Below are 57,671 nucleotides of genomic sequence, written 5' to 3'. Positions count from 1 at the left end.
GGACGAGAACTCGCGCGCATCGTCGCATCGTCCGGACACCGCCCTCACGCTGCTCGACCGGGCGATGGCTGATGCCATCGTCACCCACAGCAACGCGATCGCCATGGCGAAGGCCCAGGGTCAGACCCAGGCTGCTCAGGCTCTTCAGCAGGTTCCGGTACTTCCGCTCAGTGAGAAGAAGATCCGATCTGTCGCCGTCCGCCTCATGACGGGCATGGCGACGAAAGAGGCCTTCAACGAGGTCGAGATGCTGGAGGGGCTCAAGCGCCTCAAGGGTCAAGACGCAATCGTCGAAGACATCATCGACGCGCTGCGCCGGGATGACCTCGGAGCATTCCCGAGGAAGCGTCCTATGGCCTGGATGTTCGCCGGGCCGTCCGGCGTCGGGAAGACGGAGTCGGTGAAGCTCATCGCTTCGCAGCTGACCAACCAGCCGCCGATCATGCTCAACATGGGCGAGTATGCCCACGAGCATGACGTTTCGCGACTGATCGGATCCGGACCCGGCTACGTCGGGAGCACTTCGGACAAGGAGCTGCCTTTCGACACCCTCGAATCGAACCCCTATCGCGTGATCCTCCTCGACGAGTTCGAGAAGGCGCACAACGTCGTTCGACGCCTGTTCCTCACTGCCCTCGATGAGGGATGGATGCGGATGGCCGGAGGCAAGATCGTGGACTTCTCGAAGACCATCATCATCGCCACCACGAACGCCGGCCGAGACGCCATCGGTCGCAAGGGCATCGGGTTCACCTCACCGACAGCTCAGGGGCCGCTGAGCCGCCAAGAGCTGACGCGAGCGCTTCAGGATGCGGGCTTCGAGCCGGAACTCCTCGGCCGATTCTCCAAGCTCGTGCCTTTCCAGCCGTTGAGCCGGGACACGTACCAGGAGATCCTCGTCGCAAGCTACGCGCGAGAGCGTGCTCGCATCGAGGAGTCCGATCCCGTCACCGCCAGCTACATCCCTGAGCCGATCGATCCCGATCTGCTGGCGAAGACCGTCGAGGCCACGTTCCTGCCCGACCAGGGCGCACGACCTGCAGAACAGGCCGCGCGGCAGCTGATCGAAGACGCCGTCATCGCCGTGCGCTTCGCTCCGGCGGCAACACCCGGTGGCACCGGGTCGGGGGCTATTTCCGACGAGGAATAGTCGCTCGATGTGGGGCGGAAGGGGCGACCCCTCTTCCGCCCCGCTCTCTTCGCGATCGCCTCGCGACAACGCACGTTCCCCACGAAAAACCACCCCGCCTTCGGGCGTAAATCACCAGAGAGAAGTCAGACGATGCCTATCCTGCTCGATGATCTCACCACCACGACCGTCCGCAAGGTCAAGGCCCTCGATCCGAAGTACTTCAGCGCCGAGCTGACGGGTTCCGGAAAGGCCGTCGGCCTGCTCAACTCCTCCGTCCACCCGGGACGGTACCCCGCCGGCCACAGCGCGTCGACGATGTCGGCGAAGGCCGTGCTCACCAAGGGCAAGAGCTACGGCTCCAAGAACACCACGTTCACCATCCCGCTCGGCATCCTGGCCCCGTACTCCGTCGAGCACAACGCCAACCGCGGTCTCACCTACCCGGTGCCGTTCGACACCGACCGGTTCGAGGTCACGGAGAACGCAACGAAGTACGACTTCGACGTCTTCTTCGACATCACCCCTCAGGGCATCGTCCTCCACAAGGACGAGAGCGGCGACAAGGTCATTCGTGACCTGCGGATCCTGTACCGCATGGAGCTGTACACGCTGGCCAAGGGCTCCACGAGCGAGCGCGTGAAGCTCGTGTCTCGTGCGACCCGTCCGACTGCGGGACCCTTCGGCGCCGCGGACGAGTTCGCGATGATGCAGTACAGCTACGCGCCGCTCGACGATGTCGAGGAGTTCATCAAGAACGCCACGCACCTCATCTCCGCCAACCCCGGGAACGGTGTGTACGTCGACATGGCAGAGCTCGGCACCTGGATGGCGACCTACGACGTCCACGAGCGCATCTGCCGGCTCGCCGAGACGTGGTCGGGAGACGGTGTCGCCGACATCCTGTCGACGCACATCACCGAGCTCTACGCCAAGGGTCGGCCCGACCAGGCGGCGCTTCACCACCTCAGCCTGCAGCTGCGCTACCTCGAGTCGTACAACGTCTCGCTGAGCGCATACCGTGCGATCCACGCCACCATCAACGGCGTGTGCCCGCCGAACGATGCTCGCGATCTCAGCAAGCAGAACCTCAACCTGCTGATGTCGCACACGCTCGAAGAACTGCGATCGCTGAAGGGCCAGCTGGCTACCCCGTCAGGGACGCCGGCAACGCCGTTCGTGCTCCCCGCGCATTTCTCCGTCCAGCAGCGGGCAGCGATCTCCACCCCGGAGCCGCTGACCCTGGTGCAGGCCGGTGCGGGCACCGGGAAGTCCACGGTCATCCTCGGTCGCATCGAGCACCTGGTCGCTCACGGCGTGGACCCCTCGAAGATCACCGTGCTGTCGTTCACGAATGCGGCAGCCGATAACATCGTCGAGCGCAACCCCGGTGTGCACGCGATGACCATCGCGAAGATGATCCACGAGATCTACGCGCTGAACCACCCGGAGCACGAGCTGTCGTCGATCGACACGATCCTCAACAGCCTCGACATCTTCTTCCCGAACGACGACGTGGCGCGGGGCTTCCGCGGCATCATGCTGGACGTGAAGAAGCTGAAGCCGGGGTCGACGACCATCCTGAATGCGTTCATCGAAGCCCACCAGGCTGCGGTGATCGCCATGCTCGACCGCATGCGCCAGACCTGCCTGGAGCTGGAGATCGTGCTGGCCTACCAGCAGATCGACACCATGCTCGAGCCGCAGGGTGTGCAGTCGGAGTACCTCATCATCGATGAGGTGCAGGACAACTCGATCTTCGAGTTCATCTACCTGCTCAAGTACGTCGCGAAGCACCGCGAGAACCTCTTCATCGTCGGCGACGCGTCGCAGACCCTGTACGAGTTCCGTGCCTCGAACCCGAAGGCGCTCAACGCGCTCGAGGAGTCGGGGGTCTTCTCGACGTTCCAGCTGACGACGAACTACCGGAGCAACCAGGAGATCCTGGACTTCGCGAACGTCCACCTGGCGGACATCGAGGCCAACGCGGCAGCCGGACTGCAGCTGCAGGCCAACTCGCTGGTCGTGCCGACGGCCGACTCCTTCCGGGAGAAGGTCACGCTCGACTACCAGCAGCTGAAGTACATCTCGAAGTTCCGAGAGGAGTTCCTTCCGGGCTTCATCGCCCGCAACACTCGCTCCTACATCGAGCAGTGCCTCGCGCGCGGCGAGCAGGTCGCATTCCTCGGCTACAAGCGCGGGGACATCCTGGTCATCGAGAAGGAGCTGCAGAGCATGTTCCCGAACGAGCACGTCGCGAACCTCATGAGTGACAAGACCTACAGCACCACGGTGTTCTCCCAGTACATCAAGATGTTCTGGAACGACGTGATGCAGGTCGACCCGGCCGATGCCGCGTTCGTCATCTACAAGGGGATCAACGATAACCTCGCGACGCTGTCCAAGCAGCACGAGGCGGCCGCCCCGCACGTGAAGCGGATGACCTCGGATTGGTGGTCGAAGAACGGCACCACCATCAACGGGTGGCTCGGGCTGTTCCAGATGGGGCAGATGACGTCGGACCAGTTCTACGATCACCTCCAGGACAACGTCCTGAAGTTCGAGATCGCCCAGAACGGCATGAAGCAGACCCTCACCAACAGCAAGAACCGTGAGCGCAAGGAAGCCAACATCCAGGCGAATGCGAAGCTGGTGGTGAGCACCGTTCACGGTGCGAAGGGTCTCGAGTTCGACAACGTCGTGGTCATCCACCAGTTCGACTCCGCGATGGACGAGGACGAGAAGCGTCTGTACTACGTCGCCTTCACCCGCGCGATGAAGACGATGTACGTGCTCTCGTACGGCAACGTGCCCAAGCCCCGCATCGAGTCGGACTACGACATGCTCGTAGCCGCCCTGGAGAAGCGTGACCAGCTCATGGTTCTCCAGGCTCAGGGCATCAACACCGACTCGCTGTCGGACGATGATGTCGCTCTCGCCCTCGCCACCCTCGCCGCCTCGGCGGTGGATCAGGATGGCTCGGGAGACCCGATCGACGTCGCGCTCGACGTCGCCACCGCCCAGGCGGAATTCACCGAAGAGCTCGCACGTCTGGACTCCTCGGAGGCCGACGCCGTGCTCGCCGGTGCGATCGGGGGCACCGACAGTGCCGATGAGCCGGCACTCACCGCGGCCGCGGCCTAGCCGCAGCCCAACACAAGAGAGAGGGGTGATCCGCAAGGGTCGTCCCTCTCTCTTGTTCCCGCGACCGCTGGGTCGCCCCTTTCACTTCACAGGAGCGCCTGGCTCCGCGCGACCACAGTCGTCGCGCACCGGTGCATCTGCCTCGATACACACCGACAAAGGAGCCGCCGTGCCCAAGTACCAGATCGTGTCCCAGTCGATCCTCTCCCCCGCCGGCGACCATCGGTGGGTCCGATCGGTGGACGACAACGGCGCGAAAGCGACGATCGTCGATGCCCCGTCCCTCCTCGAGGCGGCGAAAGCATTCGAGCGGGAGCACGCCAACACAGCCGTCCCGCCCAGGCTCGTGAGCATCGAAGAACTCGTGTCGACCAACGTCGAGACCCTCAGCGACGAAGCGCTGACCTTCGCTCTCCGGAACAACGACACCCCCTTCGACTTCGACGACTACGAGGGTCAGAAGATCTTCAGCGGCGGCGACTTCGACAGCATCGTCGAGGACATCGCCGATGCGCTGCACAACTGCGGACTGGTCCCGGGGCTGACCGTCTCCATCCAACGCGATGACAACCTCGCATTCGAGTGGTGCATGCTCGAAATCCACGACCGCGCGACCGGGACTTACCGTGCCGCAGGATGCGGCCCTGAGTCTCTCATCGACGACGAATCTCTCACCGGCCTCGCCGGGCTTCTCTCCGTCGCACGCGCCCTCATCGAGATCGTGCAGACCGAGAACCTCCTCTGACCTCACCGCTGCGCTCGCGCAGATTCATACGAAGGACGCACCATGAGCTCCCCCACTTCGAACCCTGGCGCACGCGCCCAGAAGACCGTCCACTCGGCCGTTGTCATCGACGAAACCGTCGTCGTTCTCGACGAGACCTTCGAAACCCCCGCCGCACGGCGCAGCGCGATCGTCGATCTCCTGCTCGCGAACCACGATGAGGTCACGCCGGAGGACGTCGTCGAGATCCTTGCGCCGTATGGCGGCGCGGATGCAGACAGTGCACTCGTCGAGGTGGTGAACGAATACGTCCAGGTGGGCGTCGACATCACGGTGCACCTCGGTACGCGGCAGCTGGACGCCGGACCCGCATCCCTCTTCACGGTCCTCACGGACTACGGCGACGGCACCACGACCATCACGCACCACCCGAGCCACGACGGCCTCCTTCAGGAGCTCCGGACGCGTGCCGCTGAGATCACCGGACCCGACTCTGAAGACCAGTTCGCTGCTGCTGACGAGAAGACCTGCATCGCAGCCATCGGCCGGAACCTCGTCCAGACCGGTGGGCGTCTCTACGTCATGAGCGCGAATCGTCAGGACGAGGGCGAGACCTACACCGGTCACGACGTCACGAGCTGACAACCCGCACCACCCCACAACGCACCCAGGAGGTGATCCCGCATGGCTACGGAGAACCCGACTCCCTCGCCGGCGAACATGCCCCGCCGCTCCCCCGTCGCGACGCCGGAGAGCCGATTCCGTCGCGGTGAGATCTGGATGGTCGTTGCCGACCCCCAGACTCCAACCGTCGGCAACGAGCTCTGGAGCAACCGTCCGGCGATCGTCGTATCGAACAACGTCCTCAACTCCAATTCCGGAGTAGCTCAGATCGTCTACGTGACCACCGCTTCACGGAAGCGCTCTGGCCCCACACACGTCGAGATCCCAGCGCCCGATGGCAACGGCGGAACCGCCTTCGCTCTCTGCGAGCAGATCCACACGGTCGACGCCTCCCGCCTCCAGCGGAAGATGACCATCCTCGAGCCCGAGTACTTCCGCGAGCTCGACGCCGCGATCGCGCTGTCGCTGAGTCTTCGTCGCAATCCCGACACCTACAGCCTCTTCAACAAGTGGGAAGAGCAGGTGAAGGTCCACGGCATCGACATCGCCGCAGAGATCAGCGCCCTGGCTGGCCACACCGCCGATCAGCGGGTCGAGGCACTCAGCAGGGCGCTCACCCTCGTCGCCGCTGAGCGCGACGCGTTCCAGGCCCTCTATGAGGCGGGACGCCATCGCGGCGCCGCTCTCGACGAGGTCTCAGCTGCACTCGAGGCTCACACGAGCCACTGACCGCCTCCGCCACCGCGGTCGCGACATCACGCGACTCGAAAGGACGGCAGATGGACGGTCACCGCAGAACCCTGTCGTTCCTCGTCGATGCGACCGGCACCTCCCGCAGGCTGCGCGCCCTCGTCGCGATCGGATACGGCCAACCCGGACTCGCTCAGCGACTCGGGATCTCGGTTCAGTCGCTCTCCCTGATTCTCCTCGGACATCAGAAGTCCGTCGACGCACGACTGCGATCAGCCGTCGCCGATCTGTTCGTGGACACCTGGTCGCATCCGATCGACGGTCCATCAGGTGAGCGATCGCGCACCATCGCACGAGCGCACGGATGGTTCGGCCCACTCGCGTGGGACGACATCGACGACCCCGCCTCGATGCCAAACGTCGACGGAGGGCATCAGGAGATCGATGCCGAGGACGAGGAAGACCCAGACGCCGAGAAGCGCGAGCCAGAGCTCCACCTCGATGAGATCGCCGTGGAGCGAGCTCTGCGGGGTGAACGCGTCAGGCTCACGCAGCACGAGCGCATGGCTGTCGTCACGGAGCTCCACTCGCGCCACTGGAACGACCACCGCATCGCCAGGGCGCTGCACATCGACCCCCGATCGGTACTCCGCATCCGGAAGCACCAGCTCAAGCTGCCGGCTTGGCCGATGAAAGACCAAGAACAGGACGAATACGCATGAACACCGACTCGATGAAGACGATGAAGAAGCTGCTCGAGGCGAACACCGCCTCTGGTCAGCGCCGCCTCGTCGACGTGTTCCGCGATTTCTGCGAACTGTCAGCGCTCTCCCTCCGCAACGGCGCCGACCTTCACGGTCGACACACCGGAGGCGGCTGGGACACGCGAGAAGCACGATACCTCGAGATCGCCGGCGGATACTCGCAGGAGGAAAACGAGAGATTCGCCGAGCTTCTCGCACACGTCGTGGTGACCCTCGAGGAGGGACTCGACGACGTCCTCGGCAACCTCTACATGAGCCTCGAGCTTGGCAACGGAGGCCTCGGCCAATTCTTTACGCCGTTCAGTATTAGTACCGTCATGGCCAAGATGACCGTCGCGGACATCGCCAAGGCGCAGAATCGCCCCGAGATCATCACCATCCAGGAGCCGGCCTGCGGGAGCGGAGGGATGGTGCTCGCCGTTGCCAACGAGCTGCGCGAGATCGGCGTGAACTACCAGCAGGAGATCCACGTCACGGCGACCGATGTCGACATCGTCGCGGTCCACATGACCTACATCCACTGCGCGCTGGCGTTCATCCCCGCCCACATCGTGCACGGCAACACCCTCACGACCGAGGTCTTCAGCGTCTGGCCGACTCCTGCTCACATCATCGGCGGCTTCGACTGGAAGCTGCGCCGGCTCGACCGCGAGTGTGCCGCCTCGGATGTCGGGGGCGACGGCGAGAATACCGCCACACCCGCTGTGCACCCCGAAGGGGCCACCACGACCGTCTAGACGATGGTCGACACCACTATCGACCATCGTCTTTTCGTGTTCGCCTTACGGCTAGGCGAGATCCGACGATAGACCATATGGAGATCGGAGAATCGTGACAAGCACTTACATCGAGACCGGCGGACAGGTCCGCGTCTACGACAACGCCGTCAGGGCGCATGAGAGTTTCCCTCTCGGCACGTACCGCGTGCAGTTCAGCTCGAAGGAAGGGTTCAGCCTGATCCAGGTTGAGGACCTCTCCGTGGGCGACGAGCGCGTCTACGGAGGCCGGGACAAGAAGGTCGACAAGATCTTCCGTTCCTACGGGCTTTCGGACCGCAGCCTGGGCGTGATGCTCTCCGGTGACAAGGGGATCGGCAAGTCTCTGTTCCTGCGCATGGTCGCTCAGAAGGCGCGCGACAACAACCTGCCCGTCGTGATCGTGACGGAGGACAACGACGGCATCGTCGACTTCCTCGACAGCCTCGATGAGTGCCTGATCGTCTTCGACGAGTTCGAGAAGACCTTCCCTGCGGGTCGACGTGGGCTGAGCGATGGAATCAACCGTCAGAACCAGTTCCTGTCGCTCTTCGACGGCCTCTCGTCCGTGAAGCGCATCTACTGCCTGACGGTCAACGACGTCGCCGATGTCAGCACGTACATCGTCAACCGTCCGGGTCGCTTCCATTACCACATGCGTTTCGACTACCCCGGTCCCGATGAGGTCCGTCAGTACCTCGCCGACCAGGCGCCGGACGCTCACCCGGACGAGGTCGAGAACGTCGCCCTGTTCTCGCGCCGCGCGCGCCTGAACTACGACCACCTTCGCGCCATCGCGTTCGAGCTGCAGCAGCCCGATGCGCTGTTCGCCGAGATCGTCGAGGACCTCAACATCAAGTCCGTCGACCCGAGCACCTACAAGGTCGAAGCGCGCTTCCCTGATGGCAAGATCTGGGCGGACGAGATCGAGATCAACCTCTTCGAGCGCGGCGACGTGGGTCACACGTACGAGCTGAAGAACTCCAACCGGTCGATCTTCGTCTCCTTCCGTGCCACGGACCTCGTGTTCGAGAAGGACGGTGGCATCCACGCCCCGATCGAGAAGATCCACCTGCTCGACGACTACGACGACGAGCCGGAGGTCTACCCGATGAGCCTCAGCCTGACCCTCGTCGGCCAGGCCACCTACGGGTTCGGACTCTGAGCCCAGGCGCACGCCAACCCCTCGGCCCCGCCCCCGTCTGCGATCGATCATCGATCCGGGCGGGGGCGGCGTCGTTCACCCTGCACTTCCCGCAAGAAAGCGAAAATCCTATGACCACGGAGACCTCTGCGCGTCCCGAGAACCCCTACGCGAGGGCCTACGCGAACTTCCTCGAGCAGACCGCCGGGCACCAGCTCACCGTCATCGTCGACGACGGACTGAATCGCCGGCTCCGAGTCGGCGCTCCCGACAGCAACATGTGGAGCTGGTCCGTCCACACCTGGGACATGCACTGGGCGATGGTGGGTGACGTCGCCAACGGCTACACGTTCCGCCGAGACACCGACATGATGGCGTTCTTCGATAACGGCTCCCGTTCGCGACGCTACAAGGCTGATGGCGCCCCGAGCGTTGACTTCAGATATTGGGCCGAAAAGCTCGCAGGGCGCACCGACGTCAGGGTGTACTCGGCCGAGAAGTTCCTCCGTCTCGTCACTGAGCACCTCGAGGAGGATGAAGACCTCGGTCTCGAGGCCCAGCGCATCCACGCCGCGATCGAGTCGGTCACCAAGCGCGTCTGCGCGCGCAATGGAGTCGACTACGACGCGTACGTCGCGAAGCTCCGTGCCGGCGAGAAGGGTGAAGCCCTCTTCGACGGCATCGAACTCGACGAGGATGACGACGACGAGATGGAGTACTTCGGCCAGGAGTTGCCCGAGCAGTCACCGGAGCTGCGCCGCACCATGCTGATCGAAGACGCGCGGTTCTACTCCGAGACAGAAGCGTCGGCCCACGAGTGGGTCCAGGAGCACGAAGACACCTTCGGTTCTGACGCCCACTGGGAGTGGAGCTTCCGTGACTTCGACGTCCACTTCCTGTTCGCATGCTGGGCTATCGAGCTGACCGTTCGGCTCTGGCGTGAGTACGAGAAGACGCCCGAAGCGATCGCCCACCGGGCGGCCGTCGCGGACACGATCAAGATCAGCGACGACGCCCTCAAGGCCGTCCTCGAGATCGCCAGCCGCGGTCTCCTGAAGGAGATCGGAGCGATCGACGCCCGACACCACTACTTCCCGCACGAGCTGGAAGAGATGAATGCACGCTTCGAGAACGCTCAGCTCGGTATCGACGCTCTCCGCGCGGTGCAGCACGCACGCGCCACCTCGAAGGCTGCAGAGACCGCGCACGCCGCGTGAGTCATCGAGGGGTGGCCGACCGGTCACCCCTCAGACACCGCCTCACACCGCCCAAGGAGGGCCAATGCCTGCCATCGCAGTAGACCCCGACACCGGCGCCCTGAGAGGCACACCGCCGGACCGTAGAGCGTTCACCTACCCGCTCGTGCCGTTGGCAACGCTGAGTGAGGACGCCCGCATCCTCTACCGCCGTGCCGGTCAGAGGCTCGACCGGGACCTCTTCGCGAAGGACTGGCGGTACAAGTACGTCAGCCACGAGGAGAAGAAGTCGTTCCAGCCCACGCCTCGCATGCTCGATGCAATCGCCGAGTTGGAACGTGCCGGCTACGCCACCTACGACACCACGTACGGGAACCTGTTCCTCACTCGCACGGCGCCCGAGTACTCCTACGCTCTCGGGCGCGGTGGGAACCTCATCACCGTGGAGGCTTTCGACAGCCACCCGATGATCGACAACCGTCTCCTCGCTGTGCTCATCGGCGGCGACCTCGAAACACTCGATTCATCCAGCGGAGCGATGACCAACGTTCGGCTGCGCACCCGCCATGACAGCGCGGTGGACTTCGAACACGACTCGAGCGACACCGCGTACCTCACCGTCGCGAACCCCTCGCTTCCGGTGTTCCGCGGACTCGGTCACTTCAGCTTCGTCGGGGTGCTCACGGAATCGAGGATGTACCCCCTCGGCACGAACCCCGATGAGCAATCGGATGGCGACACAGAGAACAGGGCGCCGGCTCTGTGCGCGAGGTGCAATCAGGTTCACCCGTTCCTCCCCGGCTCGCCGCCGGCCGACGAAACACCCGCGCAACCGCGACTGGTAACCGTCCAGGTGCGGCCCTTCAGGGCCGAACTCGTGCACGACCCCTCGCGGCCAGCCCCCACCCATCGGGATGCCCCGGCTGAGGGCGAAGGGGCACCCTAGGCGGCCCGACTCGCACATGCACCGCCACGGGCGGCGATCACCCATTCGGGCCGGTCGCCGCCCGTTCCCGTCCCCACGCCTTCAGAGAGGTTGACCCATGTCCACATCCGCGAACACGTCCATCTCGCTGGAGGACGCCGCACAGATCACCGCGATCGACGGCAGCCCCCGATACGGGAGCATCTTCACGTTGCGCCGGATGGCGCAGCTCGGAAAGCTCCCGACGCAGCACGACGCGACCTCCGACACGACACTCGCGACGGTCACCGATCTCGAGCAGTTCCGCGAGAAGGAACTCCGACGGGGTGATGATGCGATCAGCGCGGTCGCCGAGATCGAACGTCAGGCGCACGCGCCCTCCGACGCCGTTCTGGCGTGGATGGCATCTCACGGCGATGCCCGTCACGGAGATGCGATCGCGAAGCGCCGCCTGAAGAAGCGCGAGAAGCTGCCCACGTCCGCGAAACTCCGCAAGCTCACCCCGAGCCAGTTCGCGAAGGCGTGGCGAGAAGGCGGCCACGGCCCCGCACCGACATTCGACTGACCACGAGAGGGTCCTCATGGCCGACACCGACCGCACACGGATCTTCACGCGCAACGAGTACGTCCGTGAGGGTGCGATCACCCACCACGACTACTTCGCCCAGTTCGTCACCGAGGACACCATCCGACACGTCCTCCTCTGGTTCACCCCGGAGATTCTCGCCGACGCTCTCGCCGCCGATGAGCATCTGAACTCCATCCCGCTCGCGCGCTGGGACGCCATGACGATCAACGAGCTCGACAGCCGCCATCCCGGCTCGGTCCACCGTCGTGGCCGATTCTCTGCGCGTATCCCGTTCGATCGTGTCGCCGTCGCCTCCGCCAGGGACTACATCACGCGCGCGGGACTCACCTGCATCGCGAAATGCGCCGCCAGGATCATCATCGACCGGCACGCGACGCTCGTGCCGCAGGCCGCCTGAAAGGGGTATCCGTCATGCTCACCCGCCTCCCCAACCACCCCGCCACGACCGGCGCCGGCCGCATCGGCGGCTACATCCCTCAGGGGTGCGCACCGTTCGCCATCCCCGACCACGAATGCAACCGCGATGGCGTCTGCGTACTCCACAACGGGGATCCCGTTCGCGTCGAGTCCGCATGGCTGCGCCCCTCGGACGGCTTCGTCTTCCTCTACGTCACGTCCGTCGTCACGAACATCGCGACCCACATCCCTGCATACGACTACCTCGCTATCGACCGGATCATCGTCGGAGCGCCTGGTGAGCCTGCTGCGTGGGACCCGATCAGGCGCAATCGGAACGCGGACGTCGATTCGGAGGTGGCGGCATGACGGCCCCGTTCGAGATCGATCTCGACTGGCTTGAGATGGCGGCCCAGGAGGCCACACCCGGACCGTGGGAGCTTGACCACAACCTGCCGTTCTCGACAGAGATCCAAGGGCTGTTCCAGCCCGAGCTCAAGCGGTACGTCGTCGGCCACACGTTCGACGGGCTCACCCTCACTCCGCAGGACGGCGTGTACCTGCAGCTGCTGGACCCGACGACAGTGCTCCAGATCATCGCTCACATTCGCGACCTGGAAACCCAGGTCGCCGCCCTCACCGCGGCCGCGGCCGCAGGACCGAAAGTAGACGCCGATGCCTGAACACACAGACCTGGTGAACTCACTCATCGCGGACGATCTGTCGAGTGCGGCAGACGACGTGCGCTCTGCGCTCACGCGGTATCTGGAGATCGCCGAGATGGCCGCAGAGCTCGACCCCACGCCGATCTCCTACCAGCAGTCGACGGTGCTATACGACACGGTGCAGTACACGCTTGAGAACGTCAATGCCCTGTCGCGCTTCCGAGGTGATCACGTGCTCGTAGAAGCGCGCAACGCGGAGCATCCGTACCTCGAGATGATGATGCTCGCAGCGTCGCCACACTGGGAAGACCGCATCCGAGCCAAGGCGCTCCACCTCGATCTGGATCGAGAGATCACTCTGCCTGACGACTTTCCGTGCATCTACGAACCGGCAGACTCCCCCAGGCGTAGAAGCGCTCACCACGCCAAGCCGTTCGTCTGGGTCGCGTCCGCGGACGAGGCGCTCCTGCACCAGGTGCTTCCTCACTACCGGGAGCTGTGGGATTCCCATCAGGCCCAGTGGCCTCACTCGCCCAACCGCGAGTTCGTGGTCGGCCGGCTCAGCGGGATCGAGCCGTACGCCGTCTTCCGCCCCGGTGCCACGATCGCCGATGTCATCGGAAAGACGTTGCTGACCCATCCCGACATGTACGAACGAGCGCCGAAGCATCTCCAGGAGATGAGCTTCCGCCACCGCGCCAAGAACACGAAGAACTGAGAGGCTACCCATGGCCAAGAGCACCCCACACCAGCCTGAACTGGTGAAAACGACCGTCCGCGCGCTGGTCGTCATGGAAGTTGCGGCGAGCAAAGACCAGACCGCCGAGGAGGCCGCCGAGAAGTGGCTGCAGACGTTCGCCGACATCCTCACCGATGACGACGCATCGTTCCGCGAGGACTACGGCACCGACGAGAAGACGCTCCTTGCCTGGCTCGCCGATGAAGACGGGGACGCCCTCGAGCCGACCACCGGCGGCTACGAAGGGCCGTTCGTGCTCTCGACCAAGGTGCGCCCCGCATCCTCTCCCGTCGGAGATGGGGTCGACTGGCACATCATGATGGGCGACAACTTCGCGCGGAGCGCGAGTACGAGCGACGACCCCGTCGTCAAGGCTGAGCGATCAGCTCAGGCCGCGCGGTACTACGCGATCGCCGCAGAGCTCGCGCCCCTGAGGTGACACCGCCCATCACGCAAAGAAGCCTCGCGGCATAGACCGCGGGGCTTCTTCTTTTCCTCCGACCTAAACGTGAGCCGGGTTCAGGAACGCTCGGGCGAAGCGCTGCCCCTTCTCCGCGATTCTCCCGAAGTACGCATCGAGGACCGTGGGTGACGAGTGAGATGTCGGGGCCGACGCGGCCCGAGGGTCATCGGCGTAGTGTCTGTCGATCGCGTCACGCAGCATACGCATCGCCTCCGAGCGATGTTGAGACACTGCGGCATGTGAGACGCCGATCTCGGCGGCGATGTCCTTGACCGTCCGATCATCGAAGTAGATGGCATGAATGATGAAACGCTTGCGATCGGGGAGCGCGTCGATGGCGTGATGCAGCAGCTCGTCACGCTCGGCGTACATCGCGGACTCTTCGGGCATATCGCCAGCCCAGATCACGTCGACTGCAGCAGGGACGTCGAGACTCGTCACAGTGCGCCCTGCATCCTCGAGCCCCTGCTTGACCGCCGACGTCGCAACACCCATCGCTTCGGCGATCTCCGCGATGGTCGGACGGCGACCGAGGGTGGTGGAAAGCGTCTCCTGCACGCGAGTCGTCGCCTTGGCTCGCGCTCGCGCCTCCGCCGGCGCCCAGTCCATCGAGCGCAGCTCATCCAGCATCGCCCAGTTGATCCGCTCCCTCGCGTAGGCCCCGAAGGGCACCCCGAGCGACTCGTTGAACTTCTCCGCAGCGCGAACGAGAGCGAAGGCCCCTGCGGCCGCGAGGTCATCCCTCGGCGCCTGCGTCAGCTTCGCCGCAATATGTGCGGTGGCCGCACCCACGATGTGCAGGTGGTCGACCACGAGCTGATTGCGTGCTCGCAACGGCATCGGACTTGCTCTCTTTCACTGTCAATGCAAGCCCCCCAGCTGCCTACAGCGCGAACCACTCCCATAGTGGTTGAATTTTCATTCATCCACATACTAAGCACACTCGGCGGACGAAAAAGCCCCGAGCACGAATACTCGGGGCTTCCTCGTTTACGATCGGATTACGATTCCGGATCAGGTGGGCTACGCCTTGACCTCTTCATCCGTCTGGATGTGCCGGTTGACCTCTCGCGTGGCGGAGAACTTGAGGACGGTGTAGTCCTTGACCTCGCCGCCGGCGTCGTCCTTGGCGAACTGGACGCGGTGTCCCTTGTGGGTCTGCGGGTAGAACTTCCCGAAGTTCGTGAGGGTCACCGTGTTGCCCTGCGCGACGAGATCGAGAAGCTCGTCGATGAGCGCCTGGTACGCCTTCTGAGCGATGTTCGGGGATACTCCGCCGCGGCGTGCGAAGCGCTGGATGAACTCGCGCTTGCTGACGCGCTTCTCGGCGTCGCGCCCGGTCGTGCTCTTGCCGGTGCTGTCGGCCGTTGAGGTTGTGCTCATGTGCCTACCGTCCAATGGGATACTGCTCGTCGCCGAGCGTCTTGTGCCCAGGCCAGCCGTGTCCACGGCTACCCGAGGCCCTAATTTCCTGTGACTGCCGGAGTCGGTCACAACTCCGGACTGTACTCATCAGAGGATACTGGCTCTTCGCTGATAAACGTGGTGGATGTACGTTTTGTCTGCTTTCCCGTAGTATTACGCGCTTCCTCCGTACGGGCTGCGTGCAGAGACGCGTTGATCGATCGCTCGGCGATGCCCATCGCCGGCTGCGCCATCGTGGAAGCTAGGCCGCGCGCGCTGAGACCAGCGCGTGCAGATTCGACGCGAGCGTCGGAGGCTGCCTTCTCCTTCTCCCACCGGGTGCGGTCCTCTTCATTGACGAACCCCATCATCGAAGTGATCTCGTGTTCGCTGGGGAATCCCATGATGCCCATGTCGTGCCTTCCTAGTCGTTTTCCGCTCGTATATGAGTAAGTCTAGCGTGAATGAGCATTAGCCCAGTTCGAAATCCACGTCCTGCAGAAGCGTGGCGTCGTCGTGCCCGATACCCGTGATTCGGCCCGTGTCGACAGCGTTGTACCCCTGGTTCACGCGCGCCCGAAGGTGACGTGCGACGGCGTTGCGACGGCGCTTGGCGTTCTTGCCGCCAGGATCGCGCTCAGGCGCAATGCTCTTTGCCGCAGCCTCGATCGCGTCTCGATGCTTCGCCGGTTCAACACGCTCGACGTCGTATGCCACGCCGTCGATGATCTCGGCGTCAACCTCATCGTCCTCGTCATCGATCTCACCCTCATACACGGGCTGATCGAGCCGCCTGGGCGATCGTGTGCGGGGTGACCTCGGTGCGCCGCCCCCACCATTCGGTCGAGGCGCCCTGGGATCCGAGGTCGGACGAGTGCCGGCTGACGGCCTGTCGTCCTCATCCTCGACGATCTCCGCATCCACGATGTCCTCAGCCGTGGTCGAGCGATTGGACCGCTCAGAAGACGACGCGGCGTAGTGCTCGGCCTGAGGTGCCTCGGGCTCTGCACCCTCACGCGCCGCGCCGGCACCCATGGTCTGGTAGCGGGCGAGGTCCTCGGCCACCTTCTGCTGCCAGTTGTCGCCGTACTGTGCAACCCAAGCGGAGGCGAGCTCAGGCTTGAGAAGTTGCACCTTCTCGACCGCGTCGACGTACGCCGCGGTGTAGGCGAAGTGAGACTCCCCGGACGTGAGCCCGTCGGCCTTCATCGACGCGAACATCGTCCGAGCTTTTCCGAATCGAGCGCGGGCCCTGGGGTCGTCGAGGTCGTCTGCCACACTCGGGAACTGCTCCACAGATGCTGCCACCACGTACTGCGAAAGGACATCGTTCATCTCCTCCACGGTCGTCGCGGTGACCATCTCAGCGGTGAGCGTCTGACTCGACATCACACGATGCTCATCGATACTCATCGGCGGGCGCAGCGAGAACGAGCCCGCGTCGACGAGGCGGCCCTCGTACGAGTCGACGAAGTCGCCGGTCCACACCATGCGCTTCTCGCCGGTCCCCGGAAGGTAAACCTCACGCGGCTCGCTCTTGCTGAGTCGCCCATGCCCCAGCTCGGCGAAGACGCTCGCCATCTCGGGCTCGCGCTCGAGGCGCTGGCCCACGATCACGCGCATCGCCCTGGAGACCTCCTCCTTGCCGAGGTGGTCCTCGGCGACGAAGCCGTACAGAAGGTCCCGAGCAGACTGGTACCGCGCGGTGATGGCATCCCGATCCGCACCCGGTCGCCGCATGTCCGCGTACGCCGCTTCTGCGAGGGCCACCTCTGTCATCGCTGCACTCTCTGCCGTGAACGGCAGCCGGTGGCCGTTCTCGGCGTTCTCGATGCGGTCGAGCCGCCGACGACGCCGAGCACTGAGCTGGTCACCCTTGCCCTTGCTGACCAGCTTGTCGAACTGAGCGCGCGCCTTGTCGTTCTTCCTGTCCTCGCGACCCTCGATCTTCTCGCGAATCGAGTCAGAGATCTTGCCTCGGAATTGGCCGAGCTGAGTGCGGAAATCGGGCGAGAGGGCCCACATCGATGCCGCCATGCCCAGCGTGGAGACGAGGTTCACGGCGGTGAGCCCCTGCTTGAGCGGAGCCACGCACTGGAGAACCATCATCGAGGCGTAGACCTGGTGGAGGCCGGTGAGCTGCTGACGCTGCCGATCCTTCGTCGCGTCGGCGCCGAGAATGCCTGACGAGCGCAGGCTCTCCATGTACGACTCCCCCGCGCGGATCGTGTCCAGCTTCAGCTGGGAAAGAGGATCCCGCAGCGCTTCCCCTTCGAGCCTCGACCTCTCGGCCGACATGCGCCTTCCATCCGCAGCCTGCGCAGCCCTCATGCGCGCCTCCTGGCGTCGCCGGTTGCGGCCGGCTTCACGAGCGGCCAGGTGGGGGTCGTTCGATCCTGCGGCTGCGCGACGGCGATCCGCCGGCTGTGTGACGAATCCGTCCCAGGCGCCGTTGACCTTCATGTTGCGCACGGCCTCCGACACGAAGTCAGCCCCACCACGCGCCCTCTCGCGCAGACGCTCCGAGAACGACGGCCCATCGGAGATGACCTCGACATCGATGACGTCGTCATCCTGATAACTGCTCCCAGCGGGTTCATCCTGAAGGTCGTACATCGGGATGTTCAGCGTGCGTTTCGGATCAGCCATCACTACGTCCTCTGGTCGTGTTGAGGCCTGACGGCCTACGGGCGAAGAATCTCGCAGGCTGCGAATATCCTCATTTATGGCCTGATTCTACCGTTTCCCCTCATAAATAAGCGAATATGAATCGCCGGGTCAGTCTGGTCCCACGCAAAGAACCCCGCCCCGGGATGACCGGGGCGGGGTTCTTTTCTTCTACGTCCTACGGCTGGAATCCATCCGATTCGACGACAGGACTCGCGTCCGCGGTGACGAGCTCGGGGCGGAGACGCGGCCGCGGCGCACGCACCGCCGTGGCTACCGGGGACGTCCGACCTGCGCCTCGCGAGCGCGCCCGCGGATCGTGAGCGGCGAGCACATCGCGGTTGGTGAGAACGGCGACGTCCGGGGCTGCGATCTGCAACCCCTCCTCCGCTGCCTTCTCCCACTCGGCGATCGCCCGCTGGTTGCGTCGCACCGCGTACGGGGCGAAGTGCGAGTTCTCGGTGCCGGCGAAGATGTTCTCGCGGCGCTCTGCCGCAGCGAACACATCGGTGAACGTGCCCCCGTATGCGAGGCGGTCCATCGTGGATCCGGTGTTCTGCAGGGAAGGAGCGTCCGTGTCCTCGATGTCGATGATCCGTCCATCCGGGCCGGTGAGAGCGGCCGCGACCTTCTCCACGTTCTCGGTGTTCACCGAGACGTTCAGGCCGTCCTTCGCCGTGTAGAGCTCGACGAACTGGTTCTTCCAGGTCTCGGCGTCGGCCTGCACCTCACGACCCTTATCGTCGCGGACGACAGCCCATTCGCGCTGACCGTTGTCGCCCGCAACCGCTTCGAGCTTGCGTCCCTTCCACAGCGCCCGGGCGGGCCCCATGAGCATGTTGTACTTCTGACGAGCCTCCTCCGGGTCGTGCTTTGCCTGGAGGACGGACTGCGTGACCGGGTAGGTCAGCTCGAGCACGGCCTTCAGCTCCACGTTGCGCAGCGCCTTCACGCCGCGCTGTGAGAAGGCCCCAGCGATGCCCGTTCCGTGCGACTTCACCGCGGTCGCCATCATGACACCCTCGTCCTCATCGCGGGTGTGCTGGGTGTCGCCGAGATCCGCCATGGTGACGGGGTCGACACCGAGGTGACGGCAGTAGTCGCCGATCTTCGACATCGAGCCCTTGGCGCCGGTGTCGATGCACGCCTCGATCACGCTCTTCACGTGGTCGCCGGCGTCTCCGAATCGCAGGATGGCGTCTCCGTACTGCCCCTTCATCGCATCGCGGTAGTAGTCGCTGACCTCTCCGACGATGGCGTGGCGCTGCTCCCATGCATCGAAGTCGTCGATGTCGCCGGCGTCGAGGTCGCTCTGGATCTCGTTCGCGCGCATCCGGATCGCGGCGAAGCGCTCCGTCAGCTCGGGGTCGACGTGCTGTGCGACCTTGACGTCCAGCGAGTCCTGCATCGCCAGGGGGTGCAGTCCGTCGTCGCCAACCTGACCGAGGTCCAGCAGGTTGGCCTCGATGGTGAGCTTCTCCAGGGCCTGCTGACGAGCAGCGTCGCTGGTCAGGCGAACAACGGCCACCGAGTCGCCGTCGAAGTCGCCGTCGAAGGACTTGTCCATGACCGGGTTGATGGCCACGCCGGTGAGGCGCTCGTCGACCTTCACCCGCATGTATCGCACTCCAGCATCCCGGAGCACCGGGTCGCGCCAGATCAGCGCGTAGTCGTCGTTCTCCAGACCGAGCGCCTCAGCCATAGCCGGGCCGACGGCCACCTGGTCTGCGTCCAGACGGGGGTCGCTCGTCCACACCGCGGTCGCCGAGTTGGGAAGACGGGAGGACATCAGCCCTTCCTTGAAGATGTTCCGCCGGCCGGAGAAACGCTTCTGCTTCAGGTCCTCGGTGATCGTGTCGAACGCGGCCTGCGCGCGACGGGGCATCTCGGCGATAGTGTCCTCGAGGTCGCTGATCTTCTTGTGCTCGAGAATGGGCCGGTTGGTCGCGAGGAAGTCCTTCGCAAAGCGGTATCGCGACGCCATCTCGTGCACGGCCAGGTACTGGTTCGTGTAGTCGTGCGCCGTGCTCTGTCCGTCGCTGAGGTCCTGGCCGCTGCGCAGGTGGGAGCTCATCACAGGCAGCTTCCACGTGCTGTCGGTCGCCTTCGGAATCAGCTGGCCGGTCGGGAACTTCAGCGGGAAGGGGAGTTCGAGATCTCCACCGCGATCGCCGATGAGCTGACCGAAGTCGGCCTTCATCTTGTTCGCGTTCAGAGTGCCCCGGGCGGTGACGGCGAGCTCGGGCATCTGGAAGAGCTGACGCTCCGCCCCCTCGGCCATGTCGTCGTACCCGACGCGCATCGTGCCGTCGGGCTCAAGGTCCAGACCCATCGTGACGAGCATCTCGCGGAAGTTGGCCACGGCCGAGTTGTTCGGTCCGTAGAACTCGGCCATCACCTGATCCGCACCCTGGGAGCCCAGCGCCCAAGCCAGCTGGCTGGACGCCTTGCGACCGCGGCCCTCGCGGAGTGCGGCCTCGTCGTACACCCGCGTGCCTCGCTCGACGTCCTTGTGGGTGACCACCAGGCGCATCTTGCCCATCGCATCTGCGTGAATTCCCCGACCGGGGACGTGCAGATCGGCCGGATCCTGCATGAGCTCGCGAGCCGTACCGCCGTTGAAGCGAGACACCGCGGAGAACGGGCTCATGACCACGTCCAGTTCGGGGTTCTCCTTGAACGCCTCGAGGGCCCACATCATGCTCTCGTCCTCGGCGTACTCGAGCAGGCTCTGCGAGCGGTCGACGATGAGGGAAATGACGCCCTTGTTGCCGTGCATGTCGCTGAGCTTGTCGCCCGGGACGAGAGCGCGGGGGTTGCCGTCGGCGCCGCGGATCGCGTGCTTCTCGGCGAACTCCTTGCTGACGACCATCGGGTCATCGGCCGTCCAGCCGCCGAAGGTCATCATCGCCACGCCCACCGGCTCGGTGACCGCTGCGGCGTTGAGCAGGTTGGACGCCGACATCTGCTGACGGTCGTACGGGTCGTACTTCATGAACTCCGTCTCGGACAGCTTCATCAGCGGCGCACGGTCCTCGACGTCGTCGCTCTGGATGATCCGCCCCGAGGCTGCGTCCACGCGAGCGCCCTCGACCATGTAGCGAGTGATTCCCTGGTAGACAGCGCCGTTGGTCATCACCGGGTCGAAGAAGCCGTCGGCCTCTTCCGTCATGATGGCCATGTTGCGGCCGCCGGTGAGGATCCATGCGTCGTGGCGGTTGTCGTTGGCCGGGTCGGATGCCTGGCTGGAGTTCTCCGCACGCCATGCGGCGTGCACGGTCGATCCCGATGCGATCTCGCTCGGGTAGCGGACGCGACGCGCCTCGGTGGCGAGGATGGCGTCGACGATGTGCTGCTCGAGCCCCTCCTCTGCGGCGCGCTCGATGTAGTCGACCTCGTGACGGGAGTCGTAGAGGCGGCGGTAGACGCCGTTCAGGGAGGTCGGCTCACCCACCTCCGTGCGCATCACCAGCATGTCGTTGGCGATCTGGTACTCGATCTGGTCGCCCATGATCTGCTCGTACCCACGCAGGATGGTCCGCTCCTCGACGCTCAGGTCTTCGCCGGCGCGCTGGGAGGTGATGCGGGCTTCGTAGCCGGGGACGAAGAGGTAGTTCTCGCCTCCCGCGAAACGCGTGACGACCTCGCCATGCTCGCCTCGGCCGAACAGCTGACCGATCTGACCCTTCACCGTCTCCGCGACGCCCGTGCGGCTGAGGCGCTCGGCCTCCCAGGAAGCGATGCCGTGCTCGTCGATCGCCAGGCTGATGACCCGACCGCCATTGCGCTCGATGGACTCACCGATCATCGTGCCCATCTGGCTGACGAAGGCGTCCTCGTGCATGTTCGGTTCGACGGCAGTGCTCTCGTCGAACTGCACGAGCTTGTCCTTGACCGCGCTGGCGTAGAAGCTCGAACCCATCATCTCGTCACCGTCGATGCCGGTGACCCGCAGCGCGGCGATGATGTCAGCGTTGTTGCGCCATGCGCCGAACTCGCTCGTCATGTGCTTGGCCACGCGCACCGGGTCGAATCGGCGGACGACGACCTCGCCGTCGGCGAGCGTGAGGTCATGCTGGTCGTAGCTGCCGATCAGCTCGTCAATGACGTCATCGGCATGGTCGCGGACCTTCTGCTCGGCAGATCCGACGTATGCGAGATCGCGCACCAGCATGTCGTGCGTGGTGCGGGCGGTGTCGGTGTCGACCTGCAGCTCGCCGATGACGCCGACCTTCTCCTGGTACTGCTCTTCGGTGGCACCCGAACGCAGGAGGGTCGTCTGCGCGCCGCGGAGGACATCCCAGTACGAACGCTGAATCGACGCGATCTCCGCGTCGCCGGCGAACTCGGGGAACCACTCCCCCGTCGAGGCCAGCTCGGCGTGCTCGTTGAAGTCGTTCACCAGGCGGTCGACCTCGAGGGCGGCTGCGAGGTTCTCGCGCGCGCTGTCCACCGACTCGCGGAGGTACGCCTCTCCGCGTTCGGCGTCGAGGAAGAACTGCGCCGTGGCGGTTCGCGCCTGCGCCGAGCGGCGGATGAGCACCTTGGCGCCCTCCTCCGGGATCTTGCCGTCGATCAGGAGGTCTCCGTACACCGCCATGGAGGAGCGGTCGTTCTTGGTGAAGTAGGAGTCCTGCACCTCCACGGGGACGCGGCGGCGATCGGCCTTGCTCCACTCCGTGACCGTGTGAGTGCCGCGCTCACCGACGAGACCCTTGCCGTCGGCCCGCTGGACGGGCTTTCCCAGTGCGATGCGCAACAGGTCCACTGCCTCGGCCGCCGTGGGCGTGTACGCCGCCTGGGCCTGAGAGCCGTCCACCTTGACGTTGGTGGTGAACCAGGTCGAGACGCCGTCGTCGTAGACGCGTCCAACGAAGTGCTCCTGAGTGCGCGGTTCAGTCAGTCGGACCGCGATCTTTGTCCCGGTGATCTCCGCCTTGATCTGACCCTGGTTGCGGTCGCGTCGAACGGTGTACCCGATGCCCTGGCTGCGCAGATCGTCGAGGATCGCCGTCGAGCGCTGCAGCGCCTCCGCGCTCATGTATCGGCCCGGGCGGATCTGCCCGTCCTGACCTCGAGCGCCGTCGATCACCCAGTCGCGAACGTGGCGGTACTCCTGCTCGCTCATGTACCCCATGAGCTCGGTCATACCGCTGAGGTCGTCGTAGCTGAAGGCTTCCCCCGCCTCGACGGCCTGTCCGTCCTCGTCAATCGAGTAGACGTGGAGATCCTGTGTGCGCAGCTCGGAGATCCGATCGGCGTGGCCGCCCGCGAGCTGGGCTACGTCCTCGTCGAGGATGTAGCGCACCCGGGACCCGGCCTGCTTGATCGAGCTGCGTACTGCCCAACGCGGGTCGTACGGGGAGATGGGGAGGCGGGCGCCCGCCTTGCCCGGGGACGGCTGAATGACAGAGCCGTCCTGCGCACGCCGAGAGAATCCCGCCATGTCGAAGAAGGACGTCTGCATCTGGACGTACGCGGGGGATGCGGAGGTGGCATCGGTGAAGATGCCGGGGTATCCGGCAACGTTCTCCTGCATCGTCTGCTCGATGGCGGACAGCACAGGGGGAATGCCGAGATCGGCGCTCCCCATCGACAGCTGCTGCGCATTCAGCTTCTGCTCGACCTTCGCGCGCAGATCACGCGCGGCGGAGACCATGATGATCTTCCCGGTCGCGTCCTGCGTGCGCTCGATCGTCTGCTGGAAAAGGTGCTCGTACAGGTAGCGACGCATACCCGGGCTTCGAGGATCCACGGATTCTCTCTTTCGTCAGGCCGGTCCAGCCGGCCTCGGTGATTGGTTGCTCTCATCCTATCGAGCAGAATCGACATTTTCACTCATAAATCAGGGATTTTGACGTTTTCGAGGGGTGCGGCTCAAGATGGGGACGAACGCACGAAAATGGCCCCTCCGCACTGTGTGCGAAGGGGCCAGATACGCCTCACGGGCTTCGAGCTAGTTGCCAGCCTGATCGCGCATCGCCAGCATCATTGCGCGCTCGAACTCGCCACCAGCGATATCCCTCCAGCTCTCCAGCGAGGCGAGGTACTCGTAGAACTCCCCCGTGACCTCGTAGCCGCCAAGCTCCGACAGATCGCCCTCGGAGTACACCCGGGTCGTGTCGTCCTGGGCGGCCGCCGTCAGTTGCTTGAGCGAGTCGGACTCGTCACGCTTCTGCAGGTAGAGCGTGCCACGATCGACCGAACGGAGGGACCCGCCGGCGCCGACGCTGAAGTGCACAGAGTCGCGCTCCATGTAGGCACGGGCTGCGCGGTATGCCTCGATGATCTCGCGATCGAGAGGGTTCAGCAGTGCCTTTCCATCTGCGCGCACGAGCATCTCGCGGCTGATCTGACCACCTGCGTACCGGAGCTGCTGGCGATCCGCTGCGTTCACCTGAGCGCTCTGTACGGCGCTCTGCATCTCGTAGTCCTCCTCCCAGTTGTCGTTCTCGTAGAACCCCTCCGGGGCGTCCTCGAGGTCGACGTCATCGGCGTCCAGTCCCAACTCGTCCGCGATGACCTCGCGCATCGCCGCATCGACGATCTCCATGACCTCGTCGCTGTACACGTCGGGATCGAGGCGAGCGATGTCCACGTCCTCGTACTCGTACGCGGCCTTGTACACCGCGGTGCTGTCCACGGCGGCCTCCGCCTGGAGCATGCGCTTGGCGAGCATCTTCTCGAAGTCAGGCTGGTTCAGTCGCACATCGAAGTCGAGAGCGGAGCTGAGCGTCGGGATGGTCTGCAGCGTGTACTCGTGACCGGGGTGGATGATGGTGTCCTTGAACAGTCGCCACGACATCGGCAGGATCGTCTCGTTGCGGTTCCACACCGGTGAATCACCCGCGCGGAGCACGATGCTGTTGCGCTCAGAGAGGTACGCGAGGTCGTTGTAGGAGATCACCGGCTCCTCCTTGACGGACATCGTGTACGAGACCTTGCCCTCGACATTGATGTTCTTGATGATCCGCTCGGTGTCCTTGGTCACGGTCTTCGAGTCGCGGTAGACGTTGTGGCGGGTGCCCGACATCTTCGACAGGGTCTCGATCATCGCGTCATCCGTCGACTTCAGGAACACGATGTTGGAGGTGTTGCCCTGAACGATCTTGTCCACGGACTCCCCGTAGACGTCCCGGAGCTGCTGCAGCGTCTGCAGGATGATCGTGAACTGCTGGTCCTGTCCGAGGCCGATGGACAGCATCGTCTCGAAGCCGGCGATACCGTGCCCTTCGGACTGGAGGTTTCCCAGCTCGTCGAGCATGAACCGCGTCTTGTAGAGCGGCTTCTGATCGCTCTTGGTCATGTACGACTTGTCGAAGTTCAGGTCCACGAGCTGCTTGACGAGGATCAGGATCAGCTTGGCGTACTTCATCAGGTGCGGCGGCGTGACCAGGAACACGGCCTTCGGCTTCTCGCTGTAGCGAACCATCGTCGACACGATGGCCTGCGCCTGACCCATCTCCTTGTCCGGCATCGCGAACGAGACGTTGACCAGTCGCTCCTGCTCGTACGTGGTGTGACCCTGCTCGTAGACGCCTGTCGCGGAGTTGCGACGCAGCTCGACGAGGATGCCGTTCTTGACGATCTTCTCCCCGGAGATCGGGTCCTTGATGAAGTACCGGCCGTTGAGCGAGGTCTGGTAGTCCTTCGTGAAGCGGAAGAAGAACTCCCGCACGAGCATGCCCGTGCTCGGGTTCAGCACCTGCAGGCGGAGGAACGCGACGTCGGTGGCGAACTTGCCCTTGAAGTAGTAGCGGGCCCACCCCTCTCGAGACACGATGTCCTCGTGTTCGAACTCCTCACCGAGAGGAGTCGTGAACTGGGAATCGCCGTACGCGTTCCAGCGAACCTGCATGCCGATCAGGTGATCGCGCTTGAGGTAGTTCATGCCGAATCGCACACCCATGCGCCGGGGGAAGGAGAGCCCTCCGAGGTCGGTGTTCTGCGAGGGTGCGCCGGAGGTCAGAGTCGAGATCGTGGGGTCGGTGAAGAAGCTCATCGCGGTGATGGCGATGCCGTACACGGACGCGAGCATCTTCTCGGCCCCGCCCATTGCGCGCAGAGCGTTGTCGGCGTTGCTCACGAGAGTGCGCATTGCGTTTCTCGGGAGGGCCTGTGTCGCGTTGAAGTAGAGCGTGAGCATGTCCAGCTCGTCCTTGTCGTCCCAGAGGAAGGCCTTCCTCATCACGATCTCACGCTCGGCCTCGTAGGCCTCGTCGTCGAACTCGCTGGGCTCCTGCGGGTTGCCGAACTCACCCTGCTTCACTCGGCCCTCGAGCACCTTGAGCGGGTTCTTCATCTTCTTCGCCGTCAGTTGCACGAACAGCTGATAGCAGTTGTAGAGCGTGACCTTGCCCCACATCTCGTCGAGTCTGCGCTCGAGCACCTTCGGGTCCATGTTCGTGCGGGCGGCGTAGGCGCGCAGCTCGCGCTCCTCTTCAAGGTAGTAGTCGATGAGACCGTAGGAGGCACGCTTGAACGCGTTGTTGGCGGCGTTCGGCCACACCGGGTCCTCTCCACCATCGAGCGGGAAGAACACGTCGGCGATGTTCTCGACGTAGAGAGCGCACTTCGGGGCATCGCCCTCGCGGGCGGCATCCGCTGCCATACCCAGCGGGTTGTAGATGTCGGTCTTCATCGCATTGATCAGGTTGAACTGCGTCACCTGGTATCCGCGCATCGTTGCTCGGACGTAGTTCTTCACGAGCAGCTCGCCCTTGGGGTCGTTGATGACCATGTTGCTGGGGCGGCGTTCGCGCAGCCACATATCGATGACGGGCTCGATGTACCCCTGACCCTTTCCACCACGCGTGATCGCCAGCACCATCGTGTTCACAGGGGCGGTGTCGACCAGATAGGCGCCGCCCGGGCGCTGCACTTCGTACTCCGGAAGCGTCCAGTCGCTGTTGATCAGGTCCGCGACGGTGGCGTACTGCCCCAGCTTCTCGCGGTTCTTGCCGTCAGGGTTGTACGGGACGGAGGTCGCGTCGAATCGCTTGCGGAACTTCTTGCCGGCCGGCACACCGGAGGCCTCGAAGAGCGCGTCGCCGAACTCCTCGTCGATGAGAGGAACTGTCCTCGTGATGGCGTTGTCGTCGTCGTCTCGCAGGATCTCGCCCTTGATGTACTCCACGTCGCCGTCTTCGTCGAGCATGTCCTTGTCGGCGAAGACGGAGGCCTCGATCTTCTTCAGCCCCTTGTTAGTGAGCATTACGTGGCTGATCATCGAGCTGAACTGGACGTCGGAGTGTGCGCCGGCGTCAGGGAACCAGTCGAACTTCCGCATGACCTCCTGCGGCAGGGCGATCTGCTGGTCTCCGGTGTGCTGGTTGATGTCCGAGGTGTCGTTCATCAGGTTCTGGGCGTCGAGGTTGCGCATCAGCAGCGAGTGGACGATGCCGAAGACGGCGAAACCAGTGAGCAGCGAGAGGCCTGCCTTGAGCAGGTCGAAGCTCAGGAGCTGCCCGAAGTAGTCATTGGGTGATGCGGTCACCTCTGATCCGCTGCCGTCCGTCGACTCTCCGGCGTCGTTGCGCTCCACCCACCATGTCGGCGGGTTCTGGACCGCCTCGAGCTCGGTCTTGTAGCACGGAGTGCCCTCTAGCGCCGAGCCGTCAGCATCGAGGATCTGGTAGCAGTGGAAGACCGATGAGCCGTTGACCTGCTGGATCTCGTAGAACTTCGACTGCCCGGACAGGTTGGAGTCGCCGCCCGCAGCAGGGCCGAGCAACGCCATGATGAGGCCGAATGCCGACAGGACGAACCACGCCAGGATCGCGGTGATCGTTCCGATGATGGCAGACGCCCAAGTGCGGCCGGTCTTCGTCAGGAGAGGGTCGATCTTCGAGCGATCCAGTTGCTGGCTCTCGTAGACATCCCTGTTCTTCAGCGTCTGGTCCGCCTTGCGAGCGGAGATCTTGTCCCAGTTGCTGGCTTTCGGGTGGCTCGGGTTCTTCGTCACGGAGACTCCCTGTTGGTGTAGCGAGAATGCGGGGCACGGCACCTGTGATGGCGACGTGCCCCGCTGAGGAAATAGGCGGTGCGACCGGGGAGATCAGGAGACCGATCGCACCACCGGTCAGGTGACGATCGAAGTGAACGCCGCGAAGGCGGCGGGTTCGATCGAGGCGATCTGCTGCTGTGCGAACGACCAGCCGACGATTGCTCCGACAGCGACGCCGGCGAGGAGCAGAACCACCGCGAGAACCGCGATGACGCGCATCGAGTGCTTGTGCATGCGGTTCTGCTGCTTGAGCTGCGTCTCGGCCGATCCCTTGGCCGATTCGAGCTCAGAGATGCGCGAGTCGTACGTGCGCTGGAACTCGCCTGCCAGCTCTGCATTCTGCTGGCGCAGCTGCTCGGCGAGAACGCTTCCCGCCTGGGTGCGCTCCTTCTCCAGCGTGAGGGTGGTCTCGAACTCGCGACGACGGGTCTCAAGCTCTCGGGCAGCCTCTTCGCCCTGACGGCGCAGCTCCGACGTGAGGCGCGCCTCACGTGCCTCGTTGTCCTCGCGCATCTGGCGCTTCTCGATCTCGTGCTGCTCTCGAGCGTGGGCGAGATCGTTGCTCCGAGCGAGCTGCTCCGCGAGCACCATGGCGCGGGCGATGTCGTTCGCGCGGTTCTCGTCGATGACCTTGATCAGGCGGTGGTTCCACTCGCTGAGCAGAGCACGCTGCTCCTCGCGCTGGGTGCCGTGCACCTCCCGCAGATCTTCGAAGATGCGGTTGGTGCCGATCTCCATGCGCGTGTTCGCCTCGCGACGGCGCATCTCCAGCACCGTCGCCTTGTTGTGGCTGTACTTCTCCTCGACACGTCGGTCGAGTTCACGTCCCAGCTCGGCGATGTCGCGCTCGAGCTTCGGACGGTGCTTGTCCTCGTACGTGGCGCGGGCGTGTGCAGCCGCCTGTTCTGCGCGGCTCTGGGCCTGCGCGTCGAAGCGTGCCATGAGTTCGCGGCGCTGCTCGGCGAGCTCCGCCGGGGTCTTCTCGCGATCGGCTTCGAAGTCCTTCTTCGCGCCTTCCATCAGAGCGTGGAATCGCGAACCCGGGCTGTCGGTGGACAGCAGGCTGATCGTCTGCTCGACGTGGTGAGCGCTGATCTCAACGAACCGCTCGCGCAGCTCGTCCTGGTGATCGCGATGGAGCTGAGCCAGTTCGGCGTTCGCCTGGCGGCTGAGCTGTCCCACCTGCTGACCGAGCCAGTCCGACTGCTCGTCGGGGATCTCGAGGAGAATCGCCTCAGCCTCGCTGTCGAAGACCCGGTCGAACTCTTCGGTGTCCACGACGAGAGCGAGATCGTCGCTGAGGAATCGGCGGACGATGGTGTCGCGTACTTCCTCCTCGTCGACCACGCGATTGGCGTTCTCGACCACGTACTGGACGTAGGCGTCTGCGTCCGACTCATCCTCGGGCTCCGCGGGGAAGTCGTCGCTCTGCCAGGACAGGTCCACCTCGGAGGGGGTCTCATCGGGCGCGATCGCGGTGTCCTGGTTGCTGAACTGCGACTCGAACGCATCGAAGTTGATCGACAGATCCGGCTCGTCATCCACGACGCCCGTGGCCGCGTCGAAAGAGATCTCGCTGTCGGCGCTGTTGAAGTCGAACGTGGACTGGGTCGAATCGCTCGTGCCAAAGGCCTCGGCCAGCGGGTCCGCCTCCACGGTGAGGGTCGACGTGCCGCCCTGGGCACCGACCGCAGCCGTTGCCGCGGGGGCTCCGCTGACGATGAGATCGAACTCCGACTGTGCGGGGGTGGCAGCAGAACGCTGACCCGAGGCCCAATTCCAGGCCTGCGGAACGACCTCGGAGAGCTTGAGCTCACCGGTGGAGATGGATGTCGCCTGTGCGACCGTCGCACGGCTCTGCGCCTCGTCGCTCAGGGTGTCAGCGAGCAGAACGTCCTCGCCGGTCTCGGGGTCCTTGCCCTCAAGCAGGATCGCCCAGTGGTACGGAGCGTCCATGAGGAGCTGGAAGCCGCTGAGCCGGGCCAGCGTCCCCGGGGTCGGGATGATCGCCAGGTAGTTCTCCTCGAGCATCGCCTTCGTGGCGACGACCTCGATCTTGTCTGCGGTGATGAGTTCGATGATCGAACCCTTGACCGCATCGTTCTTGTTCTTGGTGCTCAGCCCACCGATGCTGTCGGCGTTGAGCAGGAGCCCTATCCACGCGGTGCCGTTGGGCAGTGCGAAGTTCTGGTTGCGCTTGAGGACGTCGACGGCGGCACCGAGAGTGCTCTCCTGTACGACGTCGGAGAGCGACGCTTCCTTCCGCTTCTTCTTCTTCGGAGCTGCGCTCTGATCTTTCTTGCGACCGAAAGACAATGCCATGGTCAACGTCCTTTCCTGATCTTCTCAGGAATGAGTCTAACAGACAGATTCGCGCATAAACCAGGAAAAACGACAGATTAGACCGTAGTGCCAGCGCGCAGTATCGGCAGCTTCACCACGACCTCAGCGCTGCTCTCGCGAAGGCTCTTGTTCTCGGATCGCAGTTCACCCTCGACCTCGACATGGATGGCGCGCACCTTCGGGTGCGCATTGATGAACGTCGCGATCTGCGTCGTCACATCAGATGTCAGCAGGCGAACCGCAGCTCGCGCACCACCGGCTTCTGCGTCGGTGTCGGCCTTGTCCTCGACGAGGTACTCCAGGACGCGCTCATCCATCGTCGTCATCACTCCGTGCTTGGTGAGCACCTCCTGGACGACGCCGGCGAGCTTGTTGTGGATGATCTGCCGCTGCGTCTCGCGCGCGAGGGGCTGGAAGGGAACGATCGCGTCAATACGCCCGAGGAGCTCCGGAGGGAACCGGTTCTGAGCCTGGGTCTGAGTGATGGAGCGGGTGATCTCCTTCATCTTGTCCTTCATGAACTGGCCCGACCCGGTCGCGTCCGGGCTGTACTGAGCGATGGTCTTGAAGATCTCCGCGCCGGCGTTCGTCGTCATCACGATGTACGTGTTCAGGAAGGACACCTGGCGACCGTTCGCGTCTGAGAGGCGACCGTCGTCGAGCACCTGCAGGAGCAGTCGGTTGACCATCGCGGATGCCTTCTCGACCTCGTCCAAGAGAACGACGGCGTGACTCGTGTGCCATACCCGACTGGTGAGCTCCGTGCGGAACAGATCGAGGGATTCGTCTCGGGCGTACTCGGTCATGTCGAACCGGATCAGGTGCTTGCGGGCATCGCCGAACATGAGCTGCGCCAACTGCTTGGTCAGCTCCGACTTGCCGACACCCGTCGACCCGGCGAACAGGAACGAGGAGGCGGGCTTGGTCTTGTCGTGGAGGTCGGCGACGCACAGCTGAAGGCGCTGGGCGACGATGTGAGTAGCCCAATGCTGGCTGAAGACCTTGCTGTCGAGGTCCGACTTGATCTTCGCGGCGTCGACTGCGAGGGCGACGTTGACACCCACGGATTCCTGCAGGACGTCCGCCAGCAGCTTCCGGTCGAGATTGCGCCCGGTGGACAGGTGCCAGCCCACCATCGAGTCAAGGACGAGGATCGACTTCCGTGGCTGGGTCGCCGCGGGGACGTAGCGCTCGGTGTACTCGTAGATCAGGGGCAGGAGACCCTCATCGTAGATCTGATCGGCGACCTCGTATCGCGCTGCCATGCCCTTGAGGATCGCGATCGTGGTCGCCATTCCAGGAGGACTCACGATGATGCGCTGCAGACGCTCCACGAGCGGCTGGTTCGGCTTGACGTACTGATCGAATTCTTCGTCCGTCGTTGCGGCGATGACCCGAATGCCTCTGGCGCCCGACGCGGCGAGCACCGGCTTGAGAGCCTCGACGGCGGCGGCACTGAGCTGGACGATCTGGTGGAACTCATCGATGAAGAGAACCAGCTGCCGCGCTTCCTGGCGGCTATATTCCTCAGCCTCGTCGAAGAGCGTCTTGAGCTGCGCAGCCATCTCATCCGAGTGGGACAGGCCGGCGATCATCCTCGCGAGATCCACCTCGAGGTAGTCCCTCGCGGTGTCGATGATGGATGCGGCCTGAACGAGCGCCGTCTTTCCGGATCCAGGAGGAGCCAGCAGCAGCGCGTTGCAGAGTTCGGGGCGGCTCATCGCCGCCATGAGCTGGGAGATCTCCCGGTCGCGGCCGACGATCTGTCGCTCAGGGGCCGCCAGCGGCCCGCTGTACTTCGACAACGTCGGGTACCGGGTGTTGAGCTCCGTCGAAGGCAGCGGCATGATGCACTCGTTTCTGCTGGTTTATGAGCCTAAATGGTAGCACGAGGAGGTATGTTCTGGGCATGAGAAAGGGCCGCCCATCGGGGGTTGATCCCGGCATGAGCGGCCCCTCGTCGGTCACCAGGTGTCGTACTCGCGTTCAGTTGTCGTAGACGTCGCCGAGGCGTCCGATGATGCTGAGCGGTCGAGAGTTACCCCTTGCAGCTCGGGGAATCGACTGAGGTGGCTCGGACGGGCGACCTTCGGGGTCGTAGTCGCTGATGGCGCCGACGGTTCCGGCGGCGATACCTTCTTCCGAGCGGTGACAAGATCACCGAACGTCGGTCGAGCATGATCGGAACGCATTTGCGCTGCGAGAGGCGACACTCTCGCCATCGCTTCAATCTGGCTGTCGTACCAGGACTCGTCTGCCTCGCGGCTGGGGAGGTCTCTCCTCGAGGAGAGGAGCCCGTGTTCGACGTACTCACGCTCCACGTCGTTCGTCCCAAGTTCTGCGAGCTTCAGGTCAACCTCACGTCGCAGGATCTCCGCTTCGGCGGCCTTCGTCTCTGGAGTGGACGACCCCATGCGCTCACGTGTCGTGGTGATGCTGAGGCGTTCGCGGAGTTCTCGCTCCCTCAGCATGGATACGACATTCAGCGCACTCATGCTTCGGTGAGTATGTATAGCCTGCTCATCTCGAACTGCCTCCTGATAGTCGGGAGAGAACTTCTTCACAATCTCCCCCACGACCCCGTTCCAGGGGCGCCGAGGTGCTCGTGTCAACGTGGGGATCGACGGGGTCTGATTGACGCGGGGCGATGCCGTGTCCACGAACAGCTCACGCCTCTTGGCGTCGCTCATCGCGCCAGCTCCTCCTCATCGGTCTCCTTGCTGGAGGCAGGTCGAGGAGCCTCGGCGAGCTCAGGGAAACGCGAAGCGGCACCTGAAGCGACTTCCACGCCTCGCAACTCAGGGAACCGCTCCATGCGCTCGTCCACGGACGGAGTGGCGAGGCCCGCCTCGAGAGATTCGCCGACCTCGATGGCTGCGCCGAAGGCGGTTGCGGGACCCAGCCCCGACTTCGCGTCGTCGAATGCCCCGGTTGCCATGGCGATGTGGTGAGCCGTCTGCGCCGTGCGCGCAAGAGTCCTGATGCTCTGAGCGCGCTGCTCCTTGCGCGGCTCGGGCTTCTGCTCATCCTTCTCGAAGTCGATCGCCATGTCCTGCCCTTTGCTTGCTGTGGTCGGTCTCTGTGTCATCGTCATCCTCCTCAGACGACGAAGGCCCCGCACCGAGGGAGTGATCCTCCGGTACGGGGCCTTCGTGTTTTGGTTAGCCGAGCTCCGGCTGGTCGGACGAAGCCACCGGGGCGTCCGGTGCGCCGGCACCGACGAGGACCGGCTCGCGCGCGGCGTCGGGTGCATCGACCTCAGCCTCGGCTGCAGCCGACTTCTCGGCAGCGGCCGCTTCCTTGGCGGCTGCTCGCGCCGCCTTGGCCTCGGCCATCGAGTCGAAGATCCGTGTGCGGATGTCCTTGCCGTTCTCGTCGGCGATCGACAGGCCGGGGCCGTCGAGCGTCTTCGTGTTGATGACGACCTCGCCCTTGTTGATGAGCAGGTCGGCCTTCACGCCGTAGATCTTGCCGCTGACGGTGCCGTCGCGGTCGACGAGGTCCGTGACGTTGTCGCCGGCGGCCTGCTTGATCGCCTCGAACTGGTTCGCCGAGTAGCGTGCGGAGTTCGACTTGCCGCCCGGCGCCTTGGGGTCGTCCTTGGTCACGAGAGCGAGGTTCGTGTCGCCGGGGGCGCGGCGGTCGCCGGGGTGGACGCGGGCGTCGAGGTAGCGCGTGGTGACGACGCCGTCCTTCTTGGCGACGCGGTTGTCGTAGGCCAGAACGACGAGGTTGACTTCCTTCGTTGCGCCCTTGCCGTGGACTTCAGACTTGAGGTTGACCATGATGTATCTCCGTTGTGCGTCGGGTCGATGGTGATGTTCCGATCGACCAAAGGTGGTTGAGGTAACGCACCCGAGATGCCCCCTCGAGTGATTCGAGAGTAGCACAGAAGGACTCATTTACGAGTGAAAAACGTGTAACACACCGTATACGGTGAGATTTGCGTTTCTCGACGGAAATGAGCTACGTCAGTTCATCGCTAGTGAGTGGGGTGTCCGTGGGCTCCTGATCCTCGAACACCGGTTGGCTGGCAGAGATCTGCACCTGCTCGTCCAGGCGTTCTGCGAGGTCTGTGTGAAGCTGCACCGTACGGCTGCGGCGGACGATCTCTCGCTGTCGCGCAAGCTGGGCGACTTCGCTGGGGAGCGTCGGCTCCTCGGCCTGTCGGATCCTCGAGGCGAGAGCGATCATGCTGCGAACGTCGCTGATGGGGAGCTCCTGGATGGCCTCGGGCTGCCCCGATGCGACAAGGTATTCCTCGGCTGCTTCTACGGCCTCTGCGCGACGTCGCGCGGCCTCGATGAACGCCGAGAGAGTTCGCGGGCCGATCTCGACATCGGCCGCGAAGTCGTAGCGCATGTGATGGAGGTCCAGACCTTTCACCTGTTCGAACGGGTGCTCGGCACCGGAGGTGATCGCCGCCGCGTCGCGCCCGGTGGCCGGGTCCGTCTGAAGATCGAGGCGAAGGCCTTTCCCGGCGAGGCTCACGCGAAGATCGTCGACCTGAGAGGCATAGGAGGCACGCATGCGGCTGACTCTCTCCTCGAGAATGCGCGCGGATGCATCGCTGCCGTTCGCAACGTGCCGTCCGCCGTGCTGACCGTAGATCTCGAAGCCGATGCGCTCTGCCTCATCCTCGTCCTTCATGCGTCGGAGCGAGAGATCTCTGCGCATCGACTCGAGTGAGATGATCCGCTCGCCGTACTCTGCGACCTCGCTCCACCCCTGGTACCAGGTGTTCGATGGTGGGGTGAAGGACAGGAAGTGGCGATACTTCGACGCCACCTTCGCGTGGTACTCCTCTTCCTCGAGGTACATCTCGTAGACCGCGCGTGATGACGGAGCGGCCTTCCCCTGAGCGTTCGCGGCCTCCCAGGCGCGGACCTGCTCGTGGTAGTGCTCTCGCTTCTCGGTGTGGTGGTCCAGCCGTGAAGCGAATGACCGCATCCGGAAGCCGAAGCCGACCAGATCGTCCTCGGTGTCGTCGTGCGCCCGCTTGGCGAGGTCGTCGTAGTCCAAGCCCATTGCGTCCAGCATCGGTGTGCGGACCTGCAGGGCGTCGTCAGGAAGCTGGCGCAGCATCGCATACACGGCGTTGACGCTGCGCTCGATGATCCGCTCCTCCCCCGTCATGACCAGCTTGCGCCACTCAGGTGCACTGAGACCTTCGTTGCGCCGCCGGTGGTCCGCATACTCGCGGACCCCGACCATGGCCTGGTTCATGGGTGAACCGTCACGGTCGAGGACCTCCCGCACCAGCTGATGCACGATGCGGTTGGGCTTCTTCATCGCGTGATGATTCGTCCCTGCACGCCACAGTCTGCGATCGGCTGGCAGGCAGGCGAGCAGGAACTGCGGGAGGGATTCGCGAAGCATCTGCTGGTGGGCCCAGCGCTTGACGTAGGTGGTCACGTTGCGACGCTCGTATCCGACGGCGCTGGCGAGGTGGCGGACGGACTGGTTCTCGTCGAGCCAACCGTCCACGCCACGGCGAAGCATGTTTCGGGCCCGCGCTGTGATCTTGCCGCGCTGGGTGCCATCAGGAGCGAGCGTGCCCGGGCCGGCATCGACCATCGCGAGGTGGCAGTGCACGTGCTCGGTGTCGACCTGGATGACGGCGACGTATCGGAGGTCGTCGTAGAGCACGCGGCTCATGCGGCCGAGCCCATGCATGATTGCCAGGCGCAGCTTCATCTGGTCGAGATGCCCGCGGTAGTCGCCGCGCTTTTCGCAGACGAAGTCCTCGGGGATGATCTTGTGCTTGCGGAGATACTCCTGGTCGAAGCTCATCACCGTCTTCATCACGGTGTGCCCCTCGTCGAAGAGGCGTTGGATGTCGCGACTGGCGAACTGCAGCTGCTCGTGAGAGAGGGAAATCGAGTCGTATCCGAAAGCGACGCCGGCGTCGCCTTGCGCGGCAGACATCTTCCGCTTCAGCGCGCGAGGAGACTTCACCTCGAGGCTCTCCGTGGCGCTCTCGCGGGCCATGTACCGAGTGATGAACTCGTCTGTGCGCTTCTGGCGGATGGGCGCCAGTGACTCCGTCGCCATCTCGCGTGCCATGTACCGGGTGACGTAGTCGCCAGGAGTTCCTCCCCGCGAGCCCTTCTTCTTGCTCCCAGAGGGCAGCGGGACCGAGAACTCGTTGACGATGATGACGTCCTGCTTCAGTCCCACGCTCTGTCTCCTGTGTTCGCTGGTGGTGTGATGACGAAAGGGGGTTCGCTACCGGGCTGCTACCGGATGCGAACCCCCTCCTGCAGGGCTGACGCCCTCAGGCCCGAGGACAGATCACAGCGCCGGCTGTGCGTCCTCGGAGGAGCCGTCGTACTCGGCGGCGGCGATCTGGTTGCGGATGCGGGCGGCGCGCTTTGCGGCAGCGTCCTCGTGGTCGATGCCGTCCTCAGCGATCTGTTCGCTGAGGGGGACGAGGTCGACCTGGGGCGCCACCGTGGAGAAGTCGAGAAGGCCGGTCGGCGTCTCGTCCAGATCAACCTCTCCCGCAGACTCGTCGACCGGCGCATCCTCGGAGTTGAGCGTGTCGAGGCTGAGGTCGAGATCGTCGTCGGATTCGACCGGTGCGGTCAGTGCGCGTTCGACGCCAGGGGCCACCTTCGACAGGTACGTGTCCCAGGCGCTTCCGGCCGGCGCCTCTTCCGTCAGTGCGGGCTCCTCGAGCTCGGCAACAGGGGCCACGGGCTCACGCGCTTCGATCTCCGACATGAGGCGACTGAAGATGCCGTCGGGAACGGCCTGGTGAGCGTCGGTCTCGTGTGGGATCTCCGGCGCGGTGAACTCTGCGATCGGGGTGTGCGCCTCGAACTGGACATCGCGGAACAGGTCCGAAGTGCGCTCGCTGCGCGGGACCTCGTCCAGCCCGCTCTGCAGCGTGGCCTCATTCTCCGCGGCAGGTGTGTAGTCAGGGAAGTACGCCGTCAGCTCGTACCCGCTGGACGCTTCATCGAGTTCGAGACGAGTGTCGTCGTGGACGTTCATGAAGACCAGAGGGGCGTCGTCTGCGTAGTCGGGGGCGACAACGAGGAAGTCCGCGGTGCCAGGGAGCACCCACTCCGCGTGGGCGAGGTTCTCTGGAACTTCGAACGCCTCGGTGAAGTACCCCTTGCTGACGAGAACGCCCAGCTGATCCTGGTTGAAGTCGTAGAACGCGTCGATCGCGACCCCAGATCCCTGTCGCATGGGAAGTTCGGTCACGCCGTAGGGCAGTGCGACGCTCGGCGTCACCTGCACCATCTCTCCGCGGAGGTGGAGGTACGGTCGGTAGTTGCGTTCAGGACCACCGTGGAGGAGCTCGATGAGTTCCATCTCCACCAGGCCCTCGATCGGAACGCCAGAAAGAGCGTCTGCGTGGATGTTCCCGTTGTTGACGATGCGGCCGTACCAGGGGTCGGTGACCTTGAGCGGTGCGATTTTCATGTCTGTCTCCTCGTCGATTCGAGTGGGGGTCTCAGGCGGTCTTGGCGGAGGGCGAGGATGCCGGGCGACCGGACTTCTTCGCCGGAGCGAGCGGGGTCACAGTGGCACTCTCGCGCCCGAAAGCCCACGCCTTCACGGTGCTCATGAGGGCTGTGCGCAGCTTCCAGATGCTGCGCATCACCACGACGACGAGCCAGAAGAGCAGCCCAAGGAGGAACAACGACGGGGCGATCCACACCGCCACAACCGTCTCGACCGGCATGTCCAGGGTCACGCCGGTGCCATCCTTCACGAAACCCATCGTGAGGGGCACGACGCGAACGGCTACGAAGAACGCGATGATGTAGAACACCACGATGACCGCCAGCAGACTGGCCGCCTGAGCGATCACGACAGCGGATGCAGCTCCGATCTTGCCGCGCGGAACGCGGAAGCGGGGAGCACGGGTGTCGGTGCGGGCGGTGTTCTTCGACGTCATTCTGATCTCCAGTTACCAAGCGAAACGCGTTTTCTGCTCATCTATCAGCAAAAGCGTATCACTTGACGCTGGATGGGGATACCCCGCCATGTAGGTCGAGATCCGCGGAATCACGCGGAAGAGCGCTCCTCCGGCACGCTACTTCGACGTCGCAGGTGCCGAGGTGGCCGCGTAGCCCGAGAGGGCTGTCACCCGGCCGTCGCTGTCGAGCGTGAGGAAGATGGTCGCCACGTTCGACGCTGTTCCGAGCCCGTCGCTCGACGTGGACTCGACATCGACCAGCGCCATGTACGAGTACGCCGTGCCGTCGACGCCGAGCAGTCGCGCGGTGACGCCCGCAGCGCGGGAGTTGAGTCCCGCCGCGTCGATGTAGGGGTACTCGTTTCCCTGCTTGTCCAGATTCACCGGCGCCGGCGGGAGGAATGTGGTCATGAATTCGGAGTCCTCAGTGAGACCGTACGTGCGCATCGTGCTCGCTCGGGCTTCCTGGTAGGCCGCGTGATCGTCCCAGCTCAGCGCTCGGTCTGCGAGATCCTCGATGATCGCCTCGTCCCCCTTGACCCTGTTGCGCTGGGCACCAGAGAACTCCAGGGCCGTGTCTTCGGCAGCGATGTCCACCTCCGCCTTGGCCTGTGTGACCTCGTCGTGGATCCCGGCGAGGGTCGCCTTGTCGGAATCCAGCTGCGCCGAATGGCTCGCGGAGATCGAGCCTCCGACGATGCTGGTCGCCACGAGCACTGCGGCGCCGAATAGAGGGAAAGCCAGCTTCTTCATCGTCGACATGTCGTCACTTCCTCGAGAGCTGCAGCTCGGTTGCGCTCTGGTCGCCCAGAGTGGTCTTGCCCACGGTCAGATCTCCGAACTTGTTCTCGCTCACGTAGTAGTCCGACGTCGCCCATGCATAGAGCTCGCCGGATCCTCCGCGGTTGAGCCAGGTGACTTCGAGGACTCCGACGGTGTCAGTCGGGGCGACGGCAGTCAACGCCCAGGAGGACGTGCTCGGGGCAAGAATCGTGACCCCGTCGCTCGCGTAGCCGATGTACCAAGGGAACCGGGGGTCGATGTCGGTGTCGCTGAGGCTGTCGCCCCGATCGGCTTTGAATGTCCGGTCGGCGAAGAATGGAGCGAGGGTGCTCTGGTGGGCGAGCGCATTCTCGTACGCCTTCTGCGGGCCGTTGTCGTCCGCAATCTCGTCGTTTCCTGCGAACAGGATCTCCGCATAGCTCTGCTGAAGATCTGCCACCGCGCGACCGGCCTCCTCGGCGGCAGCGAACTGCGCATCGATCGCGGGCGCGGCGGCAGCTTCGGGCGTGCCGGGCTCAAGGAGGGCGACTTCGTCGAGCGCCACCTCTGCCGTTGCGATCTGCTGCAGATAGCTCGCATGCTCGCTCTCGTAGGTCTGCGTGGCGCCGTTCGTTCCGAGGGCCACCGCGCCGGCTGCGAGCAGGAATCCGCATCCAAGGATGGCCGGCACGGCACGCCACATCGCGGACCGAGGGCGATCGCTACGCGCTTCCCTGCGCTCGCCCAGATCCCGGAGGAGGGCCTCCGGGGTCACCTTCGTCTCTCGAGCGCGCCGATTCGCCTCGAGTCGGTCGGCGAACCACGCGTCCACGCTCTCGCGCGTTGCGGGGCCCTTCTTCTCATCTGCCATGGTGATTGCCTTCGATTCGTCGTACACTTGTGGTTGATAGGAAGTCGGAAATAGCCTCTGAACTGGAATTTATGCGACGCCGTAGAATTCCCAGTGCCAGGCCTCAAACGGTCCGCTGCCGCCGGGCTCCATGTACTTCGGGTGCACCCAGCCGTACTTCCCGGCGTTGGCCTTGAGCCAGATGTACTCGGGCGAATTGAAGCCGAGCACGGTGTGGCTCTTGTTGCCGATGTCGACAGCGAGGGCCCAGCCGTGGTTCGAGGTGCCAGGTACAGCAGCGTTCTGGCACTTACCCAGTGAGCACCAGCGATTGCGCTGGTAGACCTGCCCGGCGTAGTCACGGTAGGCATCGTTGATCGCAAGGTCGTATCCGAACTGAGCCTTGAACTCGATGTTCAGCTCAGCGAGGGCCTCGACGGCGTCCGTGCGGAGGTACGCGGGGCCGAGCTGGGCCCACGGGATCGGAGCGAGGGCGCTCTGGGGGATCTTGCCGTTCTCGAATCCGCCCCACGCGCCCGGTGCCGTGCCGTCCGCGACCCACTCCGGAGCCTCCTCGACCTCGACGCAGTCGGAACGGACGGCCTCGGCGCGGCCGCCGTTCGCTCCAGAGACAGTGGTACCGGCCTGGGCGAGGATCGAGTCGGCCAACGCCTTGTTCGACGTCCATCCGCTGAACATCCCCATCCACATGTTCGCGTAGGTGCCGCGACGTGCCGCCATGGCGGCGGTGTCGGCGGAACGCTCCCATGCGTCGTGGAAGTGTGCGGCGGCATCCGCCGGGGTGCCATAGGACGTGGAGATCATGTCCTTGACCACGCCGGCGTCGGATCCTTCGGCCGCGGAGAGCATGAAGCCGAGCTGAATCTCGAGCGTCCACCAGTCCTTGCTGTGGCCGTCTGCATACGCGCGCAGGTTGGAGTTGCGACCGAACGTCCACTGCCCGAGACCGATGCCGTTATCCGTGTTCGACGCAGCGCTGCGCTTCACCTCCGACATTCTCATCGGGGAATCGAAGTGGTTCTGGACGCTGGTGGGGTCGATGCCCGACTCCGCGTCCCAGTTGCCGATGATGCCTGCGATGTTCTCGTCGGGCATCCCCCACGCGCTGAGCACCGAGTAGATCATCTCGGCGTTCGCCCGGGTCTGGACGTCGACGGACCCCTCAGACCCATCGATCTCTTCGAGTGCCGCCTCGGCCTCAACCGTGCACTGGGCGAGCGTCGAGTCCTTGATCGAGATGTTCTCCCCGATCATGGTCACCGCGGTGGTGACGACGATGGCGACGACGAGGCCGCCGGCGGCGAAAGACATTGCCCCGGCCGCGACGGCGGATACTGCCCCGCCCACCGCTGTGCTTATGGCCGTGCCGACCGCGAGCATCGAGCCCACGACCGTCTTCCCGAGCGTGAGCAGAAGGCCCATGGCCAGGTTCCAGAGGTTGGCTGCCAGAGCCATGAGGTTCATCAGGATGCCCTTGAGCCAGTTGATGAACATCATGAAGATGAGCGCCTGCCCGGCGGTTGCCGCGGCAGGGACGGCTGCACCTACAGCTGCTGCCTTCCCCACTCCCCCGCGCAGAACGTTGGTGTCGTCCTTCTCGAGTGAATCCACGGACGCAGACGTTCCGCCCGCTCCGAGCTTCGGTGCGGGGTCCTTTCCGCCTGCGGGCTCTCCCGCTGCAGGGCGTGCGGCCGGTGCGCCAGGCTGGCCGTTGTCGCGGGTCGGCTCGCTGGATGCCGGTTGACGCCGCGCGATACCCCCAGCAGGAGGCTCGGTGTTCGGAACAGCGGCATTCCCAGGCTGACCAGGAGCGGCGAAGCCACCTGCGCCACCTGCGCCACGGAGGGGTGAGTCAGACATCGCCTGCCCTTTCGTCGGATACGTGATGCGGTAGGTGACGGATTCAGTAGGTGAAGAGCGCTTCGGCGTCAGTACGTGAGGACGAGCTCGCGCGCACCGTCTCCAGGTCGACCTCTAGCTCGACGAGCTTCGCCAGGGTCTCGTTCTGATAGGTCGACTTGTGCTTGAAGTAGTCGTCCATGGCCTGGGAGAGGTCATTGCGGATCTCGAACAGCGGCTGCATCGCCTTGTCGCTCGTGCCGTAGTCCGTCAGCAGGCGTCCGTTGGTCAGTGGCCATTCCAGCTGGCTGGATCGAACGTTGCTTTCTTCCGCGCTCTTGCCTGCAGCGGCCTTGTCGGCGAGGTAGGTGACGTAGGAGTCTCCCTCGGGGACGATGTGTCGGATGTAGCCCTCTTCGACGCTCCCGTCTCGCCAGTCGAAGTTGAACCCGCGGCTGGATACCCATTCGGCGTCCAGCTCGAGAGTGGAGGGTGTGTCGTCCTTGGCGACGTCACCGGTGACCTGGTCACCCGCAATCGGTGCAGGAAGTTCAGGGAGCTGCATCTGCACGCCGTCGACACTGACACGACGACCCTCAGCCGTGTACTCGGCGATGCGTGCCTGATCGACCTTCATCTGCTCGAGCTGTTCGTCGAGGTCCGCGCGAACCTCTTCCTCCTGGGGCGCGACGACGAGGTCGGCGTACACCGCGCCTGCGTCGAAGGTGTCGCCGTCTAGGGCGGCAGTTTCCGTCGCACCCGACGCACCGGGGTTGAAGTACAGTCGCCACTGGTCGAACTCGGCGAACGTCTTCTGGCCAGCGAGATCCTCGCGGAGCTTTCGCGCATCAGCGGGCTTGTAGACGAGCTCGGAGTTGGAGCGCATCGTGAGATTGAGGATCTGCTGTTCGAACGGGCGATCGCTGTCGATGACCATCCCCATGTAGCCCGTGGAGCCGAAGACGACGATCTCACCCGTCACCGCGCTCTTGAGAGGCTGGTCCTTCAGATCGGAGGTGGCGCCCGTGAGATACGCCTTGTACTTCTCGGCGTTGGCCGACATGACGCTCGTGCTCTTGAACTGCATGAGGAGCAGTGCTCGGGTGCGATCGGTGTTGACGTAGACGCCGTTGACCTCACCCGACACCTGCGTACGGGATGTGGTGAACGTAGGTGTGTACAGGGTGGTGCTGTCCAGGTCCGCCTGCTGGTTGGTCACCGATGAGACCGCTGCCGACCCGAACAGGAGCACGAAGCTCACCGCGATCGCCGCGACGAAGACACCGAAGCGCTCGATGCCGTGATGGGAGTCCAGGCGCAATGCCGTGCTCACGTTCTTCATCGAATCCTTGATGCCCATGTCGGGATGCCTCTCTGATGGGTGGTCGTCTGGAGCGGGTGGAGGTGCTGCTATCGATGAGAAACGGGGCCGACGGCATTAGCCGCCGACCCCGCATCCACGCGTTCTGTGTGAGCTGTGTCGCTCAGCGTCCGAGGTAGCCCGACAGGACGATGAAACCGCCGCCGAGCTCCTTGATGGTCTGCTCTCCACCGGAGGCGACCATCTGGATCAGTGCGAGACCGCCGCCGAAGAATGCGCCTCCGAGGAGGATCATCACGGCGATCATGATCCAGGACTTCTCCTGCTGCTGGCCGTTGCCGAAGAGCTTCTTGGTGACGAAGACGCCGGCGACGATGAGGATGATCAGACCCAGCAGGGTGACCAGGGCACCACCGACGAAGCCGGCGTAATCGGTGGTGTTCGTGAGGAAGGAGACCAGGTCCCAGGCGCCCAAGGGAAGGGCCGGGGTGTCTGTGACGTCACCTGCGTTCTGGATGATGGCCGTGGTGCTCATGTGTCCTCGCTCTAGCTGGGGAGTGGGTGGTTAGGGGTCGATGCCCTGCGAATTACCATACCCCATTTACGCTCATAAATGCGTGAAAAACGGGAATCGGCTGATAAGCGTTGAAGCTCACCAGCCGATTCTCGTTCACGAGGGATTCCGACTAGCTGCCGGATCGATCCCGCCTCTCTGAGCCCTTCGGACGAGGAGTCCGATCGGCCCGCACGGACCGAGCGGGGCTGGGCGCGTTTCGCGTGGGAGCGACGGGGGCTGCCTTCGGAGCCTGCACCACTGGCGCCGCGACCTGAGCGGGCCGTGACACCTGTGGTGCCCGCGGCGCTTGGGGCGCCGGAGCCGGCCGCGAACGCGTCGTCACCACGGGTGCCGAAGTGCCCGTCGGCGCCTGCCTCACCGGAGCCGCCGAGGACGGCGCCTGTCGTACTGGCGTCGCGCCCCTCGTGGACTGCTTCACCGGCGCTGCATTACGCGGAGCCTGCTTGACGGGAGCTGCGCCACGAGGAGCCTGCTTGACCGGCGCTGCGGTACGAGGTGCAGAAGTCTGCGTGGGCGTAGCCTGCCGACTGGGCGAAGACTGCTTTGCGGGGGCAGATGTCGACCCTGCACCCCGAGAGGGGGTGGAGGTCTTCGTGGCGGCCGCAGTCTTGCCCGTCGATGGGCGCGAAGCCGGCGCCTGCTTCGTCGCTGTGGCAGACGTTCCTGCAGTCCGAGTAGGCGTGGGCGTCTTCGAGGCAGAAGCCGTCTTGACCGCAGACGGGCGATCGGAAGAGCCCTGCTTCGTCGATGCTGCAGAGGCTCCTGCACTCCGCGTGGAAGTGGCCGCCTTCGAAGTGGGCGCTGCCTTCGTAGCAGTTGTCGCCTTCGAGGTGGACGCGCTCTTCGAGGTGGCCGGGGTCTTCGAGGTGGCCGGGGTCTTCGCTCCAGCTGCTCCGCTGCTCGGCGTCGTCCCCGACGAGCCCTTAGCCCCTCGAGTTGCACCGGCGACGCCTGCGACTGTGCCTCCCGCTGCCGAGATGGCGCGTGCGTTCTCGGCCTGCTTGAGGTTCTTCGTGTTCGGCTTGTCCAGCGAGCTCCTGGTCGCCTCGGCCTTCGCGTGCTTCGCCTCCTGGTCGCCGGCAACAGCCGACCCACCCTTCTGCACAGCCTTGCCGCCGTCCTCAGCCGCGCCTTGGGCATCACCGGTCAAGCCGCGACCCACCGCAAGAGCACCGTCACCGACGGCTTCGACACCCTCCTTGCCCGCTGCAAGCCTCTTCGTCTTCGCCTCCTTCAATCCGGCGTTCGACTCGTCGATCGACGCAGAAGCGTCGCTGAGAGCATCCCCCTCGACCTGCGGGGCTGCGATCTCGCCGGGCTTGGAGAGGCCATTCGCCTGCACCTCTCGACCGAGGGACACTTCTTCGGACATCATGGTCAGCTCGCTCGATGACCCGCCCGGAAGAGCCCCAGGGTCGGTTCCCGGGTCGCCGTTGCCTGCAGCTCCAGAATCGGGGCCGCTGGTGATCTCGAGCTGACCCATGGCGCCCTCAGGTCCGGCGGGTCCACCGGGGGCCACGCCGCCGGCCGTCGAGATCCCCTCGGGGCGTCCGCGCTCGGGCGTCGAGGAGGAAGCCGCGACGACACCCTTCCCGCCCTTGTTCAGCATCTGAGTCGCCGCGGCGGCACCAGCACCCGAGGCGAGTCCGCCAGCCATCGCTGGAACGAGGCCGCTGTTGCCCGGGATGCCGACCTGGGTGTCCATGAACTTCTCGACGAGCTTGGTCACCGCCTCCTCGATCGCCTTGACGAACGTCTTGCGAACGCGCAGCGCCATCACCGTGAACGCGATGACTCCGATGATCGACAGCAGGGTCACGACGAGCGAGAAGCCCCACCCTGCCATGAGGAACGTGACGAACCCGGCGAGATCTCCGCCCGCTCCGTTACTGAGCACCGCAGCGAACGGCATCTCGATGATCTGCGGCAGCGAGGTCAGGAACTCCTGAACGAGTTTGTAGATGAAGATCGTCACGACCACCTCGAGGATGAGCGCGATCGAGTAGACGATCACCTTCGCGATTCCGGCCATCGCACCCATCACGGCGAACGGTATGGCTGTGACGGTCTGGATCGAGCGCCGGATGCTGGCGAACAGCATCGAGAACGCGTAACCGAATCCGATGAGGACGAAGGCGCCCAGAAGCACGGTCGAGTTCAGCCAGTACAGGAAGCTCATCGTTCCGGTGCCGACCTGGCTGACGGAGTTGTGGATCGACCGCGTCGCCTCCGAGGCGACGTTCGAGGACGAGTACATGCGCATCGACGTTGAGTCGAAGTCGGTGTTCAGGTAGTTGTACATCGCCAGAGGAGACAGGTTGCACGATCGTGGTGCGCCGTCGCTCGTGACGATCTGCGTACCGGTGAACTTGCAGCCGTTGTTGACGGTGGTGAACGTGCGCAGCGACGAGTTGCCGCCAGCCCGCAGACCAGTACCGGACTGGACAGACACCAGCGGGTTCGGAACCGGGTTGTACTTGTTGAGGTCGCCGGCACCCTTGGTCAGATCCTCGAACCAGGCCTTCACGGTGTCGTTGCCGTGGTTCTGGAAGTACGAAGACTGCGACAGGTCACCCTTTGCGATCGTCTCGAACGACGCAGCCGAGACCTGCTTACCGCTCATGAACCGACCCAGGAGATCGACCGTCTTGATGAAGGTCACCGGGCCGGTGGCGGCGTCGATCGCCTTGCCGTCCTTGCTCATGATCTCTGCCGACCAGGTTGCATCGTAGGACCCGCTGGCGACGATCGCCTTCAGCCCCAGGTTGTGAGTCTGGTTGTTGATCGCGAGAGCGGTGTTGCGCACGTTCGCCTGAGCGGTGCCGCTCGGGGTGTTCGACGAGGAGTCCCACTGAATGGTGGCGCCCTCGGGCACGGCGAGACGGCTCTTCAGCGCCCAGTTCTCGAAGTCGACATAGGTGCTCATCACCACTCGCGCGGAACCGGAGTTTCCTTCGCTCGAGGCGTCCTGCATCGAGGTGAGCATCCCGGTGTACATCGAGCCGAGCAGAGGAAGACCCAGACCGATGAACAGGAGGCGGATGATGAGCTTCTTCACCGCGCCGCCGCGATCCATCTTCTTGAACATCAACAGCCCGAAAATCAGCACCGCGATGAAGAGCGGCACCATGACGGTCCAGGAAAGGGTGACGAGCGTCTGGTACCAGCCTCCGATCCAGCTGACAAGACCGCTGAGCGGACCGACGTCGGGCGTGCCGTTGCCGACCATGCCATCAGCGAGCGTCGGGCTGATTGCGTTGACGCCTGCGTAGAAGAGCTTGAAGGGGTTGAGCAAGGCGAGGATGTTGACGAAGGCGTTGAACACGAAGTCCACGGCACCACCGAGGATGAACAGAAGCATGACGACACCACCGCCGAGCCAGTTCATCATCGGCAGAGCGAGTCCGGTGCTGGTGCTGTCCAGCCCCATCCCCTTGAGCGCGGCTCCGAAGTACGCGTAGTCGACCATGCCCTGGAAGCGGGACGAGGAGAAGTTGCCCTCGCCGTCGCGGACCAACAGCGTCTCGTAGCCGATCGCATCAGACGAGCCGGAGAGCTTGGACATGAGCCAGCCGGAAACGCTGGAGAAATCAGGGTCGGCATATCCGAGGAGCGATCCGGCCGAACCGGGGTCTTGGAGAAGGACGCCCCACTCGTGGCTGAATGCCGCTTCCGTGCTTCCCGGCTCCTGCACCGTGGAGAAGAACGCCGTCGTCGACGAGGCGACCTTGTAGAACGAGAACTTCATCGCGTCCTCGTCAGCGGCGTTCGCGCTCTGAGCGGCGAACAGCCCGAGTACGGCGATGAGCGGGAAGATCACAGCTGCCACGAGGGCGATCACCCGGCGCGAGCTCCAGAACCGAGACCGAGCAGTCTCGACCGCAGGTGCGTTCCCTGCTCGTCCTTCGCGGAGGAAGGTGAGGAGGTTGCGCGGCGCCCCCGGGGAGGTGGTGATGTCCGACATCGGGATCCCTTGCTCGTCGTTTCGAATCGTCTGCGTAGTACTCATCGGGTGGGCACCATCCGCCGCTGCGGCTGCAGGGACGCCGGCCGTCCCAAGGGGGTGATCCCGGGGAGGGCCTTCGGCGCCCGAGTCTCGTTGTGCTGCTCCTGGGTGACGTAACCCTTGGGGGTAGCGGCAGGTCGTGCGGACTCCTTCTGGCGGCGCTGAGTTTCTGCGATGGCTTCACGCTGAGCCGCCCGAGCCGGATTGACACCGAGCGCGAGATCCAGGTGGAACACCACGTTGGTCACTCCGCGACGGAGGTATGCCAGTGACTCACCGCGCTGCGTGATGAGGTGCTCGAGGTCCGGCGGGATGTCGCGGCCGAGCTTCTTCTGATACGCCGCGACGGTCGTGTCGGTCATCGGTCCGAGCACGGTCCAGTTGGCGTCGTCGAAGCGGTTGAACGCCGAATCGAGCAGCATCTTCTCGGCCGAGTTGTACAGGTACGCGACGCGGCCGCCGCGAGTGAAGAGTCGGTCCAGCTGCGACTGCATGTACTTCTTCACCGCATCGTCGATGTGCTCGGTGCCATGGATGACGAGCGTGTCACCGAGGGAGAGGTTGTCGACAGCGAAACCGATCGTGTTCACCAGCTGAGCCATCGCGACCCCCTTACCGCGGTGGAGCAGCTTGGAGAAGTCATAGATGACGCGACGCGCCTGGCCGACGCCGTCGATGCGCTCGCTCGTGTGGGTGTTGAAGAGGTCACCCTGGGTGTTGAGGAGGTTCATGTAGACCTTCTGCAGCACGTTGTACGCGTGGAGCATCTCGGGGTCCCGGGCTTCGCGGCTCTCCAGGGCACGGTAGCCGGTCTGGAACGAGGTAACGAGATCCTGCAGACGGGGCACCTGGTTGTGAGGGATGCCGACGATGCGCAGCCGACTGCGGTTCTCGGGGGCGTTGAAGACCCACATGTTCTTGTCGACGTAGAAGGTGGTGAGGGTGTCGGCGAGTGTGCCTCGGATGATGGATCGATCCATGTCCGTCGCCTCGTACACCTGCTCGGTCATCAGGACGAGCTTCTCGATGTGCGCGGAGAAGATTGCCTGCTCGTCCTCGACATCTCCGAACATCTCGAGCATGTTGATGTCGCCCGTGCTCATGTCCAGGCGCGTCGTGATGCCCTCAAGAGCGGGGCCGAGACGGTCCAGGTCGGCACCGTCGAGGACGAGATGCACCACGCGGCCGTTGTTGAGCAGAGCGCTCTGGCTGATCTTGCTCCCCCACATGTCGGGAACGTGGGCGCGACCGAGGTAGTCGTTCATCGACGAATCGGCGACCACGACATGGTGGGAGTAGTCGTTGACGTCGAAGAGCACAGCGGAGTTGTTGACGTCGCCCTTCATGGACCCGACGTACTCGCCGCTGGGGTCGTTGAGACCGTTCGTGACCAGTGAGTGGGAGCCGGCGAACTCGACGGACGTGAAGTGCTGGCCGCTGCCTCGCTTCTTGTCCATCTTGCGCATGAGGCCGGACAGCTCTGCGCGCTGCTCCCCTGGATAGGCGGCGACGTTCAGGGTTCCGAAGCGATCGACGTAGAGACGGGCAACCTTCTCCAGGGCGTCGTCGAGTGCATCAAGGGACCCGGCTCGGACGAGGAGGCGGTTGTGGACGTGAAGATACGATGCCCCGTCTGCGAGCTCGTCGGTCGCGATCTCGACGTCGGACAGGACCTTCGCGGCCTTGCGCTTCGTCCTTGCGGACAGGGTCGCATCGTTCTCGCCGGCGTCGAGCTTGTTCAGGCGCTCAGAGTCGCCCGTCTTGTCGTCGATCCACTGCTGGCCCATTCGGCGCACCTGCTCGAGAACGACGACGCTCACGCCGTCACCCAGGCCGTCCGGGATTCTGTTGATCCCCCAGAACGCACCGAAGTCATCTTTGGCTGCATCGTCGTGGAAGAAGCCCAGAACACACGCGACACCGCGGTCGACGTGGAAGTAGTCACTCCGGAAGAGGTAGCCCTCGGTGGGCTTGATCGCCATGAGGTGCGGGTAGTCCTCCATCTTGCCCTTGAGGCGACGGAGCTGGCGCTCGGCGAGGCGACGCTCCTTCGGGGTCATGCCCGCAAACGCGTCATCCGTGGCGGACTCCTCCAGCACCTGGAGCGCCTTGTCGATCTCGGCTTCCTTCGTCGCCTCGCGCAGACGTGCGAATCCACCACTGCTTGCTCCGAAAGGAGAGGCGGTGGTGGTGTCCAGTGGGGTGTTCGCGTTCATCGTCGTGTCCTTCGTGCTCGTCTGTCGGGAGGTCGGCCGCGGCGTCAACGTCAGCGAGAGCCGGTGTAGACGGAACGAAGGACCTCCTGGACCTCGTTGCCGTTGAGAGGAGTGAGCTGCTTCATCATCAGAGACGATTCCTCGGCCTCGGCCTGCAGGACGACCTGCGCCTTCCGGAACGCCTCGCGGTTGTCCGCCTTGATGAGCACGTACTGGTGGATCGAGGTGAAGGAGTCGCCGACGTAGTCGCGGAGGATCGAGTACCGCTCTTCCATCAGCTCCTGCAGATCGGGGTCTCGGACCTCGAGGCCGCGGTTGATGCGCTCGAGGTTGGCGAGCTGGCGGTAGACGCGCTGTGGTTCCTTCGTCGTGACCCAGATGAGTTCGACGGTCGTGTCGATCTTGCGCCAGAAGGCGTCGACGCGATCGAGGATCGAGATGCGGTCCTGCTCGAACACGAGGACGGATGCAGAGCCGACCACGATGTAGGCCTGGCCGACGGTTCCGTCGCCCCAGGTGATGAAGCCGTTGGCGTCGATCTCGTCGATCCCGAGGACCGAGTAGAAGCCGCTGGGGTCGGAGTCCTGTCGCGTGGGGACGCGGCGGGCGGACTTCGGCAGGTAGTTCAGAAGTGCGGGGATGCTCTTGAGGTTGAGCTCTTTGGTCTTCGAGTACTTGCCGAGGAAGGCGGTCGCGACCAGCCACCAGATCACGATTGCGATCAGCAGGAACGGGTTCGCGTGCTTGAGGAAGGTGTTCCCCACCGCCCAGATGAGGATGAGGATCGAACCGACGTAGAAGAACAGGACCTTCATGGCCAGTGGCTTCATCTGGAAGCCGCCGCCGCTGAGGGTGATCTCGTGATCGAGGACCGAGCGTGCCAGCGAAACCGGGATCTTGTAGTTGAGCTTCGCCACGGGTCGCCTCCAGATTTCGGTGGGCATGACGTGCCCAGATATCTGTCGAGTCTACATCAAGACCCGTCGTTTTTCCCTCATAAATGCACGGAAATGACGATTCGGCTCGTAACCGAGAATCCGCGTCGTTCTGCACCAAAAGGACCCCCTACCGGTGCTCCGGCAGGGGGTCCACGCGGCTCCGTGGCTGGCGCCTATTTCGCGAACTCGGCGATGATCTTCTTGACCTTCGCTCCGCGCTTCGGCGGGCCGAAGTGGATCGTTGCTCCAAAGGTCTTGCCGGTCCGCGGGCTGACGAAATCGGGCACGTACACCTTCCGGCCGGCCATCAGATCGGAGCGCTCGTCGATGGTGAACTCGTGGCTGCACCAGGCTTCAGGGGGCATCTGCTGGCCACGCGCGTCGCGCGCTCCCTCCATGTTCCGCTGGAAGCCGACGAACGGGTACGACTTTCCGTTCTTCTCGAAGACCTGGTTGGCGAGCTTGCCTCGCACCGGGTACGGCTTCTTGTCCTTCGCGCTGATCGCATCGAAGGCGATCTCCTGGCCAGCCAGGAGGGCGGCGAGTTCCGCATCGGTGAACGTGTGTCCACCCCACTCGAGGTTGAACTTCACCACCTGTCCGGTTTCTACCCAGACGCCTTCGTGCTTCGCCTTCTCGCGTGGCATATCGCTCAGCCCCAAGTCCTTCCGCATCTGCACGGCGTTGTGCCGCATCGTCTCGATGTCTTCCCGCACCCACTGCGCCACCTGTGCGAGCTGCTCGTCGGCGTTCGCTTTGCCCGTCGCGACGTCGCGCATGATGGCGTAGACGCGCTCGGTCAGCTCGAGATCACCGATACGGGTGCCCGGCAGCAGGCGATGGCTCATGTCGCCGTACTCGCTCATCGTGATCTTGCCGCGCGACTCGTTCAGAAGGGGATACTTCGCTCGGGCGTTGGTGACGTCGGCGTAGGTGCTGGTGCGCGTCGCACCGGTTCCCACGTCTCGCTTCTCAAGCTGCTTCATCAGCCACTTCATGGACGGATGCTCCGGCCGTGGCGGGATGATCTCGTAGACCAAGGGCTGCCCGACCGTTCCGAGACCCTTCGGGTTGTCCTCGCTCTCCTCTCCCCCTTCGGCGTCTTTGTCGTCGTCGGAGTCCTGGAAGACCTGCTTCCATCCCAGGCTCAGAGGTACGTTGGCGCGACCCTTGAACGCGGGGTATGTCTCCAGGTGCCCCTCCTGGGACTCGTACAGGTAGTCCTCGGCGAGCATCGCAAGGTAGGAGCGTGCCAGCTCGATGTAGATCAGGGGTGCGATCGGTCCGAACGTCGACTTCAGCGCGTCGAGAGAGCCGGGCACCTTAGGTCCGGGACGGTTCGCGCCGTGCGCGCCGGCGTCCTTCACGTGGGTCTTGCGGGGCGCCCGGTGGGTGAGAAGCTGCGGATTCACCCCGGCGACGGCCGCGATCTGGTTCACGAAGGGCAGGAGCTCGTTGAACTGCTCCGTCGTGATGGTCTTGTCCTCCGTCCGCGGGTACGACACCACCTGTGCCTCGTACATCTTCTGGTAGGTCGCGAGCACCTGGTCGGCCTTGATGCCGCGGCTGGAGAGGCGAGCAGAGAGTCCCGCGAGATCCAGTAGCCGCTTGGGCGCGGTCGCCTTGTTGGTCTTCTTGTCGAGGACGACGCGGGAGGCGCTGTAGATCTGTGGGACTTCGCCCTCGGTCGCGAAGCGCGGCTCCTCGGGGTTCGTGTAGAGGACGCCGTTCTCGTCGCGGAAGCGGTTCTGGTACTCGGGGATCTTGACGTAGTTCTTGTGCGCTGCAAGCTGGTCGCCGACGAGCTTCACCATGGCCGACTTCAGTCGCCCCTGTCGCAGGACCGCCTGCTGGCCCGAACACAGCGATGCGACCCGCGTGAACTGGATGGTGAGGAAGTCGAAGCGATCGCGGAAGTTCGCTTTCAGATAGTCGCCCTCGTCGAGCATCGACTTGACGGGGCGCCGCTTGACGAACGCGCGCTGGATGGACGCCGGCGCCTCATCGGTGAACTCCATCCGAGAGAACTTCTTGCCATGCAGGTGCAGCTCGTCGATGATGTTCCAGGCGATCGCGTCGCCCTCTCCGGTGGGATCGAGATCCGTTGCGATGACGATCTCGTCGACGCGAGGGAGCACCTGGCGCAGCTGGTTGAGCGTGTCGCTCGTACCCTTGATCGGAACGCGAGACCACGAGAATCGCGCGCTGTCCCACGGGAGGTTGCCGAGGCTCCATGACTTCATCTTCGCGGCCTCGTCGGCCGTGGCGCCAGCGAGCTGCTGGTCAGGCTGCGCGAGCTCGAACAGGTGTCCTCGAGCGGAGACGACGACGTACGGCTCGCCGTTGAATGAGCCCTGAACGCCACCCAGGGCTGCTGCGAACGCTCGCCCTGCCGAAGGCTTCTCCGTGAGAACTGCCAGTGTCATGGGCGACTCCTTCTAGGTCGTTTTTCGCTCGTAAATGAGTCAATCATACATTTTGAGGGTGTGATGATCCTGGGGTCCAAGAAGCGATCGCGGGCGTCGGGTCGACCTGCTCAGACGCTCCGGCACCCTGATTCTGAGCCCAGAGGCTCGTTGTGACGTTCGTCGTTGTCACGCTCTGCGTCGGCGTGCCGATGGCAGTGACCGGCATGGGGGTCATCGAATGCCTCGCCGCATCCGGAGCTACCACCGGGCTGCTGGCGCGGGCATGGATCTGGCTGAAGACGAACCCGTAGCCCCTGGCGCGACAGAAGCCCGAGAGGTAGTCATCCTCTCGGGCTTCTGAGTCGATTCTGTCAGGCGGCGGCCGTGACCGGATGCGAGATGTCGAACATGATGACCGCCGATTCCATCTCGCTCTCCTCCCCCTCAGCGCGCTTCGCCGCGTCGAGCCGGCGCGCGGCGTGACGAAGGCAGACTCGATTGAGCTGCTGGTACTCGAGGCGCGCGCTGTCGAGGGCACGGAGCGCTTCGTCGGGGATGTCTTCGCCGGCGGTGCGGTAGAGCCCCAGATTCTCCTCGTACAGCTTCACGGAGTGCTCGGCGAGCTTGCGGAAGTCCTGCGCCGCGATGTAGTCGGTCTCCGCCACCAGAAGTCGTTCGATCTGTCCCATGCCCATCCCGCGATCATATCGGCGACCCCGGCACAGCTGCCGGAGAGGTGGTGTTAGAGGACGGCCAGGAGGTGCTCGTCGACGGTCGCCGCCGTAACCTTCGACTCGCCGAACAGGGTCTGGAAGAACTCCGCGCCGGCCTTGCTCGTGGTGTGCACAGGCGCCCCGTCGTTCCAGTGGTTCATCGCCTCGCGCATGAGAGCCAACGCCTTGGTTCGAACCTTCGACACATACGGGTGGCTGACGCTCATCTCCTCGGCCAGAGACTTCACAGAGCGGTCTTCGAGGTAGATGCCTCGAATGATCGTGCGCATCGGCTCAGGGAGAGCGTCGACCATGCGGACGAGCATCTCTCGCTCCTCGGTCTGCTCAGCGGTCTGATCGGGGAGGATCACGGTCTCGGTGAGATCGTATTCATGCCGGCCGTTCTCAGAGGCGAAGTGCTCCTCGTAGCTGGTTGACGTGCGCACCATCTCATCGAGCTTCATCATCTCGGTCACGACCTCCAGGCTGAGGCCGGACTCGTTTGCGAGTTCAGCGACCGTCGCAGCCCGGTCGTGTCGTGCGACGACGAGGTCCGATGCGACGCGGAGCAGCTTGATCTTCTCTCGACTCCGCTCCCCCGCCGGGTCCATTCCTCGCATCTCATTGAGGATCGCCCACTTGATCTGAGAGCTGGCGTACGCACCGAAGGGGACGCCGCGGGAGGGGTCAAAAGAGACCGCCGCCTGGGCGAGACCCATGCGCGCCGCCGAGAGCAGATCATCGAGATCCAGATGCTCGGCCGTGCGCGCTTTCTCCACGGCGAGGTATGTCGCCAGTGGCATGTTCTCCCGCGCGAGCTGCTCGGCGGTGGTGGGCTGGGGGTGTGAAGCTGCTGAACCAGTAGAACTGGGGGAAGTGTTCGGCAACGGTTCTCCGATTTTAAGTTTCCTGATCTCTGCGTAAACGTAGCAGGGTCTACACGTTCCTGAGCATTAACGATGTGTAACGACTTCGCGTCGTCCCACGGGTCAGCAATGCCCCAGGCCATGGACCCGGGGCATTGCTGAGGCCGCGGTCAGCTGGCAGCGGGCGTCAGTACGATCACCGTGGAATAGGTCGAACCAGATGAGACGTACACCTTCGTCCCATCGGGAGAGATCGCCAACTTCGCGCTCTGATTCGCGTCCACAGGAACGCGAGCGATCACGAGGTCTTCCTCCACGTCGTACACGCGTATCTCACCCAAGCCCAGGTGATAGATCCAGCGCCCGTCAGGGGACAGTGCGATGGCGGTCACCGATGCCGACTGGCCCATGTTCGTCGATGCGAGGAGGGTTCCTGATGCCACATCCACACGCTGCAGAAGGGGCCCGTTGGCCATCCACACAGTGCCGTCGCCGGCGTCGACCATCAGCGTCGCCGCCCGAGCGCTATAGAACGCACGAGCCTTCTGTCCGGCGGGGTCGATCTCGTAGCTGGTCGCGGAACCGCTGCTGTTCGCGAGCACGAGGCCGCTCGAGAGCGTCTGCAGCTTCCAGTACCTCCCCGTGGCCCCCAGACGGAGTGTGCTGACCGTCTCCCAACTGGTCGCATTGACCACCAGGAACTGGGCGTACGTGCTGGCGCCTGTCCGAACCAGGTAGAGATCGGTGCCGTCGAGAGACCAGGTCGCGTCGATGAGATCTCTCGCGGTCACCGAGCCGACTACCGTCATGGTCGAGGTGTCGAAGATCTGGGCGACACTTTCGCTGACGAGCACCAGACGAGATCCGTCAGGGCTGATCTTCGTAGACAGCACTGACGTGACCGTGATCGGCACCTGACTGCGGATCGTGCTCGTGTCCACGTCGATGACGTTGAGCACCTTGCCGCTCGGGACGTACAGGGTGTTGCCGTCAGGTGAGACAGCGGGCGCCGCGGTGCTCTGGGTGACCTCGATGGCACCGGAGGGCGTGATCGCAGGGTTGGGCCGCACCACGATCGTCAACTCGTCCTTCGCCGACAGCCCCTCGGCGTCCGTGACCTGGATGGTGGCGGTGAAGGTGCCCGTGGAGGCGACGGAGCCGCTGAGCGTGCCGTTCACGTTCAGCTGCAGCCCTGCAGGGAGTGCGCCGTCGACCACACGATACGAGTACCGCCCCCACCCCTCGCTCGCCGAGAACGCGCTCGAGTACGCCACGTACTGCGTGAGGGTGCGCGTGCCAGCGACGAACACGATGGGCTTCGGGGCCACAGTGAACGGGATGGTGAACGTTGCGCGGCCGCCGGTCGGCGCGTTCGTGTCGTGCACGAGGATCTCGAAATCGAACGAGCCCGCAGTCGTTGCAGTCGCCGTCAACACGTTCCCCTCGAGCGTCACGCCGGCGACCTGCTTCACGAGCGAGTAAACGAAGTTCGCATTGCTCGAGCCGTTCGTGGCGTTCAGCTCGATCGACTTCGACTCCCCCACAACCAGGTCGAATGCGGCCGCGTCGATCTCTGTGCGTCCAGGAGAAACGATCACCGTCGTGCGCTGCGTCTCCGAGTTCTTCGCATTGGTCGCCGTCAGGGTGATCGTGAACGATCCCGCAGCTGATGGGGCCGTACCGACCAGTCGACCTTCTGTGAACGAGAGCCAGCTCGGCAAGCCGGTTGCCTCATAGGAGATCTCCAAGCCGAGCGTCGACGTAGCAATGAGGTCCAGGTCGACAACGCCGCCAACCTGCACGGCGACCGTGGCAGGAACCGGGAACGTCAGGACGTCCGGCTTCGCGCCGCCAGCCCCAGGATCGATTGTCGGGTCCTCGGGGTCTACCTCGGATCCGTCGCCCGGCTCGGTCGGTGTCTCGGTTCCGGGATCGACCGGGTCTGGGTCGGTAGGGTCGTCAGGTTCAGCGGTGCCGCCGTCGCCGGGCTCCGCGGGTTCTGAGGGATCGGTGGGGTCAGTCCCCGTGCCTCCGTCGCTTCCCCCATCGCCAGGCTGCGAGGGATCAGTGGGATCGACAGGGTCAACGGGCGCCGTGGGATCAGTGGGGTCCACGGGATCGGTCGGGCCTTCGCCTCCGGGGGTTCCGTCGTCGCCTGGATCGGTCTCGCTGCCGCCGTCGCCTGGGTGCGGGTCAACGGGGTCGGTCGGATCCACACCTCCACCGGGAGGGAACCCGGGCTCATCAGTGCCGTCGCCGGGCTCGGGGCTTGGGTTCGGCTCGGTAGCAGCCTGCAGCCAGATGTAGAACCACCCTCGCACCGTCGTCTTCTCGTTGACGACGGCCAGCTGGAAGAGGTACTTCCCCGGCGACGACGTGGGGATACCGGAGATGGTCCCCGTTGCCTTGTCAACGGCGAGGCCGGTCGGCAGCTCGCCCTGCTCCAGCGTCCAGACGGCATCCGAGAGGTCGAAGTCACCGGTCACGTGCATCAGGACGCTGTACCCGTCCTCGACGACAGCGAACGGGAGACCCTGCGCCTTCACGTCGCTTTCCCCGCCCGTGGAAGGCGGATCGACGGGCTCAGGGCTGGGTGTCGGTGAGACTTCCGGGTTGGGTGTCGTCGGGCCCGTCGAGGGGTCATCCGTGGGAGAGGGGCTCGGCTGGGGTGCTGGGTCGTCAGTGGGGTCGGGATTCGGGGTCTGCGGCTGTTCGGTCGGCTCCGGTGTGGGCTCAGGCGAAGGCTCGTCAGTTGGCGACGGGGACGGAGTCGTCGGTTCATCCGTCGGCGCCGGCGTGGGAGCAGGCGTCGGTGTGGGAGCAGGCGTCGGTGTGGGAGCAGGCGTCGGTG

At 64.4% G+C, this 57,671-nt stretch carries 43 protein-coding genes (1 of these 43 running past the window's edge); 17 read left to right on the top strand and 26 right to left on the bottom strand.

Annotated features, from left to right (window positions below; genetic code table 11):
• From RQG77_RS14175 to RQG77_RS14100, 16 genes are all read left to right on the top strand, one after another.
• Nucleotides 1–1,150, top strand: the 3' portion of a protein-coding gene (locus RQG77_RS14175) for an AAA family ATPase (protein WP_311245278.1). The gene continues 776 nt to the left of window position 1, outside the view; the window shows 1,150 of its 1,926 coding nt (coding positions 777–1,926); its start codon lies beyond the left edge, outside the window; it ends in the stop codon at nucleotides 1,148–1,150.
• A 132-nt stretch (nucleotides 1,151–1,282) separates the two neighbouring features.
• Nucleotides 1,283–4,273, top strand: coding sequence for an ATP-dependent helicase (locus RQG77_RS14170; RefSeq protein ID WP_311245277.1), 2,991 nt, complete (start codon nucleotides 1,283–1,285; stop codon nucleotides 4,271–4,273).
• Nucleotides 4,274–4,442: 169 nt separating this feature from the next.
• A complete protein-coding gene (locus RQG77_RS14165; RefSeq protein WP_311245276.1) occupies nucleotides 4,443–5,018 on the top strand; it encodes a hypothetical protein in 576 nt (191 codons plus the stop codon).
• A gap of 42 nt (nucleotides 5,019–5,060) precedes the next feature.
• Nucleotides 5,061–5,639: a hypothetical protein gene (locus RQG77_RS14160; protein WP_311245275.1), complete on the top strand. Its 579-nt coding sequence runs from the start codon at nucleotides 5,061–5,063 to the stop codon at nucleotides 5,637–5,639.
• 42 nt (nucleotides 5,640–5,681) lie between these two features.
• On the top strand, nucleotides 5,682–6,350 hold the full coding sequence (locus tag RQG77_RS14155) for a type II toxin-antitoxin system PemK/MazF family toxin (RefSeq protein WP_311245274.1): 669 nt from the start codon (nucleotides 5,682–5,684) through the stop codon (nucleotides 6,348–6,350).
• 50 nt (nucleotides 6,351–6,400) lie between these two features.
• Nucleotides 6,401–7,033 carry a hypothetical protein gene (locus RQG77_RS14150; protein WP_311245273.1) on the top strand — a complete coding sequence of 211 codons (633 nt, stop codon included), beginning with the start codon at nucleotides 6,401–6,403 and terminating at the stop codon, nucleotides 7,031–7,033.
• Nucleotides 7,030–7,812, top strand: a complete 783-nt coding sequence (locus RQG77_RS14145; RefSeq protein ID WP_311245272.1) for an N-6 DNA methylase — start codon at nucleotides 7,030–7,032, stop codon at nucleotides 7,810–7,812. The genes RQG77_RS14150 and RQG77_RS14145 overlap by 4 nt, the downstream gene beginning before the upstream one ends.
• 94 nt (nucleotides 7,813–7,906) lie before the next feature.
• Nucleotides 7,907–8,995 (top strand): AAA family ATPase, encoded by a 1,089-nt coding sequence (locus tag RQG77_RS14140; RefSeq protein WP_311245271.1) that lies wholly within the window; start codon nucleotides 7,907–7,909, stop codon nucleotides 8,993–8,995.
• A gap of 110 nt (nucleotides 8,996–9,105) precedes the next feature.
• On the top strand, nucleotides 9,106–10,191 hold the full coding sequence (locus RQG77_RS14135) for a hypothetical protein (RefSeq protein ID WP_311245270.1): 1,086 nt from the start codon (nucleotides 9,106–9,108) through the stop codon (nucleotides 10,189–10,191).
• A 64-nt stretch (nucleotides 10,192–10,255) separates the two neighbouring features.
• Nucleotides 10,256–11,116, top strand: a complete 861-nt coding sequence (locus tag RQG77_RS14130; protein ID WP_311245269.1) for a hypothetical protein — start codon at nucleotides 10,256–10,258, stop codon at nucleotides 11,114–11,116.
• Between the two features lie 97 nt (nucleotides 11,117–11,213).
• On the top strand, nucleotides 11,214–11,660 hold the full coding sequence (locus RQG77_RS14125) for a hypothetical protein (protein ID WP_311245268.1): 447 nt from the start codon (nucleotides 11,214–11,216) through the stop codon (nucleotides 11,658–11,660).
• Between the two features lie 16 nt (nucleotides 11,661–11,676).
• On the top strand, nucleotides 11,677–12,081 hold the full coding sequence (locus RQG77_RS14120) for a hypothetical protein (RefSeq protein WP_311245267.1): 405 nt from the start codon (nucleotides 11,677–11,679) through the stop codon (nucleotides 12,079–12,081).
• Nucleotides 12,082–12,095: 14 nt separating this feature from the next.
• A complete protein-coding gene (locus RQG77_RS14115; protein ID WP_311245266.1) occupies nucleotides 12,096–12,449 on the top strand; it encodes a hypothetical protein in 354 nt (117 codons plus the stop codon).
• On the top strand, nucleotides 12,446–12,763 hold the full coding sequence (locus RQG77_RS14110; RefSeq protein WP_311245265.1) for a hypothetical protein: 318 nt from the start codon (nucleotides 12,446–12,448) through the stop codon (nucleotides 12,761–12,763). The genes RQG77_RS14115 and RQG77_RS14110 overlap by 4 nt, the downstream gene beginning before the upstream one ends.
• Nucleotides 12,756–13,463 (top strand): hypothetical protein, encoded by a 708-nt coding sequence (locus tag RQG77_RS14105; RefSeq protein WP_311245264.1) that lies wholly within the window; start codon nucleotides 12,756–12,758, stop codon nucleotides 13,461–13,463. Before RQG77_RS14110 ends, RQG77_RS14105 begins: the two co-directional genes overlap by 8 nt.
• Before the next feature lie 43 nt (nucleotides 13,464–13,506).
• The gene (locus tag RQG77_RS14100; protein WP_311245263.1) at nucleotides 13,507–13,923 is read left to right on the top strand and encodes a hypothetical protein; all 417 of its coding nucleotides are present in this window, start codon (nucleotides 13,507–13,509) and stop codon (nucleotides 13,921–13,923) included.
• 63 nt (nucleotides 13,924–13,986) lie between these two features.
• Here RQG77_RS14100 and RQG77_RS14095 read toward each other — a convergent pair whose 3' ends face one another.
• The 23 genes from RQG77_RS14095 to RQG77_RS13985 all read right to left on the bottom strand — a co-directional run bounded on the left by RQG77_RS14095 (nucleotide 13,987) and on the right by RQG77_RS13985 (nucleotide 53,259).
• The gene (locus RQG77_RS14095; protein WP_311245262.1) at nucleotides 13,987–14,787 is read right to left on the bottom strand and encodes a sigma-70 family RNA polymerase sigma factor; all 801 of its coding nucleotides are present in this window, start codon (nucleotides 14,785–14,787) and stop codon (nucleotides 13,987–13,989) included.
• A 183-nt stretch (nucleotides 14,788–14,970) separates the two neighbouring features.
• Nucleotides 14,971–15,330: an HU family DNA-binding protein gene (locus tag RQG77_RS14090; RefSeq protein WP_311245261.1), complete on the bottom strand. Its 360-nt coding sequence runs from the start codon at nucleotides 15,328–15,330 to the stop codon at nucleotides 14,971–14,973.
• A gap of 107 nt (nucleotides 15,331–15,437) precedes the next feature.
• Complete coding sequence (locus tag RQG77_RS14085; RefSeq protein WP_311245260.1) at nucleotides 15,438–15,764, bottom strand: hypothetical protein; 327 nt, start codon at nucleotides 15,762–15,764, stop codon at nucleotides 15,438–15,440.
• 58 nt (nucleotides 15,765–15,822) lie between these two features.
• Nucleotides 15,823–18,000 carry a hypothetical protein gene (locus tag RQG77_RS14080; RefSeq protein ID WP_311245259.1) on the bottom strand — a complete coding sequence of 726 codons (2,178 nt, stop codon included), beginning with the start codon at nucleotides 17,998–18,000 and terminating at the stop codon, nucleotides 15,823–15,825.
• 196 nt (nucleotides 18,001–18,196) lie between these two features.
• The gene (locus RQG77_RS14075; protein ID WP_311245258.1) at nucleotides 18,197–23,773 is read right to left on the bottom strand and encodes a hypothetical protein; all 5,577 of its coding nucleotides are present in this window, start codon (nucleotides 23,771–23,773) and stop codon (nucleotides 18,197–18,199) included.
• A gap of 201 nt (nucleotides 23,774–23,974) precedes the next feature.
• Entirely contained in the window at nucleotides 23,975–27,982 is a 4,008-nt protein-coding gene (locus RQG77_RS14070; protein WP_311245257.1) for a type IV secretory system conjugative DNA transfer family protein, read from the bottom strand.
• A 117-nt stretch (nucleotides 27,983–28,099) separates the two neighbouring features.
• The gene (locus RQG77_RS14065) at nucleotides 28,100–30,346 is read right to left on the bottom strand and encodes a hypothetical protein (protein ID WP_311245256.1); all 2,247 of its coding nucleotides are present in this window, start codon (nucleotides 30,344–30,346) and stop codon (nucleotides 28,100–28,102) included.
• Nucleotides 30,347–30,423: 77 nt separating this feature from the next.
• On the bottom strand, nucleotides 30,424–32,214 hold the full coding sequence (locus tag RQG77_RS14060) for an AAA family ATPase (RefSeq protein ID WP_311245255.1): 1,791 nt from the start codon (nucleotides 32,212–32,214) through the stop codon (nucleotides 30,424–30,426).
• 117 nt (nucleotides 32,215–32,331) lie between these two features.
• Nucleotides 32,332–33,057, bottom strand: a complete 726-nt coding sequence (locus tag RQG77_RS14055; RefSeq protein WP_311245254.1) for a hypothetical protein — start codon at nucleotides 33,055–33,057, stop codon at nucleotides 32,332–32,334.
• Entirely contained in the window at nucleotides 33,054–33,455 is a 402-nt protein-coding gene (locus RQG77_RS14050; protein WP_311245253.1) for a hypothetical protein, read from the bottom strand. Before RQG77_RS14050 ends, RQG77_RS14055 begins: the two co-directional genes overlap by 4 nt.
• Nucleotides 33,456–33,528: 73 nt before the next feature.
• Entirely contained in the window at nucleotides 33,529–34,152 is a 624-nt protein-coding gene (locus RQG77_RS14045) for a hypothetical protein (RefSeq protein WP_311245252.1), read from the bottom strand.
• Nucleotides 34,153–34,333: 181 nt separating this feature from the next.
• Nucleotides 34,334–36,547 carry a relaxase MobL gene (mobL, locus tag RQG77_RS14040; protein WP_311245251.1) on the bottom strand — a complete coding sequence of 738 codons (2,214 nt, stop codon included), beginning with the start codon at nucleotides 36,545–36,547 and terminating at the stop codon, nucleotides 34,334–34,336.
• Nucleotides 36,548–36,661: 114 nt separating this feature from the next.
• Entirely contained in the window at nucleotides 36,662–37,804 is a 1,143-nt protein-coding gene (locus RQG77_RS14035; protein ID WP_311245250.1) for a hypothetical protein, read from the bottom strand.
• A 31-nt stretch (nucleotides 37,805–37,835) separates the two neighbouring features.
• Nucleotides 37,836–38,282 carry a hypothetical protein gene (locus RQG77_RS14030; protein WP_311245249.1) on the bottom strand — a complete coding sequence of 149 codons (447 nt, stop codon included), beginning with the start codon at nucleotides 38,280–38,282 and terminating at the stop codon, nucleotides 37,836–37,838.
• Between the two features lie 138 nt (nucleotides 38,283–38,420).
• Nucleotides 38,421–39,065, bottom strand: a complete 645-nt coding sequence (locus tag RQG77_RS14025; RefSeq protein WP_311245248.1) for a hypothetical protein — start codon at nucleotides 39,063–39,065, stop codon at nucleotides 38,421–38,423.
• Between the two features lie 4 nt (nucleotides 39,066–39,069).
• Nucleotides 39,070–39,936 (bottom strand): hypothetical protein, encoded by an 867-nt coding sequence (locus tag RQG77_RS14020; protein WP_311245247.1) that lies wholly within the window; start codon nucleotides 39,934–39,936, stop codon nucleotides 39,070–39,072.
• Between the two features lie 69 nt (nucleotides 39,937–40,005).
• Nucleotides 40,006–41,796: a phage tail tip lysozyme gene (locus RQG77_RS14015; RefSeq protein WP_311245246.1), complete on the bottom strand. Its 1,791-nt coding sequence runs from the start codon at nucleotides 41,794–41,796 to the stop codon at nucleotides 40,006–40,008.
• A 43-nt stretch (nucleotides 41,797–41,839) separates the two neighbouring features.
• On the bottom strand, nucleotides 41,840–43,135 hold the full coding sequence (locus RQG77_RS14010) for a hypothetical protein (protein WP_311245245.1): 1,296 nt from the start codon (nucleotides 43,133–43,135) through the stop codon (nucleotides 41,840–41,842).
• Nucleotides 43,136–43,259: 124 nt separating this feature from the next.
• Nucleotides 43,260–43,631, bottom strand: a complete 372-nt coding sequence (locus RQG77_RS14005) for a hypothetical protein (protein ID WP_311245244.1) — start codon at nucleotides 43,629–43,631, stop codon at nucleotides 43,260–43,262.
• Nucleotides 43,632–43,782: 151 nt separating this feature from the next.
• Complete coding sequence (locus RQG77_RS14000; protein WP_311245243.1) at nucleotides 43,783–47,637, bottom strand: hypothetical protein; 3,855 nt, start codon at nucleotides 47,635–47,637, stop codon at nucleotides 43,783–43,785.
• Nucleotides 47,638–47,678: 41 nt separating this feature from the next.
• On the bottom strand, nucleotides 47,679–49,895 hold the full coding sequence (locus RQG77_RS13995) for a hypothetical protein (RefSeq protein ID WP_311245242.1): 2,217 nt from the start codon (nucleotides 49,893–49,895) through the stop codon (nucleotides 47,679–47,681).
• 50 nt (nucleotides 49,896–49,945) lie between these two features.
• On the bottom strand, nucleotides 49,946–50,839 hold the full coding sequence (locus RQG77_RS13990; RefSeq protein WP_311245241.1) for a hypothetical protein: 894 nt from the start codon (nucleotides 50,837–50,839) through the stop codon (nucleotides 49,946–49,948).
• A gap of 167 nt (nucleotides 50,840–51,006) precedes the next feature.
• A complete protein-coding gene (locus RQG77_RS13985) occupies nucleotides 51,007–53,259 on the bottom strand; it encodes a DNA topoisomerase (RefSeq protein WP_311245240.1) in 2,253 nt (750 codons plus the stop codon).
• Between the two features lie 152 nt (nucleotides 53,260–53,411).
• Here RQG77_RS13985 and RQG77_RS13980 point away from each other — a divergent pair, with 152 nt between their 5' ends.
• Entirely contained in the window at nucleotides 53,412–53,552 is a 141-nt protein-coding gene (locus RQG77_RS13980; RefSeq protein WP_311245239.1) for a hypothetical protein, read from the top strand.
• Nucleotides 53,553–53,612: 60 nt separating this feature from the next.
• Here the strand turns inward: RQG77_RS13980 and RQG77_RS13975 are convergent, their stop codons facing one another.
• From RQG77_RS13975 to RQG77_RS13965, 3 genes are all read right to left on the bottom strand, one after another.
• Nucleotides 53,613–53,936: a hypothetical protein gene (locus tag RQG77_RS13975; RefSeq protein ID WP_311245238.1), complete on the bottom strand. Its 324-nt coding sequence runs from the start codon at nucleotides 53,934–53,936 to the stop codon at nucleotides 53,613–53,615.
• Between the two features lie 47 nt (nucleotides 53,937–53,983).
• On the bottom strand, nucleotides 53,984–54,841 hold the full coding sequence (locus RQG77_RS13970; RefSeq protein WP_311245237.1) for a sigma-70 family RNA polymerase sigma factor: 858 nt from the start codon (nucleotides 54,839–54,841) through the stop codon (nucleotides 53,984–53,986).
• 149 nt (nucleotides 54,842–54,990) lie between these two features.
• A complete protein-coding gene (locus tag RQG77_RS13965; RefSeq protein ID WP_311245236.1) occupies nucleotides 54,991–57,366 on the bottom strand; it encodes a putative Ig domain-containing protein in 2,376 nt (791 codons plus the stop codon).
• Between the last annotated feature and the right edge of the window lie 305 nt (nucleotides 57,367–57,671).

Origin of the sequence: Microbacterium sp. WCS2018Hpa-23 (genome assembly GCF_031843845.1) — a bacterium.
Taxonomy (GTDB): domain Bacteria; phylum Actinomycetota; class Actinomycetes; order Actinomycetales; family Microbacteriaceae; genus Microbacterium.
The sequence above is the reverse complement of the archived record's forward strand: the minus strand, read 5'-3'. Positions and strand labels throughout refer to the sequence as shown.

Excerpts from the sequence above, each read along its gene's own strand:
- RQG77_RS14155 (WP_311245274.1), top strand. The coding sequence starts at position 5,682 with ATGGCTACGGAGAACCCGACTCCCTCGCCGGCGAACATGCCCCGCCGC.
- RQG77_RS14150 (WP_311245273.1), top strand. The coding sequence starts at position 6,401 with ATGGACGGTCACCGCAGAACCCTGTCGTTCCTCGTCGATGCGACCGGC.
- RQG77_RS14085 (WP_311245260.1), bottom strand. The coding sequence starts at position 15,764 with ATGGGCATCATGGGATTCCCCAGCGAACACGAGATCACTTCGATGATG.
- RQG77_RS14065 (WP_311245256.1), bottom strand. The coding sequence starts at position 30,346 with ATGGCATTGTCTTTCGGTCGCAAGAAAGATCAGAGCGCAGCTCCGAAG.
- RQG77_RS14145 (WP_311245272.1), top strand. The coding sequence starts at position 7,030 with ATGAACACCGACTCGATGAAGACGATGAAGAAGCTGCTCGAGGCGAAC.
- RQG77_RS13975 (WP_311245238.1), bottom strand. The coding sequence starts at position 53,936 with ATGGGCATGGGACAGATCGAACGACTTCTGGTGGCGGAGACCGACTAC.
- RQG77_RS14035 (WP_311245250.1), bottom strand. The coding sequence starts at position 37,804 with ATGAAAATCGCACCGCTCAAGGTCACCGACCCCTGGTACGGCCGCATC.
- RQG77_RS14015 (WP_311245246.1), bottom strand. The coding sequence starts at position 41,796 with ATGTCTGACTCACCCCTCCGTGGCGCAGGTGGCGCAGGTGGCTTCGCC.
- RQG77_RS14110 (WP_311245265.1), top strand. The coding sequence starts at position 12,446 with ATGACGGCCCCGTTCGAGATCGATCTCGACTGGCTTGAGATGGCGGCC.
- RQG77_RS14170 (WP_311245277.1), top strand. The coding sequence starts at position 1,283 with ATGCCTATCCTGCTCGATGATCTCACCACCACGACCGTCCGCAAGGTC.
- RQG77_RS14105 (WP_311245264.1), top strand. The coding sequence starts at position 12,756 with ATGCCTGAACACACAGACCTGGTGAACTCACTCATCGCGGACGATCTG.
- RQG77_RS14055 (WP_311245254.1), bottom strand. The coding sequence starts at position 33,057 with ATGAGCGACGCCAAGAGGCGTGAGCTGTTCGTGGACACGGCATCGCCC.
- RQG77_RS14120 (WP_311245267.1), top strand. The coding sequence starts at position 11,677 with ATGGCCGACACCGACCGCACACGGATCTTCACGCGCAACGAGTACGTC.
- RQG77_RS14090 (WP_311245261.1), bottom strand. The coding sequence starts at position 15,330 with ATGAGCACAACCTCAACGGCCGACAGCACCGGCAAGAGCACGACCGGG.
- RQG77_RS14060 (WP_311245255.1), bottom strand. The coding sequence starts at position 32,214 with ATGCCGCTGCCTTCGACGGAGCTCAACACCCGGTACCCGACGTTGTCG.
- RQG77_RS14135 (WP_311245270.1), top strand. The coding sequence starts at position 9,106 with ATGACCACGGAGACCTCTGCGCGTCCCGAGAACCCCTACGCGAGGGCC.
- RQG77_RS14045 (WP_311245252.1), bottom strand. The coding sequence starts at position 34,152 with ATGGTCAACCTCAAGTCTGAAGTCCACGGCAAGGGCGCAACGAAGGAA.
- RQG77_RS14030 (WP_311245249.1), bottom strand. The coding sequence starts at position 38,282 with ATGACGTCGAAGAACACCGCCCGCACCGACACCCGTGCTCCCCGCTTC.
- RQG77_RS14010 (WP_311245245.1), bottom strand. The coding sequence starts at position 43,135 with ATGGGCATCAAGGATTCGATGAAGAACGTGAGCACGGCATTGCGCCTG.
- RQG77_RS13985 (WP_311245240.1), bottom strand. The coding sequence starts at position 53,259 with ATGACACTGGCAGTTCTCACGGAGAAGCCTTCGGCAGGGCGAGCGTTC.
- RQG77_RS14050 (WP_311245253.1), bottom strand. The coding sequence starts at position 33,455 with ATGACACAGAGACCGACCACAGCAAGCAAAGGGCAGGACATGGCGATC.
- RQG77_RS14095 (WP_311245262.1), bottom strand. The coding sequence starts at position 14,787 with ATGCCGTTGCGAGCACGCAATCAGCTCGTGGTCGACCACCTGCACATC.
- RQG77_RS13990 (WP_311245241.1), bottom strand. The coding sequence starts at position 50,839 with ATGCCCACCGAAATCTGGAGGCGACCCGTGGCGAAGCTCAACTACAAG.
- RQG77_RS14115 (WP_311245266.1), top strand. The coding sequence starts at position 12,096 with ATGCTCACCCGCCTCCCCAACCACCCCGCCACGACCGGCGCCGGCCGC.
- RQG77_RS13995 (WP_311245242.1), bottom strand. The coding sequence starts at position 49,895 with ATGAACGCGAACACCCCACTGGACACCACCACCGCCTCTCCTTTCGGA.
- RQG77_RS14130 (WP_311245269.1), top strand. The coding sequence starts at position 10,256 with ATGCCTGCCATCGCAGTAGACCCCGACACCGGCGCCCTGAGAGGCACA.
- RQG77_RS14025 (WP_311245248.1), bottom strand. The coding sequence starts at position 39,065 with ATGTCGACGATGAAGAAGCTGGCTTTCCCTCTATTCGGCGCCGCAGTG.
- RQG77_RS14005 (WP_311245244.1), bottom strand. The coding sequence starts at position 43,631 with ATGAGCACCACGGCCATCATCCAGAACGCAGGTGACGTCACAGACACC.
- RQG77_RS14160 (WP_311245275.1), top strand. The coding sequence starts at position 5,061 with ATGAGCTCCCCCACTTCGAACCCTGGCGCACGCGCCCAGAAGACCGTC.
- RQG77_RS14080 (WP_311245259.1), bottom strand. The coding sequence starts at position 18,000 with ATGGCTGATCCGAAACGCACGCTGAACATCCCGATGTACGACCTTCAG.
- RQG77_RS14000 (WP_311245243.1), bottom strand. The coding sequence starts at position 47,637 with ATGTCGGACATCACCACCTCCCCGGGGGCGCCGCGCAACCTCCTCACC.
- RQG77_RS14125 (WP_311245268.1), top strand. The coding sequence starts at position 11,214 with ATGTCCACATCCGCGAACACGTCCATCTCGCTGGAGGACGCCGCACAG.
- RQG77_RS14020 (WP_311245247.1), bottom strand. The coding sequence starts at position 39,936 with ATGGCAGATGAGAAGAAGGGCCCCGCAACGCGCGAGAGCGTGGACGCG.